The 57325-nt window shown below is 68.9% G+C and carries 46 protein-coding genes (2 of these 46 running past the window's edge); 16 read left to right on the plus strand and 30 right to left on the minus strand.

Annotation, left to right across the window (positions count from 1 at the left end):
• From ftsZ to QTI45_RS09015, 3 genes are all read left to right on the plus strand, one after another.
• Window positions 1–659, plus strand: partial view of a cell division protein FtsZ gene (ftsZ, locus tag QTI45_RS09005; protein ID WP_286368871.1) — the 3' portion only. It extends 547 nt beyond the left edge of the window; only the last 659 of its 1206 coding nucleotides appear in the window; the start codon falls outside the window, past its left edge; the stop codon is at window positions 657–659.
• 79 nt (window positions 660–738) lie between these two features.
• Complete coding sequence (gene lpxC / locus QTI45_RS09010; protein ID WP_286368872.1) at window positions 739–1662, plus strand: UDP-3-O-acyl-N-acetylglucosamine deacetylase; 924 nt, start codon at window positions 739–741, stop codon at window positions 1660–1662.
• 12 nt (window positions 1663–1674) lie between these two features.
• Window positions 1675–1851, plus strand: coding sequence for a hypothetical protein (locus QTI45_RS09015; RefSeq protein ID WP_286368873.1), 177 nt, complete (start codon window positions 1675–1677; stop codon window positions 1849–1851).
• Between the two features lie 14 nt (window positions 1852–1865).
• On the opposite strand, the gene ruvC is transcribed toward QTI45_RS09015, so the two are convergent.
• The 8 genes from ruvC to QTI45_RS09055 are packed head-to-tail and all read right to left on the minus strand — an operon-like array spanning window position 1866 to window position 9443.
• A complete protein-coding gene (ruvC, locus tag QTI45_RS09020) occupies window positions 1866–2414 on the minus strand; it encodes a crossover junction endodeoxyribonuclease RuvC (RefSeq protein ID WP_286654100.1) in 549 nt (182 codons plus the stop codon).
• A gap of 7 nt (window positions 2415–2421) precedes the next feature.
• The gene (locus tag QTI45_RS09025) at window positions 2422–3486 is read right to left on the minus strand and encodes a phosphatidate cytidylyltransferase (protein WP_286368875.1); all 1065 of its coding nucleotides are present in this window, start codon (window positions 3484–3486) and stop codon (window positions 2422–2424) included.
• Window positions 3487–4278: a lysophospholipid acyltransferase family protein gene (locus tag QTI45_RS09030; protein WP_286654101.1), complete on the minus strand. Its 792-nt coding sequence runs from the start codon at window positions 4276–4278 to the stop codon at window positions 3487–3489.
• Window positions 4279–4299: 21 nt separating this feature from the next.
• Entirely contained in the window at window positions 4300–5049 is a 750-nt protein-coding gene (gene mtgA, locus QTI45_RS09035) for a monofunctional biosynthetic peptidoglycan transglycosylase (protein ID WP_286654102.1), read from the minus strand.
• The gene (aroE, locus tag QTI45_RS09040; RefSeq protein WP_286654103.1) at window positions 5046–5891 is read right to left on the minus strand and encodes a shikimate dehydrogenase; all 846 of its coding nucleotides are present in this window, start codon (window positions 5889–5891) and stop codon (window positions 5046–5048) included. Before aroE ends, mtgA begins: the two co-directional genes overlap by 4 nt.
• Window positions 5892–5901: 10 nt before the next feature.
• Complete coding sequence (locus QTI45_RS09045) at window positions 5902–6759, minus strand: energy transducer TonB (RefSeq protein ID WP_286368879.1); 858 nt, start codon at window positions 6757–6759, stop codon at window positions 5902–5904.
• On the minus strand, window positions 6756–8816 hold the full coding sequence (locus QTI45_RS09050) for a ribonuclease catalytic domain-containing protein (RefSeq protein WP_286654104.1): 2061 nt from the start codon (window positions 8814–8816) through the stop codon (window positions 6756–6758). Before QTI45_RS09050 ends, QTI45_RS09045 begins: the two co-directional genes overlap by 4 nt.
• 36 nt (window positions 8817–8852) lie before the next feature.
• Complete coding sequence (locus QTI45_RS09055; protein ID WP_286654105.1) at window positions 8853–9443, minus strand: YqiA/YcfP family alpha/beta fold hydrolase; 591 nt, start codon at window positions 9441–9443, stop codon at window positions 8853–8855.
• A 79-nt stretch (window positions 9444–9522) separates the two neighbouring features.
• On the opposite strand from QTI45_RS09055, the gene rodA reads away from it, so the two are divergent.
• The 3 genes from rodA (at window position 9523) to QTI45_RS09070 (ending at window position 13830) form a co-directional block, all read left to right on the plus strand.
• Window positions 9523–10677, plus strand: coding sequence for a rod shape-determining protein RodA (gene rodA / locus QTI45_RS09060; RefSeq protein ID WP_286654106.1), 1155 nt, complete (start codon window positions 9523–9525; stop codon window positions 10675–10677).
• A gap of 278 nt (window positions 10678–10955) precedes the next feature.
• Window positions 10956–12416 carry a metalloprotease TldD gene (gene tldD / locus QTI45_RS09065; RefSeq protein WP_286654107.1) on the plus strand — a complete coding sequence of 487 codons (1461 nt, stop codon included), beginning with the start codon at window positions 10956–10958 and terminating at the stop codon, window positions 12414–12416.
• A gap of 295 nt (window positions 12417–12711) precedes the next feature.
• Window positions 12712–13830, plus strand: coding sequence for a 3-deoxy-7-phosphoheptulonate synthase (locus QTI45_RS09070; RefSeq protein ID WP_286654108.1), 1119 nt, complete (start codon window positions 12712–12714; stop codon window positions 13828–13830).
• A gap of 24 nt (window positions 13831–13854) precedes the next feature.
• Here the strand turns inward: QTI45_RS09070 and QTI45_RS09075 are convergent, their stop codons facing one another.
• Together QTI45_RS09075 and mpl are read right to left on the minus strand one after the other, a co-directional pair.
• A complete protein-coding gene (locus QTI45_RS09075) occupies window positions 13855–14355 on the minus strand; it encodes a cupin domain-containing protein (RefSeq protein WP_286654109.1) in 501 nt (166 codons plus the stop codon).
• Between the two features lie 11 nt (window positions 14356–14366).
• Window positions 14367–15767 (minus strand): UDP-N-acetylmuramate:L-alanyl-gamma-D-glutamyl-meso-diaminopimelate ligase, encoded by a 1401-nt coding sequence (gene mpl / locus QTI45_RS09080; RefSeq protein ID WP_286654110.1) that lies wholly within the window; start codon window positions 15765–15767, stop codon window positions 14367–14369.
• Between the two features lie 69 nt (window positions 15768–15836).
• On the opposite strand from mpl, the gene QTI45_RS09085 reads away from it, so the two are divergent.
• From QTI45_RS09085 to QTI45_RS09115, 7 genes are all read left to right on the plus strand, one after another.
• Entirely contained in the window at window positions 15837–16433 is a 597-nt protein-coding gene (locus QTI45_RS09085; RefSeq protein WP_286654111.1) for a hypothetical protein, read from the plus strand.
• A 2-nt stretch (window positions 16434–16435) separates the two neighbouring features.
• Window positions 16436–16975, plus strand: a complete 540-nt coding sequence (locus QTI45_RS09090) for a TlpA family protein disulfide reductase (protein ID WP_286654112.1) — start codon at window positions 16436–16438, stop codon at window positions 16973–16975.
• Window positions 16976–17090: 115 nt separating this feature from the next.
• Complete coding sequence (accB, locus tag QTI45_RS09095; protein ID WP_286368889.1) at window positions 17091–17558, plus strand: acetyl-CoA carboxylase biotin carboxyl carrier protein; 468 nt, start codon at window positions 17091–17093, stop codon at window positions 17556–17558.
• Between the two features lie 2 nt (window positions 17559–17560).
• A complete protein-coding gene (gene accC, locus QTI45_RS09100; protein ID WP_286368890.1) occupies window positions 17561–18910 on the plus strand; it encodes an acetyl-CoA carboxylase biotin carboxylase subunit in 1350 nt (449 codons plus the stop codon).
• Window positions 18911–19073: 163 nt separating this feature from the next.
• The gene (gene prmA / locus QTI45_RS09105) at window positions 19074–19958 is read left to right on the plus strand and encodes a 50S ribosomal protein L11 methyltransferase (protein WP_286654113.1); all 885 of its coding nucleotides are present in this window, start codon (window positions 19074–19076) and stop codon (window positions 19956–19958) included.
• Between the two features lie 43 nt (window positions 19959–20001).
• Entirely contained in the window at window positions 20002–21312 is a 1311-nt protein-coding gene (locus QTI45_RS09110; RefSeq protein ID WP_286654114.1) for a zinc-ribbon and DUF3426 domain-containing protein, read from the plus strand.
• A 48-nt stretch (window positions 21313–21360) separates the two neighbouring features.
• Window positions 21361–22263, plus strand: a complete 903-nt coding sequence (locus QTI45_RS09115) for a carbohydrate kinase family protein (RefSeq protein WP_286654115.1) — start codon at window positions 21361–21363, stop codon at window positions 22261–22263.
• A 174-nt stretch (window positions 22264–22437) separates the two neighbouring features.
• Here the strand turns inward: QTI45_RS09115 and QTI45_RS09120 are convergent, their stop codons facing one another.
• From QTI45_RS09120 to QTI45_RS09155, 8 genes are all read right to left on the minus strand, one after another.
• Window positions 22438–22917 (minus strand): histone H1-like DNA-binding protein, encoded by a 480-nt coding sequence (locus tag QTI45_RS09120; protein ID WP_286368894.1) that lies wholly within the window; start codon window positions 22915–22917, stop codon window positions 22438–22440.
• 197 nt (window positions 22918–23114) lie between these two features.
• On the minus strand, window positions 23115–24353 hold the full coding sequence (locus QTI45_RS09125; RefSeq protein ID WP_286654116.1) for a ribonucleotide-diphosphate reductase subunit beta: 1239 nt from the start codon (window positions 24351–24353) through the stop codon (window positions 23115–23117).
• Window positions 24354–24502: 149 nt separating this feature from the next.
• On the minus strand, window positions 24503–27427 hold the full coding sequence (locus QTI45_RS09130; RefSeq protein WP_286654117.1) for a ribonucleoside-diphosphate reductase subunit alpha: 2925 nt from the start codon (window positions 27425–27427) through the stop codon (window positions 24503–24505).
• A 348-nt stretch (window positions 27428–27775) separates the two neighbouring features.
• The gene (gene ampD, locus QTI45_RS09135) at window positions 27776–28360 is read right to left on the minus strand and encodes a 1,6-anhydro-N-acetylmuramyl-L-alanine amidase AmpD (RefSeq protein WP_286654118.1); all 585 of its coding nucleotides are present in this window, start codon (window positions 28358–28360) and stop codon (window positions 27776–27778) included.
• Window positions 28353–29867: a sigma-54-dependent transcriptional regulator gene (locus QTI45_RS09140; protein ID WP_286654119.1), complete on the minus strand. Its 1515-nt coding sequence runs from the start codon at window positions 29865–29867 to the stop codon at window positions 28353–28355. The genes ampD and QTI45_RS09140 overlap by 8 nt, the downstream gene beginning before the upstream one ends.
• A gap of 4 nt (window positions 29868–29871) precedes the next feature.
• Complete coding sequence (locus QTI45_RS09145; protein ID WP_286654120.1) at window positions 29872–31560, minus strand: sensor histidine kinase; 1689 nt, start codon at window positions 31558–31560, stop codon at window positions 29872–29874.
• Between the two features lie 22 nt (window positions 31561–31582).
• A complete protein-coding gene (locus tag QTI45_RS09150; protein WP_286654121.1) occupies window positions 31583–31819 on the minus strand; it encodes a PP0621 family protein in 237 nt (78 codons plus the stop codon).
• A complete protein-coding gene (locus QTI45_RS09155) occupies window positions 31816–32625 on the minus strand; it encodes a cytochrome C assembly family protein (RefSeq protein WP_286654122.1) in 810 nt (269 codons plus the stop codon). Before QTI45_RS09155 ends, QTI45_RS09150 begins: the two co-directional genes overlap by 4 nt.
• Window positions 32626–32705: 80 nt before the next feature.
• Between QTI45_RS09155 and ffh the strand changes: the two genes are divergently transcribed.
• A complete protein-coding gene (gene ffh, locus QTI45_RS09160) occupies window positions 32706–34091 on the plus strand; it encodes a signal recognition particle protein (RefSeq protein ID WP_286654123.1) in 1386 nt (461 codons plus the stop codon).
• A gap of 94 nt (window positions 34092–34185) precedes the next feature.
• Here the strand turns inward: ffh and mdoH are convergent, their stop codons facing one another.
• The 7 genes from mdoH to QTI45_RS09195 all read right to left on the minus strand — a co-directional run bounded on the left by mdoH (window position 34186) and on the right by QTI45_RS09195 (window position 42137).
• The gene (gene mdoH, locus QTI45_RS09165) at window positions 34186–36183 is read right to left on the minus strand and encodes a glucans biosynthesis glucosyltransferase MdoH (RefSeq protein ID WP_286368902.1); all 1998 of its coding nucleotides are present in this window, start codon (window positions 36181–36183) and stop codon (window positions 34186–34188) included.
• A 5-nt stretch (window positions 36184–36188) separates the two neighbouring features.
• Entirely contained in the window at window positions 36189–36389 is a 201-nt protein-coding gene (locus tag QTI45_RS09170) for a hypothetical protein (RefSeq protein WP_286368903.1), read from the minus strand.
• A gap of 195 nt (window positions 36390–36584) precedes the next feature.
• Window positions 36585–37922: a sigma 54-interacting transcriptional regulator gene (locus QTI45_RS09175; protein WP_286654316.1), complete on the minus strand. Its 1338-nt coding sequence runs from the start codon at window positions 37920–37922 to the stop codon at window positions 36585–36587.
• Window positions 37923–38049: 127 nt separating this feature from the next.
• Window positions 38050–38646: a hypothetical protein gene (locus QTI45_RS09180; RefSeq protein ID WP_286368904.1), complete on the minus strand. Its 597-nt coding sequence runs from the start codon at window positions 38644–38646 to the stop codon at window positions 38050–38052.
• 68 nt (window positions 38647–38714) lie between these two features.
• Entirely contained in the window at window positions 38715–40142 is a 1428-nt protein-coding gene (locus QTI45_RS09185) for a sensor histidine kinase (RefSeq protein ID WP_286368905.1), read from the minus strand.
• A complete protein-coding gene (gene miaB, locus QTI45_RS09190; protein WP_286368906.1) occupies window positions 40142–41509 on the minus strand; it encodes a tRNA (N6-isopentenyl adenosine(37)-C2)-methylthiotransferase MiaB in 1368 nt (455 codons plus the stop codon). The genes QTI45_RS09185 and miaB overlap by 1 nt, the downstream gene beginning before the upstream one ends.
• Window positions 41510–41654: 145 nt before the next feature.
• Window positions 41655–42137, minus strand: a complete 483-nt coding sequence (locus tag QTI45_RS09195) for a hypothetical protein (protein ID WP_286368907.1) — start codon at window positions 42135–42137, stop codon at window positions 41655–41657.
• 206 nt (window positions 42138–42343) lie between these two features.
• On the opposite strand from QTI45_RS09195, the gene QTI45_RS09200 reads away from it, so the two are divergent.
• Both QTI45_RS09200 and QTI45_RS09205 read left to right on the plus strand, forming a co-directional pair.
• Entirely contained in the window at window positions 42344–43576 is a 1233-nt protein-coding gene (locus QTI45_RS09200; protein WP_286368908.1) for an efflux RND transporter periplasmic adaptor subunit, read from the plus strand.
• Window positions 43573–46722, plus strand: a complete 3150-nt coding sequence (locus tag QTI45_RS09205; RefSeq protein WP_286654124.1) for an efflux RND transporter permease subunit — start codon at window positions 43573–43575, stop codon at window positions 46720–46722. Before QTI45_RS09200 ends, QTI45_RS09205 begins: the two co-directional genes overlap by 4 nt.
• Window positions 46723–46746: 24 nt before the next feature.
• Here the strand turns inward: QTI45_RS09205 and QTI45_RS09210 are convergent, their stop codons facing one another.
• The 5 genes in view from QTI45_RS09210 to QTI45_RS09230 are tightly spaced (at most 10 nt apart) and all read right to left on the minus strand, a layout consistent with a single transcriptional unit that may run on beyond the window.
• Window positions 46747–47679, minus strand: a complete 933-nt coding sequence (locus tag QTI45_RS09210; protein ID WP_286368910.1) for an alpha/beta hydrolase family protein — start codon at window positions 47677–47679, stop codon at window positions 46747–46749.
• Window positions 47676–48482: a serine aminopeptidase domain-containing protein gene (locus QTI45_RS09215; protein ID WP_286368911.1), complete on the minus strand. Its 807-nt coding sequence runs from the start codon at window positions 48480–48482 to the stop codon at window positions 47676–47678. Before QTI45_RS09215 ends, QTI45_RS09210 begins: the two co-directional genes overlap by 4 nt.
• A complete protein-coding gene (locus QTI45_RS09220) occupies window positions 48479–49198 on the minus strand; it encodes a 4'-phosphopantetheinyl transferase family protein (RefSeq protein ID WP_286368912.1) in 720 nt (239 codons plus the stop codon). Before QTI45_RS09220 ends, QTI45_RS09215 begins: the two co-directional genes overlap by 4 nt.
• Before the next feature lie 10 nt (window positions 49199–49208).
• The gene (locus QTI45_RS09225; RefSeq protein ID WP_286654125.1) at window positions 49209–54179 is read right to left on the minus strand and encodes a non-ribosomal peptide synthetase; all 4971 of its coding nucleotides are present in this window, start codon (window positions 54177–54179) and stop codon (window positions 49209–49211) included.
• On the minus strand, window positions 54176–57325 hold the 3' portion of the coding sequence (locus QTI45_RS09230; protein WP_286654126.1) for a non-ribosomal peptide synthetase/type I polyketide synthase. 4317 nt of this gene lie beyond the right edge of the window; only the last 3150 of its 7467 coding nucleotides appear in the window; its start codon lies off the right edge, out of view; its stop codon occupies window positions 54176–54178. The genes QTI45_RS09225 and QTI45_RS09230 overlap by 4 nt, the downstream gene beginning before the upstream one ends.

Raw genomic sequence — 57325 nt, forward strand, 5'->3', positions numbered from 1 at the left:
TCGCGCATGCCAACGACGTGCTGAAGAACGCGGTCGGCGGCATCTCGGAAATCATCAACGAGTACGGCGGCGTCAACGTCGACTTCGAGGACGTGCGCACCGTGATGGGCGAGCCGGGCAAGGCGATGATGGGCACGGCCGCCGCCAGCGGCCCGGACCGCGCCCGCATCGCCGCCGAGCAGGCCGTGGCCTGCCCGCTGCTCGAAGGCATCGACCTGTCGGGCGCCAAGGGCGTGCTGGTGCTGGTCACGGCGTCGAAGTCCTCGCTCAAGCTGAGCGAATCCAAGCTCGCGATGAACACCATCCGCGCCTACGCATCGCCGGACGCGCACGTGATCTACGGCGCCGCCTACGACGACGCGCTGGGCGACGAGATGCGCGTGACCGTGGTCGCGACCGGCCTGTCGCGCCAGGACGCGCGCCGCCAGGCGCCGACGCTCGAAGTGATCCGCACCGGCACCGACAACATCCCGTTCACCGTCCCGACCCTCGGCGGCGCTACCGGCCATGCCGGCAGCCAGCCGAACTACGACGGCATGGCGGTGCCCAGCGTGTGGCGCACCAACCGCACGATGGCCGCGGCCAAGGTCGATGCGCTGTCGTCCGGCGGCATGGACGACTTCGAGATCCCGGCCTTCCTGCGCCGCCAGGCGGACTGAGGTTGCGCGGGTGACGGCTATCGGGGACATAGCGAGGCGGACGGTGCGGGGACTGCCCCGCACCTCTAAAATCGCGTCCGTGCTGTCCCAACGTACCCTCAAATCGATCACCCGTGCCGTTGGCGTGGGGCTGCACAGCGGGCAGCGGGTCGAGCTCACGCTGCGGCCGGCGCCGGTGGATCACGGCATCGTGTTCCGCCGGGTCGACCTGCCCGAGCCGGTCGATATCCCGATGACGGCCGAGTCGGTGACCGACACCCGGCTGGCTTCGACCATCTCGTCGGGCGGCGCCAAGGTCCAGACCGTGGAGCACCTGATGTCGGCCTGTGCCGGCCTGGGCATCGACAACCTGCTGATCGACATCACGGCCGACGAGGTGCCGATCCTCGACGGCTCGGCCTCGTCCTTCGTCTTCCTGCTGCAGAGCGCCGGCATCGTGCCGCAGGCGGCGCCGCGGCGCTTCATCCGCGTCACCAAGCCGGTCGAGGTGCGCGAAGGCGAGGGCGCCGATGCCAAGTGGGCGCGGCTCGAGCCTTATCACGGCTTCAAGCTCAGCTTCGAGATCGACTTCGACCACCGCGTGGTCAATTCGACCGGCCAGCGCGTCGAGTTCGACCTCGGCAGCGGCTCCTACAGCCGCGACATCGCGCGGGCCCGCACCTTCGGCTTCACCAAGGAAGTCGAGTACATGCGATCCAAGGGCCTGGCCCTGGGCGGCGGGCTCGACAACGCGATCGTGATGGACGACACCAAGGTGCTCAATGCCGGCGGGCTGCGCTACGACGACGAGTTCGTCAAGCACAAGATCCTCGACGCCATGGGCGACCTGTATGTGATCGGCCGGCCCCTGCTGGCCGCCTACAGCGCCTTCCGCTCGGGCCACGGGCTCAACAACAAGCTGCTGCGCGAACTGCTCGCGCATCCCGAAGCCTACGAGGTCGTGACCTTCGACGACGAGAAGCGGGCCCCGTCCGGCTTCGCCGAAGTCGCGCGCGCCTGGTAGCGCTGCTGCACGATGCTGCTGTTCCGCTGGGCCATCCTGCTGCTGTTGCTGGTGGCCGGCGTTTCATTCGCCTTCTACGTGGGCACCGGACAAACCAGGTACCGCCGCTTCGGCTGGGTCGTGCTCAAGTGGACGCTGCTGGCCGCCTTCGGCTTCTTTGCGGTGCTGATCGCCGAGCGGGCCTTCTGAGACCTTATTAGATCTCAGCGCGTCCGCCCGTCCCGATACCGCCCGGTGGTGCTGCGCCCCAGCACGGTCGCCTGCCCCAGCCGTGCCAGCGAAGCGCCCACATGGGCATGCGTGATCGCGATCCCGAGCGCGTCCGCCGCATCGCTGCCCGGCAGCCCCGGCAGTTGCAGCAGCCGCTTGACCATCTCCTGCACCTGCGCCTTGGCCGCCCGGCCATGGCCGGCCACCGCCTGCTTCATCTGCAGCGCCGTGTACTCCGAGACCGCGAGATCGCGCGTCACCAGCGCGGTCAGGCAGGCGCCGCGGGCCTGGCCCAGCAGCAGGGTCGACTGCGGATTGACGTTGACGAACACGATCTCCACCGCGGCCGTGTCGGGCTGGTAGCGCGCGGCCAGCTCGCCGATGCCGTCGAAAAGGACCTTGAGCCGCGCCGGCAGCTCGCCGGTGCCCAGATGGCGGGTGCTGATCGTGCCGCTGGCGACATAGCGCAGCGCGTGGCCGTCGACGTCGACCACGCCGAAGCCGGTGGTCTGCAGCCCGGGATCGATGCCGAGGATTCGCATGGGGATCTCAGGCGTCGAAGTACCAGCGCACGGCATGGAAGAACACGGGCGCCGCGAAGCAGAGCGCATCGACCCGGTCGAGCAGCCCGTTGGCGCCGGTCACCCCGACGCCGCGCCGGCCCCAGTTGGGGATGCCGCGGTCGCGCTTGAGCGCCTTCATCACGAGGTGCCCCATCGAGCCCGCCACGCAGGCGATCAGCGACACCGCGAGCGCCTGGCCGAACTTGAACGGCGTGATGAAGGAGAGCAGCGCTCCGGCCACGCTCGCGATCGCCATGCCGAGCGCCCAGCTGGTCCAGTTGAAGCTGCGGCTGACCCGCGGCGCGAACGGCGGCTGCATGAACAGGCGATGCCGGATCGCCCCCAGCAGGCCGGGCAGCGGTTCGGGTTCCGGCGCGCCATCGGGCGGCATCGCCTTGCGCCGCGACACCAGGTGCTGCACCAGCATGCAGGTCTGGACCACGAACACCAGGAAGAACACCAGGAAGGCGCTCTTGCCCTCGTAGCCCGGGAAGGACAGCAGCAGCAGCGCAGGCACGTGGCTCATGCCGTAGACACAGACCATGATGCCCCACTGCAGCTTGGCATTGCGCTCGAGGAAGTGGCTGGGATCGTCGGCCAGCGCGCTGACCACCGGGATCGCGAGGAAGACGTAGACCGGGATGAACACCGTGAACAGGTCGAAGTGCGCGGTCGCGACCAGCCAGAACTGGATCGGCAGCACCACGAAGAAGGCCAGGATCAGGCTTCTGTGGTCGCCGCGCCGGGTCGGCGACAGGGTGATGAACTCACGCAGCGCCAGGAAGGAGATCAGCGCGAACAGCAGTGTCGCGACCTTTTCGCCAAGCGCCCAGCCGACCCAGAACACGATGGCCATGAACCAGGTGGTGCGCAGCAGCGTGCGGAAATGCTGCAGCTCGCGCTGCCAGATCTCGTCGTGAACCGGATTGCGGCGCTCCCTGAAGCTCAGCATGAAGGCCACGGTGCTGACGATGAACAGCAGTCCGAAGACGATCACGAACAGGGCCGCGACCTGGTGCGTCGGCGAGAGATTGCGCAGGTAGTGATTCATCTAGACGTTCCGCAGCGCCACTACGGCCTCGCGCGCCCGGTCGAGGAAGGGCCGCCGCTCTTCGCCTTCCTCGAGCCGGATCGGTGCGCCGAAGGTGACCGAGCACAGGATCGGCACCGGCACCACCTCGCCCTTGGGCATCACGCGCTGCACGTTGTCGATCCAGGCCGGCACCAGCACCACCTCGGGGAACATCTGGGCCAGCGTGAAGAGTCCCGACTTGAATTTCTGCGGCTCGCCCGTGTGGCCGCGCGTGCCTTCGGGAAAGATGATGATCGAGTCGCCGCTCTGCAACGCCTCGATCAAGGGCTGCAAGGGCGCGAGGGCCTCCGCGCTGCCCGGGGGCGCGAGCGGCGAGGGCTCGGCGGCGGGCGGCGGCAGCGGGATCTCGATCTGCGCGCCGGCCGGCTCCGGCTCGGCGGCTGCAAGCGTCTGCGGCGCATCGTCGAAGGACGGATCGATCCGCTCGACGGCCGGCGGCTCGGGCGGCGCGGGCGGCACCACCGGCGCGCCGCCGCCGCGCTCGACATAGATCGCGTGGAACACCTCGGTCGTGATCCAGCGCTTGAACGGCGTGTTGGCCCAATAGTCGCGCGCCGCGATCGGCCGCGTGATGCTGCGCAGCTCTTCGGGCAGGGCGGCCCAGATCATCACGAGGTCGAGGTGGCTCTGGTGATTCGCGAAGTAGATGCGCTGCTCGGCCTTGGGCGGACAGCCCCACCAGCGCGCCTGCGCGCCGGTGAGCAGCCGGATCAAGGCCAGCAATCCCCACCCCGTGAACTTTGCAAGCATGGCGGCGATGATACGGGGCGCTCAGGGCAGTTCGGCCGCCGGCATGCGCGCCGCGATCGTGCCCGACCGGCTGGCCAGATAGGCCGAGCCTTGCCGGCGCTCGAAGAACTTCGGGCTCGGCAGCATCACGGCGAGCCGCGCCGCCTCGTTCGCGCCGAGCCGCGAGGCCGGCTTCCTGAAGTAGTGCTGGGCGGCGGCTTCGGCGCCGAAGATGCCTTCGCCCCATTCGACGTTGTTGAGGTAGATCTCGAGAATCCGCTCCTTGCTCAGGAACAGCTCGAGCGCGGTGGCGAGCACCAGTTCCTGGCCCTTGCGGAGCATCGTGCGCTCGCCCGACAGCAGCAGGTTCTTGGCCAGCTGCTGGGTGATGGTCGAGCCGCCGCGCAGCTGGGCCGGGCGCGGTTCCTTGCCGCGCGCACGCCGCTGCGCGGCCCGCTTCGCGGCCAGCTCCTCGGCCTTGGCGTTGCGCTGGCGGGCCCGCTCGATGGCTTCCCACTCCACCCCCTGGTGGTAGCTGAACTCGCTGTCCTCGCTGGCGATCACGGCGCGCTTGAGCGTGTCGGCGATCTGGCTGTAGGGCACCCACTGCTGGCGCCAGTCGCGCTCGCCGTTGCTGCGGCCCTGGGTCGCGAGCTGCCAGGCCTCGGAGCGCTGGAATGCGGTCGACTGCGGGTCGATCACCGCCATGGCGGCGATCCGCAGGATGAAGAAGAGCTGCAGCGCGAAGGCCGCGATCAGCACGCAGCCGAACAGGCGCAGGACGGCCCTCACCGCGCCTCGACGAGGGCGCGCAGCTCGGCCAGCACCGGCGCGGTCGGCGGGCGCACGCCGCGCCAGATCTCGAAGGCCTCGGCGGCCTGCTCGACCAGCATGCCGAGGCCGTCGCGCGGCACCGCGCCATGCTCGCGCGCCCACGCCATGAAGCCGGCGGCGGCAGGCCCGTACATCATGTCGACCGCCAGCGCCTCGGGCTTCAGGACGCTGGCCGGCACCGGCACCGCGCCGCCCGCGAGGCTGGAGGCCGTGGCATTGACCAGCACGTCGAAGTTGCCGGGCACGGCATCGAGCGGCTGTGCTTCGAGGGACACGTGGTGCTGCAGCGCCAGCGCCGCGTGCCGCTGCACCAGCGCGATCGCCTTGCCCAGCGTGCGGTTGGCCACCACCACGCGGCGCGGACCGGCTTCGAGCAGCGGGCCGAGCACGCCGGCCGCGCCGCCGCCGGCGCCCAGCAGCAGCAGCTCGCGGTCTTTCAGCGCCACGCCGGCGTGCTGCGTGATGTCGTTGACCAGCCCGATGCCGTCGCTGTTGTCGCCGTGCACGCCGTCCTCGCGGAAGCTCAGCACGTTGACCGCCTGGGCCAGTGCGGCGCGCGGCGTCAGGTGGCGGGACAGCGCAGCCGCCTCGAACTTGAACGGCACCGTGACGTTGCAGCCGCGCGCCGTGCCCGCGGCCTCGGCCTGGAAGGCGGCGACCGTGCCGGCGAAGTCGTCGAGCGGTGCCAGCCGGCGGCCGTACTCGAGCTGCTGGCCGGTCAGTTCGGCGAATCGCGCGTGGATCCACGGCGAACGGCTGTGTTCGACCGGGTGGCCCATCACGCAGTACAGGTCGGTCATCGTCGAATGCTCATTGTCTGGACGAAAGCTGGGTCTCCAGCGTCTCGTCGCGGGTGAACTTGAAGCGCGAGGGCAGCACGATCTGGTCGGTCTGGCGGCGCATCGCGTCGGTGAACTTGCCGAAGCCGCCAATGCTGCGCACGATGGCCTGCGCACGCCGGTCGAGCGTGCGGTCGCCGGAACTCTCGACGATGTCGGTCGACAGGATCGAGCCGTCGTGGTTGACGGTCACCATCATGGTCAGCTCGCCGTACAGCTTCTTGCCGGCGGCCTCGGGGAAGTTCTCGGTGCCGCGGACCTCGATCTTGCGGCGCAGCGCGTCGACGTAGGCCGCGTAGGCCGCCTCGCGCGTGGCCGGGCTGATGTAGCGCTTCTTGGGGCGCGCGTTTTCCTCGTTCACGCGGCGCTCGATCTCGGCCAGCAGTTCGACCAGCTGGCGCCGTTTCTCTTCGCGCGCCGCGGCTTCGCTCGGGTTGCCCTGCGCCCGCGGGTCGGGCACCGGCATGTTGGCGAGCTGCTGCTTGATCTGCGCCAGCAGCAGCATCTGCTGCTGCTGCATCGCCTCGACCTGGCGCTGGGCGTCCTCCATCGAGTCGCCGATGGCCGTGAAGGTGGAGGGCGGCAGCGGGCTGGTGGCGCGCCCCTTGTCGAGGTCGCCGCCGCCGGCCAGCGAGGTCTGGGCGATCGCGCGGGCCTTGTCCGGCCGCTCGTTGGTCTTGGCGTTGACCAGGATCACCTCGAGCGGGGTCTCCTTGAAGACCCGGTTGAAGGACTCCGGGTCGACGAAGCGGACCGCCAGCAATGCGGCATGCGCGACGATCGACACGCCGAGCGCGATCTGCAGCGTGCTGAGGTCGCGCAGGTTCATGCCGGTGTGTTCTCCGCAGCGGCCTCGCTGTCGGCCAGGTCGACGGCGATGGCGATCGGGCCGGCGACTTCTTCCTCGTCCTCGCCGCTCTCGTCCTCGGCCTGCGCGTCGGCCGAGGCCGTGTCGAGCCGCTCGATGACGGTGCCGTGGACATCGAGCGCGATCTCGTCGATCTCGCCGAGCCGCACGCGCACCCGCGCACCGCGCTGCAGGCCTTGGGTGCCGGCCACCTCGAACACCAGCGGCAGGGTGTCGGCACGCACCAGCGCGCCATTCGGCAGGTCCTTGATCAGGGTCGCCTCGAGCTCGGTGATGCCCTGCTGCTGCAGGTACTTGAGGGTCCAGAAGCGTTCCATGCCGCCCTGGTGCCCGTTGTAGGTGCTGTAGGCGGCATCGAAGCCCGAGAGGATCGAGAACAGGTCGGCGTCCTTGGGCTTGAACGGCGCCGCCAGCGCGGCGGTCTTGCCGTGGCGCGCGGCCGCGATGATCTGCCACTGGTTCACGAGGTCGGTGTAGCGGCGCAGCGGCGAGGTGCTCCAGGCATAGCTCTTGACGCCCAGGCCGGCGTGCGGCAAGGCCCGCGTGCCCATCCGTACCTTGATGCCGGGCGCCAGGCTGGCCTGGCTGCGATAGAGGCCCGGCACGCCGAGCTCGCCGAGCCAGCCGCCCCAGCTGCTGTTGGCCAGGATCATGGCTTCGGAGACGATCAGGTCGAGCGGCGCGCCGCGCCGGCGGGTGCCGATCTGCACTTCCTCGTTGCCGGTCGGCTCGCCGTCGTGGCCGACGAGGCGGAAGGTGTAGTCGGGCCGGCTGAAGTTCTCGGGCTTGCCGCGCACCACCTCGCGCTGCGCCTTGAGCTGCTTCGCGAGGCGGAACAGGAAGGACAGCGGCGCGCGCAGCGGTGCCAGCATCGCGGGCGTGTCCGCCGCGCCGAAGGAAGCGTCTTCGAGCCATTCCTGGCCGATCACCGCGTCGAGCTGGTCATGGCGCAGGTTGGCGACGATCGGCACCCGCTCGAGCCGGGTCTCGGTGCCTTTCAGCGCCAGCGTTTCTTCGTCGAAGGTGGCGTAGAGCGAGACCGCGGGGCAGTCGCGCCCTTCTTGCAGCGTGTAGGCCTCGACCACGTGGTCGGGCAGCATCGTGATCTTGTGGCCCGGCATGTAGACCGTCGACATGCGCGTGCGCGCCACCTGGTCGATCGCGCTGCCCGGCACCAGGGCCAGCCCGGGCGCCGCGATGTGGATGCCCACCACCACGGTGCCGCTGCCGAGCCCCTGGACCGACAGCGCGTCGTCGATCTCGGTGGTCTGCGAATCGTCGATCGAGAAGGCCTGCACCGCGGCCAGCGGCAGCTCGTCGGCGATCGCCGGGGCCTGCAGCGCCGGGAAGCCGGTGCCTTTCGGGAAGTTCTCGAACAGGAAGCGGCGCCAGTGGAACTGGTAGGCCGAGTCGATGGCGCCGGCCCGCTTCAGCAGCTCGAGCGGCGGGCGCTGGGTGGCGCGGGCGGCGTCGACGACCGCCTTGTACTCGGGCGCGTTCTTGTCGGGCTTGAACAGGATCTTGAACAGCTGCTCGCGCACCGGCGCCGGGCATTCGCCCGCGGCCAGCTGGCCGGCCCATTCGGTGATCTGGGCCTGCACCAGCTTCTTCTTCTCGATCGCGGCCAGTGCCTGCTGGATGATCTCGGCCGGCGCCTTCTTGAAGCGGCCCTTGCCGGCGCGGCGGAAGTAGTGCGGCGCCTCGAACAGCGCCAGCAGCGCCGCCGCCTGCTGCGCCAGCGTCGGACGGGCCTGGAAATACTCGGCGGCCAGCTCGTCGAAGGCGAATTCGCCCTCGGGCGCGAATTCCCAGGCCAGGTCGAGATCGACCGTGGCCGCCAGCGCGCGCCCTTCGGCGATCAGCTCGGCCGGCGACGGTTTCTCGAAGCGCAGCACGATGTTGGCGCCCTTGACCTTGACCCGCTTGCCGGTCTCGAGCTCCACCTGCGCCGAGGACTCGGCCTCGGACAGGACGCGGCCGCCCAGGTATTTGCCGGCTTCTTCGAACAATACAAACATGGCGCGGATTGTCCCATGCGCGGCCCGGGCGGTCGCTCAGACCGGATCGATGAAGCGCAGGACCTCGTCGAGGTGCTGGCTCTCGAAATCCGACAGGGCATGGTCGCCGCCCTCGAGGATCTTCAGCCGGCTGCCCGGGTAGCGGTCCGACATGTCGCGCCAGTCGAGCGCCTCGTCGCCCTTGGCGATGATCGCGAAGACCTGCTCGGGCCGGTCCAGCGGCCCGGCCTCGAGCGCCCGCAGCTCGGCGATGTACTCGGGCCGGAAATGGAAATGCTCGGTCGGGTCGTGCCAGAGGGTCTGGTCGCCGATGTGGCGCATCAGGTCGCGTGCCGGGTCCACCGCCGGGTTCAGCAGCACCGCCCGGCAATAGGTGGTGGCTGTCACGTAGGTGGCATAGAAGCCGCCGAGCGAGGAGCCGACCACCGCCATCGAGCTGCGCGGCCAGTCGGCGATGCCCCGCATCACGAGCGCGACCGCCTCCCGCGGGGAGGGCGGCAGCTGCGGGCACCACCAGCGCAGGTTCGGGTGCTGGCTGGCCACGCGCCGCGCCATCTGGCTGGCCTTGGTCGACCGGGGCGAGGAGCGGAAGCCGTGGAGGTAGAGCAGGTGGGTGGTGGGCGGCATGCCGCGATTATCGGGAAGCCGGCCCGAAATTGGCCCTGGAGCCCATCCGGAGGGCTTCGGGCGCGGATAATTGCGGCCCATGTCGGCCGTCTTCCATCAACCTTCGCTCGCACGGCGCCTGTTGCCCGTGTTCCAGGGCTTCGACGGCTTTCTCGCCTTCGCCGTGCTGCTGCTGGCCTGTGCCGGCATGCTCACCATGTATTCGTCCGGCTTCGACCATGGCACGCGTTTCGTCGACCACGGCCGCAACATGCTGCTGGCCGGCTTCATCATGTTCGTCGTGGCGCAGGTGCCGCCGCAGCGCCTGATGACGCTGGCGGTGCCGATCTACACCGTCGGCGTGGGCCTGCTGGTGGCGGTCGCGCTGTTCGGCATCACCAAGAAGGGCGCCCAGCGCTGGATCAACGTCGGCGTCGTGATCCAGCCCAGCGAGATCCTCAAGATCGCGATGCCGCTGATGCTGTCCTGGTGGTTCCAGCGCCGCGAAGGGCAATTGAGGCCGCTCGATTTCATCGTCGCGACGGTGCTGCTGGCGGTGCCGGTCGGCCTGATCATGAAGCAGCCCGACCTCGGCACCTCGCTGCTGGTGCTGGCCACCGGGCTGTCGGTGATCTTCTTCGCCGGCCTGTCCTGGAAGCTGATCGTGCCGCCGGTGGTGATCGGCATCGTTGCGGTCGCGCTGATCGTCGGCTTCGAATCCACGCTGTGCGCCAACGGATTCGACTGGAAGGTGCTGCACGAGTACCAGAAGCAGCGCGTCTGCACGCTGCTCGACCCGACCAAGGACCCGCTCGGCAAGGGCTTCCACATCATCCAGGGCATGATCGCGATCGGCTCCGGCGGGATCGGCGGCAAGGGCTTCATGCAGGGCACCCAGACGCACCTGGAGTTCATCCCCGAGCGCACCACCGACTTCATCTTCGCCGCCTACTCGGAAGAATTCGGCCTGGCCGGCAACCTGGCGCTGATCGCGGGCTTCATCTTCCTGATCTTCCGCGGCCTGGCGATCGCGCTCGATGCGCCGACGCTGTTCTCGCGGCTGCTGGCGGGCGCGGTCACCATGATCTTCTTCACCTACGCCTTCGTGAACATGGGCATGGTGAGCGGCATCCTGCCGGTGGTGGGCGTGCCGCTGCCCTTCATCAGCTACGGCGGCACCGCGATGGTCACCCTGGGGCTGGGGCTGGGTATCCTGATGTCCATTTCGCGCGCCAAGCGATTGATGCAAAGCTAACCCCCAGGTTGGCTCACTGCGTGTAGCCGCCCACCCCCTTTCAGGGGGCGCAGTCAGCGGCCCGGCGAAGCCGGTTCCGCGACTGCCCACCAACGGGCGGGCGCTGCGCGCCGCCGTAGAACAACACGGCGCCGGATTGCTATTGGCCGGCGCAGCCAGGTCCGTTGGTGAAACACCGCGGAACCGGCTTTGCCGGGCCGCTGGTGTTGCCCCCGGTAGGGGGTGGGCGCCCGGAAACGAAGTGCCGGGCAACCTGAGGGCGAGCCTAGAATGTTCCGATGATTTCTCGCGAACCCACCATCGAGCGCCTCGCCACGGCGCAGAACCTCCTGCTCACCCCCTTCGGCCTCGACGAATCGCACCTGTCGCGTGCGCTCGCCGAGATCAAGGCGCACCAGGTGGACGACGCCGATCTCTACTTCCAGTACACCCGCAGCGAAGGCTGGAGCCTCGAAGAGGGCATCGTCAAGACCGGCAGCTTCAGCATCGACCAGGGCGTCGGGGTGCGGGCGGTGAGCGGCGAGAAAACCGCCTTCGCCTACTCGGACGACATCTCCGAGGCCTCGCTGCTCGATGCCGCGCGCACCGTGCGCAGCATCTCGTCGGCCGGCAAGACCGCCCGGGTCAAGGCCCCGGCGCGCAAGATCGCCGGCAGCCGCTCGCTCTACAACGGCATCGACCCGATCTCGACCCTGGACAGCACGGCCAAGGTCAAGCTGCTCGAGAAAGTCGAGCAGCTGGCGCGCTCGCGCGACCCGCGCGTGGCCCAGGTCATGGCCGGCCTGGCAAGCGAATACGACGTGGTGCTGGTGGCGCGCGCCGACGGCACCCTGGCGGCCGACGTGCGGCCGCTGGTGCGCCTGTCGGTCACCGTGATCGCCGAGCAGAACGGCCGCCGCGAAGTCGGCTCGGGCGGCGGCGGCGGGCGTTTCGGCCTCGCCTACTTCGACGACGAGCACATCGCCGAATACGTCGACCAGGCGGTCAAGTCGGCCCTCACCAATCTCGATTCGCGCCCGGCACCGGCCGGAGAGATGACCGTCGTGCTCGGCCCGGGCTGGCCCGGCATCCTGCTGCACGAGGCCATCGGCCACGGGCTCGAAGGCGACTTCAACCGCAAGGGATCGAGCGCCTTCTCGGGCCGCATCGGCGAGCGCGTGGCGGCCAAGGGCGTGACCGTGCTCGACGACGGCACCATCGCCGACCGCCGCGGCTCGCTCAATGTCGACGACGAAGGCAACGCGACCCAGCGCAACGTGCTGATCGAGGACGGCATCCTCAAGGCCTACATCCAGGATTCGCTCAACGCCCGGCTCATGAAGGCCAAGCCCACCGGCAACGGCCGCCGCGAGAGCTATGCGCACGCGCCGATGCCGCGCATGACCAACACCTACATGCTCGGCGGCGGCCGCGAGCCCGGGGAAATCGTCGCCAGCATCAAGAAGGGCCTCTACGCCACCAATTTCGGCGGCGGCCAGGTCGACATCACGAGCGGCAAGTTCGTGTTCTCGGCCAGCGAGGCCTACTGGGTCGAGAACGGCAAGATCCAGTACCCGGTCAAGGGCGCGACCATCGTCGGCAACGGCCCCGACGCACTCACGCGCGTGACCATGATCGGCAACGACATGGCGCTCGATTCGGGGGTCGGCACCTGCGGCAAGGAAGGGCAGAGCGTGCCGGTGGGCGTCGGGCAGCCCACGCTTCGCATCGACGGGCTGACTGTGGGCGGTACAGCCTGAGACCTTGCGGGACAGATCAAGAAATTGCGCAGCAATTTTTGCTCTGTCCTCAACTGACTAAATCCCCTCCCCGATTCAAAAATGCAGCCGTGATCGCCGCACCTGTGCTAGAGTTGTCGCCCATGTCTTTCTCCCGCGCTTATTACTTTGCCTTCTTTTGGTTCCCGGTTCCCGGCGGACGAGAGGCGCGCGCGTAAAGCAAGCAGACAACAGAACCCTCCCAAAACCGCCGGTGCCCAAAGCCCCGGCGGTTTTTTTATTGCCTCACGAAACCTGACCCTCCAAGGAAGCATACATGAGCACGAAAGCCGCCCCGCCCAGCGACACCTGGTACGCGAACGTCGAGAAAACCAGCCGGACCGACGACGAACGCATCAAGGACATCACTGTGTTGCCTCCCCCCGAACATCTGATCCGCTTCTTCCCGATCGCCGGGACGCCGGTGGAATCGCTGATCACCGGCACCCGCCATGCGATCCACAAGATCATGGCCGGCAAGGACGACCGGCTGCTGGTGATCATGGGTCCCTGCTCGATCCACGACCCGGCCGCTGCGCTCGACTACGCGCGCCGCCTGAAGGCCGAGCGCGACAAGTACGCGGGCACGCTGGAGATCGTGATGCGCGTCTACTTCGAGAAGCCGCGCACCACGGTCGGCTGGAAGGGGCTCATCAACGACCCCTACCTCGACGAGAGCTTCCGCATCGACGAGGGCCTGCGCATCGCGCGCCAGCTGCTGATCGACATCAACCGCCTGGGCCTGCCGGCCGGCAGCGAGTTCCTCGACGTGATCTCGCCGCAGTACATCGGCGACCTGATCTCCTGGGGCGCGATCGGTGCCCGCACCACCGAGAGCCAGGTGCACCGCGAGCTGGCCTCGGGCCTGTCGGCGCCGATCGGCTTCAAGAACGGCACCGACGGCAACATCCGCATCGCCACCGACGCGATCCAGGCGGCGGCCCGCGGCCATCACTTCCTGTCGGTGCACAAGAACGGCCAGGTCGCGATCGTCCAGACCAACGGCAACCGCGACTGCCACGTGATCCTGCGCGGCGGCAAGGCGCCCAACTACGACGCCACCAGCGTCGCCGCGGCCTGCAAGGACCTCGAGGCCGCCAAGCTGCCGCCCAAGCTGATGGTCGACTGCAGCCACGCCAACAGCAGCAAGCAGCACCAGAAGCAGATCGACGTGGCGCGCGACATCGCCGACCAGATCGCGGGCGGCAGCCACAGCGTGTTCGGCCTGATGGTCGAGAGCCACCTGAAGGCCGGGGCGCAGAAGTTCACGGCCGGCAAGGATCCGATCACGGCGCTCGAGTATGGCCAGAGCATCACCGATGCCTGCCTGGGCTGGGAGGATTCGACCCAGGTGCTGGAGATCCTCTCGCAGGCGGTCAAGAAGCGCCGCAAGTGAAGGCCGGCCCGGCGCCGGCCTGGATCAGATCAGCTTCGCGAGCTCGGGCCAGTGGTGGCGCATCAGCGCCGCCTCGTCGCCTTCGGGCTGCATGAAGGCGAAGTCGTCGAAGTCGAAGCCCGGTCCGACGGTGCAGCTCACCAGCGTGTAGTCGGGGCCCGCCGGGGTGATGATCGGCCGCGCCGCCTGCCACTGGCCGGCCGGCACCGTGTGCTGCGGTCGGGTGCCATGGACATCGACCGGGCCGAGGCGCAGGTGGGCTGGTGGCGTGCGCAGCGCCGCATCGCTGGTCCAGAGCGCCAGCGGGGCGCCTTCCAGATGGATCCAGACCTCGTCGGACTGCACCCGGTGCCAGCGCGAATGCTGGTCGGCCTCGAGCAGGAAGTAGATGGTCGTGAGCGCATTGCGCGCGGCGCGCCCGTCGGCGGGTGTGACCTGCGCCGGCGAGCGGAAGATCTCGCGGAACCAGCCGCCCTCGGGGTGAGGCTGGAGCTGCAGGGTCTCAATGAGTTGTCGTGCGCGCATGGAATTCCTCCCTAGGCTTCGCGCAGTGCCGAAAGCAGCTTCTCGTGGATGCCGCCGAAGCCGCCGTTGCTCATGCAGACGATGTGGTCCCCGGCGCGCGCCGATGCCGCCACCTGCGCCACGAGGACGTCGATCGCCCCGGCCACGCGGGCCCGGTCGCCCATCGGCGCCAGCGCGGCAGCGGCGTCCCAGTCGAGTCCGCCGCTGTGGCAGAACGACAGGTCGGCCGCTTCGAGGCTCCAGGGCAGCTGGGCCGCCATGGTGCCCAGCTTCATGGTGTTGCTGCGGGGTTCGAAGACCGCGAGGATGCGGTCCTGCCGGTGGCCGGCGGCGTCCAGCTTCTGGCGCAGGCCGTCGAGCGTGGTGCGGATCGCCGTCGGATGATGGGCGAAATCGTCGTAGACCGTGATCGTCCCCGGAGTGCGCTGCACGCTGCCGCGCAGTTCCATCCGCCGGCGCACGTTGCGAAAGCTGGCCAGCGCGGCGGCGGCCTCTGCCGGCGCGACGCCGACGTGCTCGGCGGCGACGATCGCCGCCAGCCCGTTCATCTGGTTGTGCAGGCCCGAAAGCCCCCACTCGACCCGGCCGACGCGCTCGCCGCGGCGCAGCACGTCGAAGGCATCGTGCGGCCCCGCGGCCTGCCATTCGCCGCCGGCCCCGAAGCGCGCGAGCTCGCTCCAGCAGCCCTGGGCCAGCACGCGCTGCAGGCTCTCCTCGGTGGCGTTGACGACCACCCGCCCCTGGCCGGGAACCGTGCGCACCAAGTGATGGAACTGCCGCTCGATCGCCGCCAGGTCGTCGAAGATGTCGGCGTGGTCGAACTCGAGGTTGTTCAGGATCGCGGTGCGCGGGCGGTAGTGGACGAACTTGCTGCGCTTGTCGAAGAAAGCGGTGTCGTATTCGTCCGCCTCGATGACGAACGGAGCGGCCGTATCCGCACCCAGCCGGGCCGAGACGCCGAAATCGAGCGGCACGCCGCCGACCAGGAAGCCCGGCGCCCGGCCGGCGCGCTCGAGGATCCAGGCCAGCATCGAGGTGGTGGTGGTCTTGCCGTGGGTGCCGGCGACCGCCATGACGTGGCGGCCCTGGAGCACCTGCTCGGCCAGCCACTGCGGGCCGCTGGTGTAGGGCACGCCGGCGTCGAGGATGGCTTCCATCAGCGGGAACTTGGGGCTGCCGTCCGCCAGCCGGGCCCGGGACACCACGTTGCCGACCACGAAGACGTCAGGCTTCAGGGCCAGCTGGTCGGCGCCGAAGCCCTCGATCAGATCGATGCCGAGCGAGCGCAGCTGGTCGCTCATGGGCGGATAGACGCCGGCATCGCAGCCGGTCACCCGGTGCCCGGCTTCGCGCGCAAGTGCCGCCACACCCCCCATGAAGGTGCCGCAGATGCCGAGAATGTGAATGTGCATCGGTCGATTCTAGGGACGCGCAAGGGCCTTCCGCCTGTGCAAGCCGCGCAGTGCGGGCAAAATGCCCGGATGGACACGTCGAAGCAGGAAATCGCCGCCGCCGCGGCCCGCCTCGTGGTCGAGGAGGGGCTGGAATACGGGCCCGCCAAGCGCCGCGCACTGCGCGACCTCGGCTTGCCCACGCGCACCGCGCTGCCGAACAACGACGAAGTCGAAACCGAGGTCCGCGACTACATCCAGCTCTTCTGCGCCGACACCCAGCCGCAGGAACTGCACGCCCTGCGCCTGCTGGCCCTCGAGTGGATGGAGCGCATGGCGCAGTTTCGCCCGCATGTGGGCGGCGCCGTCTGGCACGGCACCGCGACGCGGCTGTCGGACATCTATATCCAGCTGTTCTGCGACGACTCGAAATCGGCTGAGATCGCGCTGATCGATCATCACGTCGACTACGAGCCGCGCATGGTCACCGGCTTCCACGGCGAACAGGTCGAGGCGCTCAGCGTCCACGCCAGCAGCCGCACCCTGGGCGAAGAGATCGGCGTGCACTTGCTGGTCTACGACCTGGACGACCTGCGCGGCGCGCTCAAGCCCGACTCGCAGGGGCGGGCGCCGCGGGGCAACCTGGCGGCGCTCCGGCGGCTGATGGAAAAAGAAAAGGACTCCTGAGAATGACTTCAAGCCCGACGCGCCGAGGCTGGCTGTACGGGAGCGTGGCCGCGGTCGCCGCCGCCGCCGGGATCGGCGGCGCATGGTGGAAGCAGCAGCGCCCGGGCGGGGGCGGCAGCGCCGAAAAGCTGGATTCCGCCTTCTGGGCGCTGCGTTTCGAGCGCCCCGAGGGCGGCGAGGTGACCTTCGAGAGCCTGCGCGGGAAGCCTCTGCTGATCAACTTCTGGGCGACCTGGTGTCCGCCCTGCGTCGAAGAAATGCCCATGATCGACGCTTTCTTTCGTGAAAACAGTGGCAACGGTTGGCAAGTCGTCGGCTTGGCGATCGATCAGCCGAGCGCCGTCCGCAAATTCCTGGCCCGCACGCCGGTCAGCTACCCGATCGGGCTGGCCGGCTTGCAGGGCACCGAGCTGGTCAAGCAGATGGGCAACACGGCGGGCGGATTGCCCTTCACCCTGGTGGTCGATTCGGGCGGATCGGTGGCGGCGCGTAAAATGGGCAAGCTCGATGCCGCCGACCTCCAAACATGGCGACGGGCATAGTTCACGGCTAGAATCCAGCCCCTATCAATCCGGTAGTTGGCGCTCAAACGCCGAAATAACCGGATCTTCAGGCGAGTTAAATTCAAATGACCGGCAAAGCCGGCGCTGGAGTCCCATGGATCTACGCAAGCTCAAGACACTGATCGACCTGGTGTCCGAATCCAACATTTCCGAACTGGAAATCACCGAAACCGAAGGCAAGGTCCGTATCGTCAAGGGCGGTGTCGCGGCACCGGTCCAGTACGTCCAGACCCTCGCCGCGCCGCCCGCCGGCGGCCCGCAGGCGGCGGCCGCTCCGGCGGCTGCAGCCGCGGCGCCCGCTGCGGCGCCGGTCGAATCCGCTCCGGTCGGCCACGCGATCAAGTCGCCGATGGTCGGTACCTTCTACCGTTCGTCGAGCCCGGGCGCTCCGGCCTTCGTCGAAATCGGCAGCCAGGTCAAGGAAGGCGACACGGTCTGCATCATCGAGGCCATGAAGATCCTGAACGAGATCGAGGCCGACAAGTCGGGCACCGTGACCCAGATCCTCGGCGAGAACGGCCAGGCGGTCGAGTACGGCCAGCCGCTGTTCATCATCGAGTGAGCATGTTCAAGAAGATCCTGGTCGCCAACCGCGGCGAGATTGCTTTGCGGATCCAGCGCGCCTGCAGCGAACTGGGCATCAAGGCGGTGATGGTGTATTCCGAAGCCGACCGCGACGCCAAGTACGTCAAGCTGGCCGAGGAAGCGGTGTGCATCGGCCCCGCGCCGTCCTCGCAGAGCTACCTGAACATGCCGGCCATCATCTCGGCGGCCGAAGTGACCGACTCGGAGGCGATCCATCCGGGTTACGGCTTCCTGAGCGAGAACGCCAACTTCGCCGAAAGAGTCGAGCAGAGCGGCTTCCAGTTCATCGGCCCGACGCCCGAGTCGATCCGCATCATGGGCGACAAGGTGTCGGCCAAGCAGGCGATGATCAAGGCCGGCGTGCCCTGCGTGCCGGGCTCCGAAGGCGAGCTGTCCGACGACGCGACCACCAACAAGCGCATCGCCCGGGCGATCGGCTACCCGGTGATCATCAAGGCCGCGGGCGGCGGCGGCGGTCGCGGCATGCGCGTGGTCCACACCGAGGCGGCACTGGTCAACGCGATCCAGATGACCAAGGCGGAAGCCGGCGCGGCCTTCAACAATCCGGCCGTCTACATGGAGAAGTTTCTCCAGAACCCGCGCCACATCGAGATCCAGATCCTCGCCGACAAGCACAAGAACGCTGTCTACCTGGGCGAGCGCGACTGCTCCATGCAGAGGCGCCACCAGAAGGTGATCGAGGAATCGCCGGCACCGGGCATCCCGCGCAAGCTGATCGAGAAGATCGGCGAGCGCTGCGCGGCGGCCTGCAAGAAGATCGGCTACCGCGGCGCCGGCACTTTCGAGTTCCTCTACGAGAACGGCGAGTTCTACTTCATCGAGATGAACACCCGCGTGCAGGTGGAGCATCCGGTGACCGAGTTCACCACCGGCATCGACATCGTGAAGACGCAGATCATGGTGGCGGCGGGAGAGAAGCTGCCCTTCACCCAGCGCCAGATCGAAGTGCGCGGCCACGCGATCGAGTGCCGCATCAACGCCGAGGATCCGTACAAGTTCACGCCCTCGCCGGGGCGCATCACGATGTGGCACCCGCCGGGCGGGCCGGGCGTTCGCGTGGATTCCCACGTGTACACCAACTACTTCGTGCCTCCGAACTACGACTCGATGATCGGCAAGATCATCGTCTACGGCGACACGCGCGAGCAGGCGATGGCGCGCATGCGCACGGCGCTCAACGAGACCGTGATCGAAGGCATCCAGACCAACATGGCGCTGCACCGCGAGCTGATGGTGGACGCCAAGTTCATGAGCGGCGGCACCAACATCCACTATCTGGAAGAGTGGCTCGCTGCGCATAAGCGTTGACCTCCCCCAGGTTGGCTCACTTCGTGTAGCCGCCCACCCCCTCGCCGGGGGCAACACCAGCGGCCCGGCAAAGCCGGTTCCGCGGTGTTTCACGAAGGGGCTTCGCTTCGCTGGCCAGGTAGAGCCGGGATCGTGCCTCGGTGGATGACTGAGAGGATTTGCCATGTTCGAACTTCGCCTGCTGGCGCCCGAGGATCTCGTCGAGACCGTCAGCGATGCGCTCGACGCGCTCGATGCGCTGAGCGTTTCCGTCGAGGACGCCGACGCCCAGACCGACGCCGAGCAGGCCCTGTTCGGCGAGCCCGGCATGCCGCCGCCCAAGGATGGCTGGCAGCGCTCCCGCGTGATCGCGCTGTTCGCGACCGAGGCCCTGGCGCGCGAAGCGGCGGCGCTGCTCGAGGCGCAGGACTTCTTCGTCGAGTGCCGCCTGCTGGGCCTGGCCGACGTGCCCGAGCAGGACTGGGTGCGGCTGACGCAGTCGCAGTTCGCGCCGGTGGAGATCACACCCGAATTCTGGATCGTGCCGACCTGGCACGAGCCGCCGGCTCAGGCCCGCCAGGTGATCCGGCTCGATCCCGGGCTGGCTTTCGGCACCGGCACGCATCCGACCACGCGCATGTGCCTGCGCTGGATCGCGACGCGCGGCGCTGCTGGCGGCAAGCGGGTGCTCGACTACGGATGCGGCTCCGGCATCCTGGCGATCGGCGCGGCGAAGTTCGGCGCTGCCGACATCGATGCGGTCGACATCGATCCGGCTGCGGTGGAGTCGACCGAGCTCAACGCCGAGGCCAATGGCGTTCAACTGAAGGCAGGGCTGCCGGACGCATCGGCAGGCCGCTACGGCATCGTGCTCGCGAACATCCTCGCGACGCCGCTCAAGGTGCTGGCGCCCCTGCTGTGCGCGCATGTCGCGCCGGGTGGCTCGCTGGTGCTCGCCGGGATCCTCGAGCGCCAGGCCGACGAGCTCAAGGCCGCCTATGCGCCGTACGCTGCGCTGGAAGTCAGCGACAGCGAGGACGGCTGGATCCTGATGACCGCCACGCTGTAGCGCGCAGTGGGCGTCGGCCCGGCAACCCTACAATCGGCGCCTCATGAGCCTGGCCACCCGCTGCCCCGCCTGCGACACCACTTTCAAGGTGGTGCGGGACCAGCTTCGCATCTCCGATGGCTGGGTGCGCTGCGGGCGTTGCAGCCAGGTGTTCGATGCCACCGTCGACCTGCATGAGTCGGCGGATGCCCAGCCCGCGGCACCGGTGCCGCCGTCCGGGCCCGCGCCGACCCTGGACGAGCAGCATTCCCAAGCCGAGCCCGAAGCCGAAGCTGAGCCTGAGCCTGAGCCTGAGCCCGAGCCCGAGCCCGAGCCCGAGCCTGGGCGTGAGCCTGATGCCGAAGCCGAAGCCGAAGCCGAAGCCGAAGCCGAAGCCGAAGCGGCCGACGATTCGAAACAGGACCTCGCCGAGACCGATTTCCTCGACGAGGAGTCGGGCCCGATGCCGCTGACCGAGGCGCCGGCTCTGCCGGCTGCCAGCGCGGTCTCCTGGCCCGATCCGGATTCGCTGCTGCTCGGTGACCACGGCCGAATCGCCGTGCGACCGCCGGCACCGCCGCCGCTCTCCTTCCCCGACATCGATCTCTCGCTGCCGCCCCGCCCCGCACTGGCTGCCAGCGAGGCGGCAGCGCCGGAGTTCGACGACTCCGGCCATGCGCAACTGCAAAAGGCGCTGCGCCGTGCGCGGGTCAAGGCCGCCAAGGTCGCGAAGGCCAAGGCCAGGGAGCAGCAGGGGGCCGCAGAGACTGGGGTCACGCCGGTGGTGCTGGCCGCGAGCGAGGCCGAGCAGCCCGGGGGGCCGATGCTTCCGGTCGAAGTGCCCCGGGCGCCGGCCTTCCTGGGCGGCGACGAAGCTGCCTCCTGGTGGCAGCGTCCCGCGGCCCGGCGCTCGCTGGCGGGCGCCGCGATCCTGGCGGCGCTCCTGCTGATCGCCCAGGTGCTGCACCATGAACGCGACCTGATCGCGGCGCGCCAGCCCGCACTGCGTCCGCTGCTGGCGAGCATGTGCCGGCTGACCGGTTGCGAGCTCTCGGCCCTGCGGCAGATCAACGACATCAAGATCGATGGCGCATCGTTCGCGCGCGACAAGAACGGCGATGGGTTCCAGCTCAGCTTCACGGTGCGCAATGTCGCCGCCGTGCCGCTCGCGATGCCGGCGGTCGAGCTGTCGCTGCTCGACACCCAGGAGCGCGCCGTGGTGCGACGCGTGCTCATGCCCCCCGACTTCGGCGCCCCGGCGGTGCTGGCGGCGCGCGCCGAGCGCTCGGCGTCGCTGTCGCTCAACCTCGGCGGCGCCGATGCGGCGTCCATGCCGCCGGTCGCCGGCTTCCGCATCGAGGCGCTCTATCCCTGAGCGCGCCGATCTTCCCGCTCCTTTTTCAGTTCAACCAACAGCTCTCCCATGGCAGCAGTAATTTGCGGTTCTCTCGCGTTCGACACCATCATGACTTTCGAGGGGCGGTTTGCGGACCAGATCCTGCCGGATCAGCTGCACATCCTCAACGTGTCTTTCCTGGTGCCGGGCCTGCGGCGCGACTTCGGCGGCTGTGCGGGCAACATCGCCTACAGCCTCAATGCCCTGGGCGGCACGGCGCTGCCGATGGCGACGGTCGGCAGCGACGGCGCCGACTACATCGAGCGCCTGCGCACGCTGGGCATCAGCACCGAATTCGTGCGCCAGGTCGGCGACACCTTCACGGCCCAGGCCATGATCATGAACGACCGTGACAACAACCAGATCACGGCCTTCCATCCGGGCGCGATGCAGCAGGCGCACATCACGAAGGTCGCCGCGCGCGACGACATCAAGCTCGGCATCGTGGCGCCCGACGGCCGCGATGCGATGCTGCAGCATGCCGAGCAGTTCAAGGCGGCCGGCATTCCCTTCGTCTTCGATCCGGGGCAGGGCCTGCCGATGTTCGACGGCAAGGACCTTTCGCATTTCGTCGAGCTGGCGAGCTGGGTGGTGGTCAACGACTACGAGGCCAAGATGCTGTCGCAGCGCACCGGCTGGAGCCTGGCGGAGATCTCGAAGCGGGTGGACGGCCTGGTCGTGACGCTGGCGGCGGAGGGCTGCGAGGTCTGGACGAACGGCGAGCGCGAACATGTTCCGGCGGTCACGCCCGTGGCGGTGGTCGAGCCGACCGGCTGCGGCGACGCCTGGCGCGGCGCCTTGCTGTTCGGCCTCGAGCAGGGCTGGCCGCTGGCGCGCTGCGCTGCGCTCGGCAACCACTTGGGTGCGCTCAAAGTCGCCCAGCGCGGCCCGCAGAACTACCAGGTCGATCGCAAGGCGCTGGGTATTTAGCCCACCCCCGAAGCGCCTTCGGCGTTCCCCCTCAAGGGGGCGATACCAGCGGCCTGGCAAAGCCAGTTCCGCGGTATCTCTGGCATGGGCGCGCGCAAGTCTGATGCGACGCTCCATGAAAAAAGCCCGGCACCTTTCGGTGCCGGGCTTGTGCCTTCAAGGCCGCTGAAAGACTCAGGGCTTGCTGGCCGTCGGGAACGGCCAGGCAGCCTGCGGGTTCAGCGTCGTTTGCGCAGCAGGAGCAGGCGCTACGGCAGCCTTGGCGGGAGCCTTCGCAGCCTTCTTGGCAGCGGGCTTCTTCGCGGCTTTCTTGGCAGCGGGCTTCTTCGCCGCAGCCTTTTTCGCCGGGGCCTTCTTGGCAGGCGCCTTTTTCGCTGCGGCCTTCTTCGCCGGGGCCTTCTTGGCTGCTGCCTTCTTGGCAGGAGCCTTCTTTGCCGGGGCCTTCTTGGCTACGACCTTCTTCGCAGGAGCCTTCTTGGCAGGCGCCTTCTTGGCGGCGACCTTCTTGGCCGCTACCTTCTTCGCCGGAGCCTTCTTGGCCGCGACCTTCTTTGCCGGCGCCTTCTTGGCTACGACCTTCTTGGCGGGAGCCTTCTTTGCCGGAGCCTTCTTTGCAGCGGCTTTCTTAGCCGGCGCTTTCTTTGCAGTTGCCATTTCTATTTCTCCTTGATCAAGTTGAAAAAATCAACCTTTTGAAGCACTCCACGCATGTTGGTCAGCGTGAAGCGATTCATGGCGTTGGAACGGATTCCAGCACCATGAACACCTGCGCCCTCAGCGACGCCGCACTCTCCGGTGCGGTGGTTCGTTGAAGGCTATTTCTGAATGCACTTTGTTCTTGTCGGAAAGTCTCAGTCCCAGGAGAGCGCACCGCCCGATTGATACTCGATCACGCGGGTTTCGAAGAAGTTGCGCTCCTTCTTCAGGTCAATCATTTCGCTCATCCAGGGGAAGGGGTTTTCTTCGTTCGGGAAGAGCGTTTCGAGGCCGATCTGCTGCGCGCGCCGGTTGGCGATGTAGCGCAGGTAGCCCTTGAACATGGATGCGTTCATGCCGAGCACGCCACGCGGCATGGTGTCTTCGGCGTACTTGTACTCGAGCTCGACGGCCTTCATGAAGAGGGCCTTGATCTCGGCCTTGAACTCGGCCGTCCAGAGCTGCGGGTTCTCGAGCTTGAGCTGGTTGATCAGGTCGATGCCGAAGTTGCAGTGCATCGACTCGTCGCGCAGGATGTACTGGTACTGCTCGGCGGCGCCGGTCATCTTGTTCTGGCGGCCCAGCGCGAGGATCTGCGTGAAGCCGACGTAGAAGAAGAGGCCTTCCATGAGGCAGGCGAAGACGATCAGCGACTTGAGCAGGGTCTGGTCGGTCTCGTGCGTGCCGGTCTTGAAGTTCGGGTCGCTGATGGCGTCGATGAACGGGATCAGGAACTGGTCCTTTTCGCGGATCGACGGCACTTCGTTGTAGGCGTTGAAGATCTCGCTCTCGTCCAGGCCCAGCGATTCGACGATGTACTGGTAGGCGTGCGTGTGGATCGCTTCCTCGAAGGCCTGGCGCAGCAGGAACTGGCGGCATTCGGGCGCCGTGATGTGGCGGTAGGTGCCCAGCACGATGTTGTTGGCGGCCAGCGAGTCGGCGGTCACGAAGAAGCCGAGGTTGCGCTTGACGATGCGGCGCTCGTCTTCGGTCAGGCCGTTCGGGTCTTTCCAGAGCGCGATGTCGCGCGTCATGTTCACTTCCTGCGGCATCCAGTGGTTGGCGCAGGTGGCGAGGTACTTTTCCCAGGCCCACTTGTACTTGAACGGCACCAGCTGGTTGACGTCGGTCTGGCCGTTGATGATGCGCTTGTCGGCGGCCTTGACGCGGTGCGCTGCGGGCGCGGTCTGCGCGGCAGCCGGCGCGGCGCGAACCGCTGCGCCGTCATCGAGCGTGCGCACTGCGTTCACGGCGGAAGAAGCTTGGGGAGCAATTTGCGAAGTCGGGAACTCCGACGAGCGGGCGACTGGCGCGCCGCTGTTCGATGGGTGCCGCAATCCTTGAGGCAGATCCTTTGGCAAGGAGGGCTTGACTTCTTCGTCCCAGGTCAACATAGAAAAATCCAATGCTCAAATTATGTGAGCAACGATGTGAGTTGCAAAGTGCTCCTCACATCGCGCTTCAATTATGTGGTCGTTATGTTGTTCGCATGCATCGCAATCTGTCGGTCGATGCCGCGAACCACGACATCTTCAGGCCGACATCACTGGCAGGCTTCGCAGGTCGGATCGTCGACGCCGCAGAACGCGATGTCGGTCGCGGGCATCGCGCTCAACTGCGCTTGCGCTGCGAGCGCCGCGGCTTCGAGTGCGCTCATGCCCGACGATGCATCGCCGCTGCCCGAGGACACCGCGTTCAAGCGGCCCGATTGCACGGTCGATTTCTCGGCGTGCGTGGCGCTCTGCGTGCGCAGGTAGTAGGTGGTCTTGAGACCGCGCAGCCATGCGAGCTTGTAGGTGTCGTCGAGCTTCTTGCCCGATGCGCCGGCCATGTAGATGTTGAGCGACTGCGCCTGGTCGATCCACTTCTGGCGCCGTGCAGCGGCTTCGACGAGCCAGGTGGTCTCGACTTCGAAGGCGGTGGCGTAGAGCGCCTTGACGTCCTGCGGCACGCGGTCGATCGGGCGCAGCGAGCCGTCGAAATGCTTCAGGTCCATCACCATCACGTCGTCCCACAGGCCCAGGCGCTTGAGGTCGCGCACCAGGTAGTGGTTGATGACCGTGAACTCGCCCGACAGGTTCGACTTGACCGACAGGTTGCCGAAGCAGGGTTCGATCGAGGCGTCGACGCCGATGATGTTCGAGATGGTGGCGGTCGGCGCGATGGCGACGCAGTTGGAGTTGCGCATGCCGTCGGTCTTGATCTTCTGGCGCAGCGCGTCCCAGTCGAGCGTCGACGAGCGGTCGACTTCGACGTAGCCGCCGCGGGCCTTCTCGAGCAGGTCGAGGGTGTCGGGCGGCAGCACGCCCTTGTCCCACAGCGAGCCCTTGTAGCTCGAGTACTTGCCGCGCTCGCGCGCCAGCTCGGTCGAGGCCCAGTAGGCGTGGTAGCAGATCGCTTCCATGGATTCGTCGGCGAACTGCACGGCGTCCTGCGAGGCGTAGGGGATGCGCAGCTCGTAGAGCGCGTCCTGGAAGCCCATCAGGCCGAGGCCGACCGGGCGGTGGCGCAGGTTGGAGTCGCGTGCCTTCTTGACCGCGTAGTAGTTGATGTCGATCACGTTGTCGAGCATCCGCATCGCGGTCGAGATGGTGCGCTGGAGCTTGGCCTGGTCGACCTTGCCGTCCTTCAGATGCTGCAGCAGGTTGACCGAGCCGAGGTTGCAGACCGCGGTTTCGGTGTCGCTGGTGTTGAGCGTGATCTCGGTGCAGAGGTTCGACGAATGGACCACGCCGGCGTGCTGCTGCGGCGAGCGCACGTTGCAGGCGTCCTTGAAGGTGATCCAGGGATGGCCGGTCTCGAACAGCATCGTGAGCATCTTGCGCCAGAGGTCCGACGCCTGCAGCGTGCGGCTCGGCGTGATCTCGCCGCGGGCGGCCTTTTCTTCGTAGGCGACGTAGGCGGTCTCGAAGTCGAGGCCGAACTTGTCGTGCAGGTCGGGCACGTTCGACGGCGAGAACAGGGTCCAGCTGCCCTTTTCCATGACGCGGCGCATGAACAGGTCGGGGATCCAGTTGGCCGTGTTCATGTCGTGCGTGCGGCGGCGGTCGTCGCCGGTGTTCTTGCGCAGCTCGAGGAATTCTTCGATGTCGAGGTGCCAGGTCTCCAGGTAGGTGCAGACCGCGCCCTTGCGCTTGCCGCCCTGGTTGACCGCGACGGCGGTGTCGTTGACCACCTTCAGGAAGGGCACGACGCCCTGCGATTCGCCGTTGGTGCCCTTGATGTGGCTGCCGAGGGCGCGCACGCGGGTCCAGTCGTTGCCCAGGCCGCCGGCGAACTTCGACAGCAGCGCGTTTTCCTTGATGGATTCGTAGATGCCGTCCAGGTCGTCGGGCACGGTGGTCAGGTAGCAGCTCGACAGCTGCGAGCGCAGGGTGCCGCTGTTGAACAGGGTCGGGGTGCTCGACATGAAGTCGAAGGACGACATCACTTCGTAGAACTCGATGGCCCGGGCTTCGCGGTCGATCTCGTTGAGCGACAGGCCCATCGCGACGCGCATGAAGAAGGCTTGCGGCAGCTCGATGCGCGACTTGCGCACGTGCAGGAAGTAGCGGTCGTACAGGGTCTGCAGGCCGAGGTAGTCGAACTGCAGGTCGCGCTCGGGCTTGAGCGCCGCGCCCAGGCGGGCCAGGTCGAACTGCAGCAGCTTCTCGTCGAGCAGCTCGTTGTCGACGCCCTTCTTGATGAAGTGCGGGAAGTAGTCGGCGTAGGCCTGGGCCCGTTCGGCCAGCGGAACTTCGCGGCCGATCACTTCCTTGAAGATCGTGTGCAGCAGCAGGCGGGCGGTGGCGAAGGTGTAGTCGGGGTCCTTCTCGATCAGCGTGCGGGCCGCCAGGATCGAGGCCTTGTAGACCTCGTCGAGCGGTACGCCGTCGTAGAGGTTGCGCATCGTCTCGGCCACGATCGGGTTGGCCGTGATGCTGTCGCCGAGGCCGACGCAGGCCGACTCGATCAGGTCCTTGAGGTCGTTGAGGTCGAGCGCGACGCGCTCGCCGCGGTCCAGCACGTGCAGCGTGGAGACCGCGATCGGGGCATCCTGCTCGCCTTGCTTGAGACGCTCCCGGCTGCGGCGCTCGCGGTAGAGCACGTAGGCGCGGGCGATCTCGTGGTGGCCGCCGCGCATCAGGCCGAGTTCGACCTGGTCCTGCACGTCCTCGATGTGGAAGGTGCCGCCGCCCGGACGCGAGCGGACCATCGCGCGGACCACGGCCTGGGTCAGGGCGTCGACCGTCTCGCGCACGCTGGCGGAGGCCGCGCCCTGGGTGCCGTGCACCGCGAGGAAGGCCTTCATCATCGCGATCGCGATCTTGTTGGGCTCGAAGGGAACGACCGAGCCGTTGCGGCGGATGATCTGGTAGTGGGCCAGTGCATTGCCGGCGGGCGAGCCGGCGACATCGCGCTGCTGCGGCGTCGAGGAAGCCGTGTGGGAGGCGCGGGAGGCGGAGGGGGTGTTCAGGGCTGTTTGCATGCGATCCTCGTTGGCAATTCTTGTTGGGGCGGCGGCGCCAGTGCGGCCATGGGTTTGGGCTTCGAGCGCCGGGCAGGGCACACTATATCTAGGGTCTCGCAGGCCTACAACCCACTAGATGTAGTGTTTTCCACAAATATCAATGATTGTGAAAGGGCGCTCGAACGCGCCGGAATGCGCTTCTGCCCCGTGGCCGTTGAACGACGGTAGCGCAGTCCGCGGCTGACGTGCGTTTCCGCCGCATTTGGGCTTGAAAAGCGCATGGTTGCTGCCCCGGGGCGGGGGCGTCGCCGTCATGACGAGGCTTTGGCGGCGACGCATCGCGGGCCGCGCGGCGATTGAAAAAAACTAGCGGCCGGCCTCGCCCGGGGGGAACATCGCCGCGTCCCAGCCCAGTTGCTCTCGCAGCAGGTGCCAGTCGAAGCCGGCGCCGGGGTCCTCCTTGCGGCCGGGCGCGATGTGCTGGTGGCCGGCCACGAAGCGGATCGGGTGGCGCTGGGCGAGCGCGGGGCACAGGCTGGCCAGGGTCTCGTATTGCGCGGCCTCGAACGCGCCGCCTTCGATGCCCTCGAGCTCGATGCCGATCGAATCGTCGTTGCAGTTGTCGCGGCCACGCCAGCACGATGCGCCGGCATGCCAGGCACGGTCGTCGCAGCTCACGAACTGCCACAGCTCGCCGTTGCGCCGCACATAGAAGTGCGCCGACACCTCGAGGCCGCGGATGCGGTCGAAATAGGGATGCGCGTCCCAGTCGAGAAGGTTGGTGAAGAGCCGCTGGACCTCGTCGCCGCCGTACTGCCCGGGCGGCAGACTGATCGAGTGCAGCACGATCAGGTCGATCTCCGCGCCGGCCGGCCGCGGTCCGAAGTTGGGAGAGCGCAGCTGCCGCGCGAAGCCATACCAGCCATCGCGCCAAAGACCGGGCTCATTCATCCGCGCCGTCGCCGTTCGGAGTCGCGATGCCCAGGCGCGCGATCCGGTAGCGGATCTGGCGCAGGCTCAGGCCGAGCCGGGCGGCCGCGGCGGTGCGGTTGAAGCCGGTCTCCTGCAGCGCCAGGATCAGGATGTCGCGCTCCTGCTGGTCGAGGTAGCCCTGCAGGTCGTTCGGAACTTCGGGACCGGCCCTGGAGGGCGAGGTCGTGGCCGGTGCGGCCGCCACCTGAGCCGGCGGCGCCGGCTCCGACAGCGGCGCTTCGGCCGGCAGCGCGCTGTTTCCGGCGAAATCGAGGTGCAGCATGTCGCCGTCGCTCAGGGCCACGGCGCGGTGCAGCAGGTTCTCGAGTTCGCGCACGTTGCCTTGCAGCGGGTGCTCCGACAGCCGCTGCAGCACCTCGGCCGACAGCGTCGGCACCGGCATGCCGGCGTCGTGCGCGATCCGCGCCAACAGGGCCTTGCACAGCGCCGGCAGGTCGCCGCGGCGCTCGCGCAGGGCCGGCACCGCGATCTCGATCACGTTGAGGCGGTAGAACAGGTCTTGCCGGAACCGGCTGGCCTGCACCTCGGCCTGCAGGTCCTTGTGGGTGGCGCTGACGATGCGCACGTCGACCGCGTCCTCCTGGGTCGAGCCGATCGGGCGCACGCTGCGCTCCTGGATGGCGCGCAGCAGCTTCGACTGCATGGCCAGCGGCAGGTCGCCGATCTCGTCGAGAAACAGGGTGCCGCCGCGCGCGGCCTGGAAATAGCCGTCGCGGTCTTGCGAGGAGCCGGTGTAGGAGCCCTTGCGGGCGCCGAAGAACTCGGCCTCGAGCAGGTTCTCGGGAATGGCGCCGCAGTTGACCGCGACGAAAGGGCCGTCGCTGCGCTGGCTGCAGGCGTGCACGGCGCGGGCGACCAGCTCCTTGCCGGTGCCGGATTCGCCGCGCACCAGCACCGGCGCCATGCCGCGCGCCACCTTGGCGATGCGTGCCTTGACCAGGCGCATCGGCTCGGAGTCGCCGACCAGCCGCTCGAGCGCGGCCACGCCGCCGCTGCCGACCGCGCTGGCGATGCGGGCGCCGTCCTCGGCGCGCTCGTCGGCCGGCCGCACGGCGCGCGCGCCCGCGAGCTGCGCGGTGGCCTGCACGGCGGAGGCCACCACGGCCCGGAACTGCTTCAGGTCGACCGGCTTGGTCAGGTAGTCGAAGGCACCGGCCTTGAGCGCCTCGACCGCGTTCTCGGCCGAGCCGTAGGCGGTCATCACGACGCAGCGCTCGCCGCGCTGGTCCTGCTGAATGCGCTGCAGGATCTGCATGCCGAGCCCGTCGGGCAGCCGCATGTCGGTGATCACGGCATCGAAGCGGCCGGCGTCCAGGTGCTGCGAGGCTTCGGCCACGCTGCCGGCGGCCTCGACCCGGTAGCCCTCGCGCAGCAGCGTCAGTTCGTAGAGCGTGCGCAGGTCGGGCTCGTCGTCGACGACCAGGATCTGGGCGGGGCGCGGTGCGGACGGGTTGGGTGTGCTCACGCGGCTATTGTGTCAGCCGGGTCTCGGCCGAGGCAAACGAAACGAAGAACTCGTTGCCTTCGGGCCCGGCTGCCGACAGCGCGCGGCGCTCGTAGCCGATGGTGGCGCCGTGGCGCTCGCACAGCTCCCGGCACAGGAAGAGGCCGAGTCCGCTCGAGCGGCTCTCGGAGGAAAAGAAGGGCTCGAACAGATGCCGCTGCACGGCCGGCTCGAGCGGGGCGCCGTCGCTCCAGATCTGCAAGGTGGCGCGGCCGGCGGCGTTGATCCGGGTCGCGACCTGGATCGAGCCTTCGCGGTCGCCCGCGTAACGGGCCGCGTTGTCGAGCAGGTTGACGAGGATGCGGCGCAGGTGCTCGACGTCGAAGCGCACGTCGCTGCCCGGGGCGTCGAGCGCCAGCAGCACGCCCTGGCGCTGCGAATGCAGCACCCATTCCTCGGCCAGCGTGCGTACCGTGGCGTCGAGCGCCAACTGCTCGCCCAGCGGCAGCACGCGCTGCTGACGGGCCCGCGCGACATCGAGCACATCGTCGACGATGCGCGACAGGCGCTGCGCGTTCTGCTGCACCATGGTCGTCAGCTGGCGATGAGCGGGGTCGACCAGGTCCTCGGCCAGCAATGCGCTGGCCTGCGTGATGGCGGCCAGCGGGTTTCGGATCTCGTGCGCCACCGCGGCCGACATGCGGCCCATGGCGGCGAGCTTCTCGGTGCGGATGCGGGCCTCGAGTTCGCGCAGGTCCTGCAGGAACATCACGCAAAGGCTGTCGGAAGCCGGGTCCGGCGAGCGGGTCAGCCGCGTGCGCACGCGCACCTCGCGCGCCGCGCCCTGGGCCTGCGCGACCGGGATCTCCTTGGACTGCGGCGTGCGCCGTGCGAAGGTCTGGCGCGCCAGCGCGGCCAGCGGGACCCAGGGCGGATAGGCATTGAGCGTGAACGGCAGTTCGATCTGGGCCAGGCCCTGGCCCAGGATCGCATCGGCGGCAGGATTGGCCGCGTGCACCTGGCCCTGCGCATCGAGCACCAGCACGCCTTCGCTGAGCGTCTCGATCACCAGATCGTTGACCAGCGCATGCATCTGGGCGGCGCTGCGGTTGCGCTGCGCCAAGGCCTCCTCGCGCGTCAGCCGGCGCGCCATCTCGTGGGCGATCAGGGCCACCACGAACAGGCCGGTGCCCGTCAGCGCCGCCTGCACGAAGCGAGGCGAGGTGTCGGCCGGCTGCTCGAGCCAGTACCAGGCGGCATGGCCGAGCAGCAGCAGCGTCGCGACGGCGGTGGTGCCGAGGCCGACCGCGCCGGTGCCCAGCACCGCGCCCATGAGCACCGGCATCGCGAACAGCGGAGAGTAGTTGATGCCGCCGACCTGGAGCACCTGCAGCGCCGCGAAGACCACGAGGTCGACGCCGATGGTGGCGAACCAGGCCCGCCCCAGACTGCGGATCTGCTGCTGCGGCGCATAGCGCACGGCCAGCAGCGTGGCCGCCAGGTAGCCCGCGCAGAGCGCGAGGGTCGCGGCTTGCGTGGCCTGTCCGAGCACGAAGCCCAGTCCTTGCAGCAGCAGCAGAACGGCCGCCACGAAGCAGCGTGCGGCCACGAAGCCGCGCCAAAGGCGCTTCAGCGCGGTGCTCTGGCCGCTGAAATGCTCGAGCGAACTCCAGTCGGTGGCGGGCTCGCCGTGGGCACGCAGGAACGCGGTCATGCCGGGCGCTCCGGGGCCGGCCTCATTGCCTGCCGGCCTGGCGGTGCGCCGCGCTGCAGTAGACGGCGCCGTCGGGGCCGGCGATTGCGTCGGCGGCCGGCAGGTGGAGTCCGCAGTGCGCGCAGCGCACCATGGCCTGTGGCGCGCCGACGGCCGGCGGCTTCTGCGGCGGCGGGCGCGACTGCATCTCCTCGCGCCGGTTCTTGCGCCAGAGCCAGATCGCGATGAAGACGACCGCGAAGACGAGCAGGTATTTCATGAGCTTGCGCGCGACAGCACGACCTCGAGCACGAAGCGCGAGCCGACGTAGGCCAGCAGCAGCAGCGCCGAGCCCGCGTAGAGCACGCGCCGCGCGGTCCGGCCGCGCCAGCCGAAGCGGGCGCGGCCGGTCAGCAGGATCGCGAAAGTCACCCAGGCCAGCACCGAGAAGATGGTCTTGTGGTCCCACTTCCAGCCGCGCACCGAGTTGCCGTACAGCGTCTCGCTGAACAGCAGGCCGGCCAGCAGTGTGGCCGAGAGCAGCACGAAGCCCGCGGTCACGAAGCGGAAGGTCAGGCGCTCCATGGTCAGGAGCGGCACGCCGCCCTGCGGCTCGGCGGCGAGCCGGATCTGCTTCTCGGCCCGCGTCATGAGCCAGGCGTGGACCACGGCGGCACCGAACAGGCCATACGACGCGATCCCCAGCGCCAGGTGCAGCGGCAGCCACGGCGAGGCCGAGACATGCAGCGGCGTGCCGGGGAACAGCACCGCCAGCAGCACCGCGGCGGCGCCCAGCACCGCCAGCGTGCGGCGCACCTTGAGCTGCGGGTAGAGGCTGCTTTCGATGGCGTAGACGGTCAGCACCAGCCAGGCCGTGACCGAGATCGCCGGCGCGAAGCCGAAACGCGGCGTGCCGCCGACCAGCCCGGCGGCCAGCGCCAGGGCGTGCAGCAGCCAGGCCAGCACCAGCAGCCACTGGGTCGAGGAGCGGCTGAAACTGGAGGCGGCGGCAGCGGTGACGCCGTAGGCGGCGGCGGTGGCGATGCCCAGTGCCACGCCGAGCGGGGAGGGGATCGCTAAAATCATCGGCTGGAGTTTAGCTTCTCGCCTTCTGCGGAATGCCGTCGCTCCCGTTCTCATACCGGTCCCGTCCAGCGGGAAGCACCATGGCCAGCGCCCTCACCGAAAAATTCTCCCGCCTCGTCAAGCAGGTCAGCGGCCAGGCCCGCATCACCGAAAGCAACGTCCAGGACATGCTGCGCGAGGTGCGCATGGCCCTGCTCGAGGCCGACGTCGCCTTGCCCGTCGTGCGCGACTTCGTTGCCCGCGTCAAGGAAAAGGCGCTCGGCCAGGAGGTGCTGGGCTCGCTGAAGCCGGGCCAGGCGCTGATCGGCATCGTCAACCGCGAACTCGCCGCGACCATGGGCGAGGGCGTCTCCGACATCAACCTCGCGGCCCAGCCGCCGGCCGTGATCCTGATGGCCGGCCTGCAGGGTGCGGGCAAGACCACCACCACCGCCAAGCTGGCCAAGCACCTGATCGAGAAGCGCAAGAAGAAGGTGCTGACCGTGTCCGGCGACGTCTACCGGCCGGCCGCCATCGAGCAGCTCAAGACGGTCACCAAGCAGGCCGGCGCCGAATGGTTCCCGAGCACGCCCGACCAGAAGCCGCTGGACATCGCCCGCGCCGCGCTCGACCATGCCAAGCGCCACTTCTTCGACGTGCTGCTGGTCGACACCGCCGGTCGCCTGGCGATCGATGAAGTGCTGATGCAGGAGATCCAGCAGCTGCACGCGGCCCTCGATCCGGTCGAGACCCTGTTCGTGGTCGACGCGATGCAAGGCCAGGACGCGATCAATACCGCCAAGGCCTTCAAGGAAGCGCTGCCGCTGACCGGCATCATCCTGACCAAGACCGACGGCGACTCGCGCGGCGGGGCCGCACTGTCGGTGCGGCAGGTCACGGGCGTGCCGATCAAGTTCGCCGGCGTCAGCGAGAAGATCGACGGCCTCGAGGTCTTCGATGCCGAGCGCCATGCCGGCCGCATCCTGGGCATGGGCGACATCGTCGCCCTGGTCGAGCAGGTCACGGCCGGCGTCGACGTGGCCGCGGCCCAGAAGCTGGCGGCCAAGGTCAAGAGCGGCGCCGGCTTCGACCTCAACGATTTCCTCGGCCAGTTGCAGCAGATGAAGCAGATGGGCGGGCTGTCGAGCATTCTCGACAAGCTGCCGGCACAGATGGCCGCCAAGGCGACCGAGGCCGACATGACCCGCGCCGAGCGCGACATCCGGCGCAAGGAAGGGATCATCAACAGCATGACGCCGCTGGAGCGCCGCAAGCCCGAACTGCTCAAGGCGACGCGCAAGCGCCGCATCGCGGCCGGCGCCGGCGTGCAGGTCCAGGAAGTGAACCGCCTGCTCAACGAGTTCGAGCAGATGCAGGGGATGATGAAGAAGATGAAGGGCGGCGGCCTCATGAAGATGATGAAGCGCATGGGCGGCATGAAGGGCATGCCGCCGATGGGCGGCGGCGGCGGGATGCCGCGCTTCTGAGTCCCTGGGGCGGCGCGGCGTGAGCCCGCCCCGGCCGCAGCCGCCAACGAAAAAGCCCCGCATCGCGGGGCTTTCTCTCAAGGCTCGAACCTGCTCAGGCCGCAACCGGACGCGACAGCCGAAGCGCATGCATCCAGGCCCTGCGCAGCACTGCCGGCGAACGCGATTCCTCGGGGATCAGCAGGAAGCCGCGGTCGCGCAGCGCGATGCCGAAGCCGATCTGGCTGGTCAGCACCGTCAGCGGGATCGCCAGCAGCAGCGGCAGGCCCACGGGCATCAGCCAGGTCAGGGCGCTGGCATCGATCAGCGCGATGCCGACGGCCAGTGCGGCGATCACGAAGGACATCGGAGCCAGTTGCGAGACCGCGATGCGCCAGGAGACGGCGGCGGCTTCGCGCGGGGGCGACTTCCAGTCGAGCTTGAGGCCGGTCAGGGCCACCACCACGAACAGCGAATGGGCCAGCATGCGCACCGGGGCCTGGACGATGGCCATCGCGCTTTCGAGCGCGGCGCTCTTGAGCAGGCCGCCGACACCGCCGAACTGGCGTTGCTCGCCGCGGATCACGACCGCGACCAGGCCCAGGATGCGCGGCAGGAACAGCAGGCACAGGGTCCACAGCCACAGGCCGGCGAGTTCCATCGGCATCGCGAGCCAGTGCTCGACCACGCTCGAACCGGTCAGCCACAGCGCCGTGCCGAGGGTCAGGAAGGCCAGCCACAGCGGCGCCGAGGCGTAGGCCATGGTGCCGGTGACGAACATCGCGCGGTGCACCGGGTGCAGGCCGGGCTCGGCCATCAGGCGGGCGTTCTGCAGGTTGCCCTGGCACCAGCGGCGGTCGCGCTGCAGCTCGGACAGCAGGTCCGGCGGCTGCTGCTCGTAGCTGCCGACCAGGTCGGCGACCAGCCAGACGTGGAAGCCGGCGCGGCGCATCAGCGCGGCTTCGACGAAGTCGTGCGACATGATGCCGCCCGACATGCCGCCCTTGCCCTTGATGGGCGCCAGCGCGCAGTGGTCCATGAAGGGCTGGACGCGGATGATCGCGTTGTGGCCCCAGTAGTGAGACTCGCCGAGCTGCCAGAACTGCATGCCGAGCGTGAACAGGCGGCCGGTCATGCGCGAGGCGAACTGCTGGGCGCGGGCGTGCAGCGTGACGTGGCCGATGGCCTGGGTCGCGGTCTGGATGATGCCGGCGGTCGGGTTGGCTTCCATCAGCTTGACCATCGAGGTCAGGCAGTCGCCGCTCATGACGCTGTCGGCGTCGAGCACGACCATGTAGCGGTAGTCCTTGCCCCAGCGGCGGCAGAAGTCGGCCACGTTGCCGGCCTTGCGGTGGGTGCGGCGGGTGCGCAGGCGGTAGTAGACCTCGACCTGGGGCTGGTTGGGGCTTTCGGCCAGCGCGGCGCGCAGGTCTTCCCAGGCGGCGCGCTCGGCGGCGGCGATCTCGGGCGTGTAGCTGTCGGACAGCACGAAGACGTCGAACTGCTTCGCGTGCCCGGTGGAGGCCACCGATTCGCAGGTGGCGCGCAGGCCGGCGAACACGGTCGACACGTCCTCGTTGCAGATCGGCATGATGATCGCCGTGCGTGCCTCGGGGTTCATCGGATGGTCGGCCACCTGCTTGCCCGACAGCGCGTGCTTGTCACCGCGCACCGAGACGTAGAAGCCCATCAGCGCGGTCACGAAACCGGTCACGACCCAGCCCGAGAGCACCGCGTAGAGCGCGATCTGGCTGTATTCGAGCCAGAGGTTGTCGTAGTCGGGCTGGACGCGGGCGAAGAGCGTGCCGGCGACGATGGTGCTCAGCACGGTCAGCGCCATGAAGGTCAGGCGCCGCTGTGCGGCGGCGCGCTGCCAGGGCTGCTGCGGGCCGGCCGGCTTGGCGGCGCCCTTGGCGGCACCGGCGCCGAGCTTGACCAGCAGGGCGGTACCGATGCTGTTCCAGAAACCGCGCCAGGGGCGGGGCGTCATCGAGCCGCGGTTGATCGGGGGCGCCGTCACCGAGTTCGGGTGGCGTTCCTCGCGCAGCGGGCTGCGGTGCGAGAAGTCGCTCTCGGCCAGCAGCTTCGGTTGGGCGTAGTGGGTGGGCTTCATGCGCTTCAGCCTCGTTGCTTGTCGAAGGCGGTGTCGCCAATTGCCGGAAAGCGCTTGAACACGCTCTCGGGCGCGATGTGGCCGGCACCCGACTGGGCTGCCAGCATCTGACCCGCGGCACGGGGCCGCGAGAGGGAAAACTGCTTTTGACGCAGGCCGTCGCGCTGCGGGCGCAGTGCGAAAGTGGGGCTGGTGAGTGCTGTCATGCCTGTACAGGGGCAAACCCTGTGCCAGGGCCGAAAAACCCTTTGAAATCAATCGCTTGGACTGAATTTCCGGCTTTTCGCGGGGGCCGGCGGGCGAAACCGGCCGCCAGACCCCCGAATTTGTCGCCTCGGCCCGACAGCCATCAAGCCTGACTGACAAAACCCAATGAAATCAACAACTTGGCGTGTCGCTGGTCAGCGACCGGATTCGCCGCCCGGCGACGGGGCGTCGGCCTTGAAGTGTCCGGGCGTGAGTTCGTGCTTCTGCAGCAGGCGGTAGAACTCGGTCCGGTTGCGGTCGGCCAGGCGGGCGGCGTCGGCCACGTTGCCATCGGTCAGCTTGAGCAGGCCGACCAGGTAGTCGCGCTCGAAGCGCTGCTTGGCCTCGGCGTAGGTCTGGACCTCGACGCTCGGAACGCGCAGCGCGCGCTGCACCAGCGCCAGCGGGATCAGCGGCGAGCTCGACAGCGCGCAGACCTGCTCCACCACGTTGAACAGCTGCCGCACGTTGCCGGGCCAGGAGGCGGTGGTCAGCGCCTTCAGCGCCTCGGGCGCGAAGCCCGACAGCCGCTTGCCGTACTTGGTCGACAGCCGCTGCAGGAAGTGGTTGGCCAGGAGCGGGATGTCCTCGCGCCGCGCCGACAGCGGCGGCAGGCTCAGTGTCACGACGTTGAGACGGTAGTACAGGTCTTCGCGGAACTGCCCGGCCTCCATCGCGGCGTCGAGGTCGCGGTGGGTGGCCGAGATGATGCGGACGTCGACCGCGATCGACTGGCTGCCGCCCAGCGGCCGCACCGCGCGCTCCTGCAGCACCCGCAGCAGCTTGACCTGCAGGGCCGGCGGCATGTCCCCGATCTCGTCGAGCAGCAGGGTGCCGCCATCGGCCTGCTGGAACAGGCCCTTGTGATTGGCGACCGCGTCGGTGAAGGCGCCCTTCATGTGGCCGAACAGCTCGGATTCGAGCAGGGCCTCGGGGATGGCGCCGCAGTTGACCGCCACGAAGGGCTTGTCGGCGCGCGCGCTGGCGCGGTGGATGGCGCGCGCCAGCACTTCCTTGCCGGCGCCGCTGTCGCCGCGCAGCAGCACGCTGGCATCGGACTTGGCGACCATGCGGGCCTCGGCCAGCAGCTCGGCCATTCGGTTGCTGCGGCTCACGATCTCGGCGCGCCAGCTCTCGTCGCCGGCCTTGCCGGGCGCGGCGGCCGGGGCGCCCAGGGCCAGCGCCTGGCCGATCTTCTCGAGCAGCTCGCGGGCGTCGTAGGGCTTGGTGAGGTAGGTGAAGACGCCGCGCGCGGTGGCTTCGACCGCATCGGGAATGGTGCCGTGCGCGGTCAGCAGGATCACCGGCAAGGTCGGATGGCGCTTGCGGATCTCGTCGAACAGCGCCAGGCCGTCGCGGCCCGGCAGCCGGACGTCGGACAGCACCAGCTGCGGATGCTCGATCTCGAGCTGCGTCAGCGCCGACTCGGCCGAGGTCACGGCCGTGACCTGGTAGCCGGCCGACATCAGCCGCATCGACAGCAGGCGCAGCATGTCGGCGTCGTCGTCGACCACCAGCAGGCGGGCGCCGCGCGCCGTCGGGGCGGCGGCCGTGTCGGGCGGCTTCGGTGCCGGGGGCGGCGCGCTGCTCATGAAGGGGCCTTCGTGCTTCGCACTGCGCTCATGGCGCGGGCTTCGGCGCCGCCGGCGCCGGATTGGGCCGCGCGAAGCTGCGCTCGATGGCGCGCAGGGCTTCGATGCGGTCGTTGAGCTGGTCGATGCGGCGCTGGCTGTCGCGCAGCTGCTGCGCCTGCTTGTCGCGCTCTTCCTCGACCTTGCGCTGCTCGGCGTAGCGCGCCGCCAGCGTGCGGGCCAGCGGCTGCAGCGGCAGGGCGTCGGCGGAAGGATTGGAGATCACGCGCTGCAGCAGGCCGCTGGCGCGCGCGAGGTCGGCAGGGGCCCGGGTCTGGGCCAGCACGATCGCCATCTGCATCTGCACCGCGGGCGTCTCGACCAGGTCGCCCAGGCGGTTGAGTTCGGCCGCCAGCTCGGGTGCGCCCAGCGGCCGAACCTTGTCGGCATAGGCCAGCGTGGCGCCCACGGGGCCCTGCGTCCATTGCGTGAACAGGCTCGCGGGCTGGGTCGCGGGGGCCAGGGGCTCGGCCTCGACCGGGGTGATGGCCGGCGGCGCGGGCGTCGGGGCGACCGCGACCGCGACCGGCGCGGGAGGCGGCTTGCGGGGCGCGGCGCAGCCGGCCAGCAGCAGGGCGCAGCTCAAGGCGATGGCGGATCCGCGAAAGATCGAAGAAAACATGGACTCAGGAATGGGCGCGTGGGCGATGAAAGTCAGGTGGAGCGTGGCAGCGCGATGCGGAATCGCGCCCCCGGTCCCTCCGGCAGCAGCGTGATGCGGCCGCCATGGGCTGCAATGTACTCCTGCACGATCGACAAGCCGATGCCGGTCCCCTTGACCGAATGCTGGGGCTGCCGCTCGCCGCGGTAGAAGGGCTCGAAGACGCGGTCGCGATCGCCCTCGGCGACCCCTGGGCCGGCGTCGACGATGTCGATCTGCGCAGTGTCGGCAGTGCTCGACACGGTGATCGTGATGGCGCCGCCGCGGGCCGAGAAGCGGATCGCGTTCGACAGCAGGTTGGCCAGCGCGGTGCCCAGCTTGACCGGGTCGACCACCACCGAGATCGGCTCGCCCTCGGCGCGCACCGTGAGGCCGTTGGCCTGCCACTGCAGCCGCTGGGCCTCGATCTGTTCCTCGATCAGCGGCAGCAGCGGGGTGCGTTCGCGGCGCAGCTCGCGGGCCTCGAAGGCGGCGGCGTTGAAGCGCAGCAGGGCCTCGATCTGGCCCTGCAGCGCGACCGTGTTCTGCTGCAGGATCTGCGTCACTTCGTGCTGGGCCGGGTTGAGCGCGCCGGTCACGCCGTCCTCGAGCAGCGAGACGCCTTCGCGCAGCGCGGCCAGCGGCGTCTTGAGTTCATGCGAGACGTGTCGCAGGAAACGTGCCTTGTCGGCATCGAGTTCGGTCAGCCGCAGCCGCAGCCACTCGAGCTGCTGCGACACCCGGCGCACGTCGGACGGCCCGTGGATGTCGATCGGCACGTCGAGCCGGTTCTCGCCGAGGCCGACGATCGCGCGCTCGAGGCGCTTGAAGGGGCGCGCCAGCCAGACGCCGAAGGCCAGCGCCAGCGCCACCGCCAGCGCGCTGGCGGCGATCACCAGCCGCATCAGCCGCTTGCGCGCGGTCTCGATGCGCTGGGCCAGCTCGTTGTTCTGGGTCTCGATCAGGAACTGCGCCTGCTGCGCGATCTGGGTGTTCAGCGCATCGAGCTCGCGGAACTGCATCGCCATCGAGCTCTCGCGCGCCAGCGAGGTCTCGGGGGCGCCGCTCATCAGGCCCTGGATGACGTCCAGCTGCTCGCGCCACTTGTCGGGTCCGTCGGGACCGAGGCCGTTGGTGCCGAGCCGGCTCAGCACCTGGCGGGCGTCGCGCGCGGCATCCTCGAAGCGGCGCCGCAGCACCGCGTCGTTGAGCACCAGCGACTGGCGCCCGGCGCGCTCCATCGCGGCGCTGCGCTCGGCCAGCGACTGCGCGGCGCCCGACAGCGTGAGCGCGCGCGCCGCCGCGTCGCGGCTCTGGGTCATGAGGATGTCGTACTGGAACACCGCGCGCAGCGCCACGGCCACCAGCAGCGCGGTGATCAGCAGGAACGCGAACAGCAGCAGTTGCTGGAACGAGCCGCGGGTCGAAGTCAGCTTCGCCATCAGGCGACCGGCAGCGCGGCCGCGCGGGCCGTCGCCGTGGATTCGGCCGTCAGGACTTCGCCGCGCAGCGTGTAGGCCAGCGAGCGCGTGATGCGCAGGTCGACCATCTGGCCGACCAGCCGGGCGTCGCCTTCGAAATTGACCACGCGGTTGCACTCCGTGCGGCCCATGAGCTCGCGTGCGTCCTTGCGCGAGGCGCCCTCGACCAGCACGCGCTGGACGCTGCCCACCCGGCTTTCGCCGAAGCGCCGGACGTTGCCGTCGATCACCGCCTGCAGCTGCTGCAGCCGCGCCAGCTTGACCGCGTGCGGCGTGTCGTCGTGCAGCGCCGCCGCCGGCGTGCCGGGCCGCGGGCTGAAGATGAAGCTGAAGCTGGCGTCGAACTCGAGCTGGTCGATCAGCCGCATCATCTTGCCGAAGTCCTCGTCGGTCTCGCCCGGGAAGCCGACGATGAAGTCGCTGCTGAGCGCCAGCTCGGGCCGGATCGCGCGCAGCTTGCGCACCGTGCTCTTGTATTCCATCGCGGTGTAGCCGCGCTTCATCGCCATCAGGATGCGGTCGCTGCCGTGCTGCACCGGCAGGTGCAGGTGGCTCACCAGCTGGGGCACGCGGGCATAGGCGTCGATCAGGCGCTGGGTGAACTCGTTCGGGTGGCTGGTGGTGTAGCGGATGCGCTCGATGCCCGGGATCTCGGCGACGTACTCGATCAGGGTGGCGAAATCGGCGATCTCTGCCGTGTCGCCCATGCGGCCGCGGTAGGCATTGACGTTCTGGCCCAGCAGCGTGACTTCGCGCACGCCCTGGTCGGCCAGGCCGGCGACCTCCACCAGCACGTCGTCGAGCGGCCGGTTGATTTCCTCGCCGCGGGTGTAGGGCACCACGCAGTAGCTGCAGTACTTCGAGCAGCCTTCCATGATCGAGACGAAGGCGGTCGCGCCTTCGACCCGGGCCGGCGGCAGGTGGTCGAACTTCTCGATCTCGGGAAAGCTGATGTCGACCTGCGGCCGCCCCTCGCGGGCACCCTGGCTCAGCATCTCGGGCAGCCGGTGCAGCGTCTGCGGACCGAACACCACGTCGACGTAGGGCGCGCGGGCGATGATGGCGGCGCCTTCCTGGCTGGCCACGCAGCCGCCGACGCCGATCTTCACGCCCTTGGCCTTCAGGTGCTTGACGCGGCCGAGGTCGGAGAACACCTTCTCTTGCGCCTTCTCGCGCACCGAGCAGGTGTTGAACAGGATCAGGTCGGCCTCGTCCACGTTGGTGGTGGGCTCGTAGCCTTCGGCGGCACGCAGCACGTCGGCCATCTTGTCCGAGTCGTACTCGTTCATCTGGCAGCCGAAGGTCTTGATGAAAACTTTGGGGGTCATGGGGCTCTCCCGGTGGGGATCGGGGTTCACTGCGCTATGCGCTTGTCTTTTCGGGAGACACCGCGGAACCGGCTCCGCCAGGCCGCGGGTGTCGCCCCCGTAGAGGGGGTGGGCGGCTCATGAAGCGAGCCAACCTGGGGCTGGGTTATTTCAGCTGGTCGAACGGCGTCTTGCCGTCGTCGCGCGGGCCGCTGTCGGCCACGAAGGGCCAGAAATTGAGCCATGGCCTGTCGGCCGAGGCGCGCTTGGCGCTGGCCTCGTCCGGGGTCAGAATCCAGACCTCGCGCACCAGTCCGGCGGCGTCGCGGGTGTAGTTGACCAGCAGTTTCTGGCCGGTGATCGCCGCCGGCATCACCAGCATGCGCTCGGCGCTGCGGATGCGGGCACCGGGCGAGAGCCGTTCGGGCTGGCCGTCGAGCTGGATCTCGGGTGAGTTGACGACCATGAAGCTGCCGCGCAGCGTGCCCGGCGGGAAGGTCCGGCCGCCATTGGCGGCTTCGTTCTGGGTCGCCGACGGGTCGAGCAGCTGGGCCGAGGCCAGGGTCGGGACGAACAGGCTGGCCGGCACGACGAGAGCGGCCAGGGCGATCGAGAGGAGGCTGGAAACGAGCGATGGGCAGCGATTCATGGGGTACATCCAGAGGCTGTGAAGCGCGGATTCTAGCGGCCGGGCGCGGCCGAAGAAGCCCTTGACCGTGCCATTCTGCCCAGGCGCTTTACATTTCTTTACGGTGGATGCGGGCTCTTTTCGCGGCTCGCTGCTCCAATAGCTGCGGCCGGCAAAAAAGTGTGTGCTCCGCCGACCCACGATCCATCCGATCCCTCTGGAACCCCATGAAGAAGAATCTCGTTCTCGCCCTCTCGGGTGTGCTGGTCGTCGCCGCCGCGGCGGGCACCTGGTGGTGGTCGGGTGCCAAGTCCCGCAGCGCCGCGGCCACCCAGACCGCCGGTGCCGGCGCGCCGGCGGTGGTCACCCTGGCAGCGGCGCAGAAGCAGAACGTCCCGGTCACGGTGCAGGTCAACGGCAGCGTGGTCTCGCTCAACAGCGTCGACCTGCGGCCGCAGGTCACGAACACGGTGCGCGAGGTGCACGTGAAGGAGGGCCAGTTCGTCAAGGCCGGCCAGTTGCTCTTCACGCTCGACGACCGTCCCGACCAGGCCAATCTCGCCAAGGCGCGGGCCCAGCAGCAGCGCGACGAGGCCATGCAGGCCGACCTGGAGCGCCAGTACAAGCGCAGCCAGGACCTGATGGCGCAGAACTTCATCGCCAAGAGCGCCCTGGATGCCACGCTGTCCCAGCTGGAGGCGCAGCGCGCCGCGGTGGCGGCCGACCGGGCGGCGGTGCAGTCGGCCCAGGTGGCGCTGGGCTACGCGACGCTCCGGGCGCCGATCGCCGGGCGCATCGGCGCCGTCAACATCTATCCGGGCACGCTGGTGCAGCCCAGCCTGTCGCTGGTCACGATCACGCAGCTCGATCCGATCGCGGTGAGCTTCCCGGTGCCTGAAGGCAAGCTGCAGGACCTGCTGCAGGCGGCGCGCGAGCACACGCCGGTCGAGGCGCTGGTGGCCGGCCGCAAGGCGCCGCTCAAGGGCGCGCTGAGCTTCGTCGACAACACGGTCGACCCGCTGATCGGCACGGTGCGCGCCAAGGCGGTGTTCGACAACGCCGACCAGGCGCTCTGGCCCGGGCAGTTCGTCGAGACCCGGATCACGGTGCGCACCATCGAGAACGCCACCGTGCTGCCGGCCTCGGCCCTCATGATGCTGGCCGAGGGCAGTTCGGTGTACGTGGTCGATGCCGAATTGAAGGCCGCGCGGCGCAAGGTGCAGGCGGTCTACAACTTCGGCACCCAGGTGGTCGTCACCGGCGTCGAGCCCGGCGAGCAGGTGGTGATCGAAGGCAAGCAGAACGTTCGCCCGGGCGGCAAGGTGCGGATCGACGCGCCGGCCTCCCAGCCCCAGCAGAAGCAGCAGCCCGGCAACGCGGCGCCCGGGCCTTCGCCGGGCAGCGCGGCCTCGGTCGTGCCGTCCAGCGCCAGCGTCGTCGCGGAGCGGGAGCGCACATGAACATCTCCGAGCTGTGCATCCGTCGTCCTGCGATGACGGTGCTGCTCTCTGCCGCGGTGGTGGTGATCGGCATCTTTGCCTATTTCCAGATCCCGGTCGCGGCATTGCCGAGCTACAACACGCCGGTCATCAACGTCTCGGCGCAGCTGCCGGGCGCCAGCCCGGAGACCATGGCCTCCTCGGTCGCGCTGCCGCTCGAGAAGCAGTTCTCGACCATCCCGGGGCTGCAGACGATCAGCTCCACCAACACCCAGGGCGTGACCTCGGTCACGCTCGAGTTCGTCAGTTCGCGCGACATCGACGCCGCCGCGGTCGACGTCCAGGCGGCGCTGCTGCGGGCGCAGCGGCAGCTGCCGGCCGAGCTCACCCAGCTGCCCTCCTACCGCAAGGTGAATCCGGCCGATGCGCCGGTGCTGTTCATCGCGATGGTGTCGAACTCGATGACGCCAGCCGAGCTCAACGACTATGCCGAGAACCTGATCTCGCCGACGCTGTCGACCATCGACGGCGTGGCGCAGGTGGCGGTGTACGGGCAGAAGCGCTTCGCGGTGCGCGTCAAGGCCGACGCCGACCTGCTCAACGCGCGCAACATCACGCTCGACGAACTGGCCAGTGCGGTGCGGCTGGCCAACGCCAACACGCCCGTGGGCGTGCTCGACGGCCCGCGCCAGACCCTCACGATCCAGGCCAACGAGCAGATGCTCAAGGCGGCCGACTTCGCCAAGATCATCGTCGGCCAGCGCAACGGCGCGCCGGTGCGGCTGGACGAGGTGGCCACCATCGAGGACAGCTTCGAGTCGGTCAAGACCGCCAGCAGCTTCAACGGCCAAAGCTCGATCTCGCTGGCCGTGCAGCGCCAGCCCAATGCCAACACGGTGCAGGTGGTCGACGCGGTGCGGGCGCTGATGCCTCGCTTCCGGGAAGAGCTGCCGCAATCGGTCGAGATCAACCTGGTCAACGACCGCTCGCTGTCGATCCGCGAGGCGGTGCACGACGTCCAGCTGACGCTGCTCGGCACCATCTTGCTGGTGGTGCTGGTGATCTTCCTGTTCCTGCACCGGCTGGTGGCGACCCTGATCCCGGCGCTGACGATCCCGATCTCGCTGATCGGCGCGGTGGCGCTGCTCTACGCCTTCGGCTACAGCCTGGACAACGTCTCGCTGCTGGGCATCACGCTGGCCGTGGGCCTGGTGGTGGACGACGCCATCGTGGTGCTCGAGAACATCATGCGCTATGTCGAGAAGGGCATGGAGCCGTTCGCGGCCGCGCTGCGCGGCGCCCGCGAGGTCGGTTTCACGATCATCTCGATCTCGATCTCGCTGGTGGCGGTGTTCATCCCGATCTTCTTCATGCCGGGCGTGATCGGCCTGCTGTTCCACGAGTTCGCGGTGGTGGTGGGCCTGGCGGTGATGGTCTCGGCGGTGGTCTCGCTGACGCTGGTGCCGATGCTCGCGAGCCGGCTGCTCAAGCACCAGCCGCGCGAAGCCGGGGCGATCGACCATGAAGAGCAGCATCCCGAGCCGGGCACCGCGATCGGCCGCGCCTTCGAGCGCGGCTACCGCTGGGTGCACGGCAGCTACATGCGCACGCTCGACTGGACGCTGGCCCACCGGCCGCTGATGCTGGCGGTCGCCGCGTCGACCTTCGCGCTCACGGCCTGGATGTTCATCACGATCCCGAAGGGCTTCTTCCCGGAAGAGGACATCGGCCAGATCCAGATCACGACCGAGGCCGCCGAGGACATCTCCTTCCCGGCCATGAAGGCGCTGCAGGACCGCGTCGCCGCCGCGCTGCAGGATGACCCGAGCGTGGCCTACGTCAACTCCTTCATCGGCGTCGGCGGCCCGACCGCGACGCAGAACTCGGGCCGGCTGTTCGCGGTGCTCAAGCCGCGCAACGAGCGCCCGGCGATGCCGAAGGTGCTGGAGTCGCTGCGCAAGCGCTTCCGCGAGATCCCGGGCATCGCGGTCTACATGCAGCCGGTGCAGAACCTGCGCCTGGGCGGACGGCAGAGCAAGGCCCGCTTCCAGTACACGCTGCAGAGCGTGAACGCCGGCACCATGGGTGTCTGGGCCGAGCGGCTGATGGAGAAGATGCGCGCCGATCCGGTGTTCCGCGACGTCACCAGCGACTCGCAGAACCGCGGCCTGCAGGCCACCCTGGACATCGACCGCGACAAGGCGGGCGTGCTTGGTGTGGCGGTCGGCGATCTGCGCACCGCGCTCTACAACGCCTACGGCGACCGCCAGATCGGCAGCATCTACGGCCCCAGCAACACCTACCAGGTGATCCTTTCGGCGGCCGACGACGACCGCCGCTTCGAGGAGGACATGTCGCGCCTGTCGGTGCGCAACAAGGCCGGCCAGCTGGTGCCGCTGTCGGCCTTCGCGACCGTCAAGCGCACGGTCGGGCCGACCGCGGTCAATCACCAGGGGCAGCTGCAGGCGGTGACGGTGTCGTTCAACCTCGCGCCCGATGTGCCGCTGGGCAATGCCACGGCCAAGATCGACCAGTTCAAGGCCGACCTCAGGGTGCCGGAGTCGATCATCACGAGCTACGGCGGCGATGCGGCGGTGTTCCAGAGCTCGCAAGGCAGCCAGGCCGTGCTGCTGGTGCTGGCGGTGCTGGTGATCTACGTGCTGCTGGGCGTGCTCTACGAGAGCTACATCCACCCGCTGACGATCCTGGCCGGCCTGCCGTCGGCGGCGGTCGGCGCCTTGCTGTCGTTGAAGATCTTCGGCTTCGACCTGACCCTGATCGCCACCATCGGGATCCTGCTGCTGATCGGCATCGTCAAGAAGAACGCGATCATGATGATCGACTTCGCGCTCGAGGCGCAGCGCAGCGAGGGCATGAAGCCCGAGGATGCGATCCGCGAGGCCTGCCGGCTGCGCTTCCGCCCGATCCTCATGACCACGCTGGCCGCGATGATGGGCGCGCTGCCGCTGGCGCTGGGCCTGGGTGCCGGCGCCGAACTGCGCCAGCCGCTCGGCGTGGCGGTGGTCGGCGGCCTGATCTTCTCGCAGGTGATCACGCTCTACATCACGCCGGCGATCTACCTGGCGCTCGACCGCTACAGCGGCAGCGGGCCGCTGCAGGAGCTGCCTTCGGAAACCGCCGTCGCGGCCGGACCGTCGCACGCCTGAGGCGCAGGCCCGAGGCGCAGGCCCCTATGCGGCCAGCGCCTGCGGGCGCTGGGTGACCTGGCTGTTGGCGGCTTGGCTGGCGGCCAGGCGGGGTGCCACCGGGCTGGCGCCGGCGCTCGGCTCGGTCTCGCGTCCCTGGATCTCCCTCACCCATCCGCAGACGGCGTCGAGGAAGAAATCCTGGCCTGCGACCTCGGTGAACGAGTGGTCCAGGTTGGGCATGAACTCGTAGCGCAACTGGTCGAGGATGGCGCTGCCGCGCAGGGCGTGGAGCTGGTCCTTGTCGCGGTCGCGGCTCTGGAGCGTCCCGGAATAGACCAGGTAGAGCGACACGCCGCGGGCGACCAGGGATTCCATCTCGCGCTTCAGGCGGTCGGGCGTCATGACGGTGGCCAGGACCCCGGTGCGCAGCAGGTCGCCATCGGGCGGGCGATCGGTGCCGAGCAGGCGCTCGGTCCAGTGGCGTATCTGGGCCACCGGGAACTTCAGGAAGCGCCGCAGCTTGCGCTCGAGCTTGGCACGGTGGCTCGTGAAGCGATGGCCGTCGAAGGCCAGCAGGCCGACGATGCGCGGGTCGCGCAGCGCGGCCTGGAAACCATGGATGGCGCCCGAGCAAAGACCGACGACGATGATCCGCCGGATCCCGAACCGGGCCTCGATCTGGTCGATGGCGAGCTTGATGTCGCCGAGGGCCTGCTCCTCGAAGCTCATCGAAGCGCCGGGCGCCTTGCTGTCGCCGACGCCCGAAAGGTCGAAGCGCAAGGCCGGGACGCCTTGTTGGGCCAAAAGCCGCGCCAGCTTGACCTGGATCCGGCGCGGTCCGACACGGTGCGTGACGCCGAAGTTGTACATCAGGCAGGCCACGTCCGCGGGCGGTCTGCCGGTCGGGCGGGTCATCACGCCCAGCAGTTGTCCCTGGTCGCCGAAGAGCAGCGGTTCGTCTTTGAAACTTGTCATCGCATGAGCGCCAGAAGGCGGCGGGTTACATCGACGGGAACGATCGCCTGATTGGGAATCGGATCGGAAGTCCAGTCAATCGGGTGCTCCAGCATCTCGTGTTCGACCGGACGGCCGCGCGTGCTCTCCCGCAGGCACCATTCGCGGCTCCGTCCGTCCTCGGGCCGGGACAACACCGTGGTCTTCGCGCCGCTGTCCAGGGTCAGGCCATCGGGACGCAAGGCGGCCCACTGCGTGGACAGCTCGCCGCTGATCCGGTGGCCCAGCGCCTCGGTGATCGCCGGCCCGTCCCCCTGCGCCCGGCGCTGGTACCAGGAGGGATTGCTGGCGTAGTAGCCGATCTCGAGCATCGCGATCTGGGCGGCATGGAGCTCTTCCACGTAGGCCGGGCCGTCGAGGATCGGGTCCCACAGGATGAGTCGATCGAGGCCTGGAGCGCGCTTGGCGGTTTGCAGCGCCAGCGTGGCGCCGAGCCGGGCCGCGAGCCAGGTCGTGGTCCGGGCGCCCGAACGGCGCTGGAGTTCCTCGTGGGCGTCCAGCAGATCGCGCTGCCAGCCTTGCATCTCGCCATCGGCGTCGTCGCCGCCGGATTCGCCGGTGCCGAAGAAATCAAAGCGCAGGACGGCGATGCCGAGCCGGGCGATGCGCTCGGCGAGGACGCGGTACAGGCGGTGGACGCGAATGGCCTCGTGGCCATAGGGACAGCACATCAGCAGCGCGGCACGGCTCTCGGTCTCGCGTTCCGGCGCGTGGTAGATGGCGAAGAGCTGGCGGTCCGCAGGACCGAAATAGAAGGGATTCATTGCAGGGTCTCGAGTGTCGCTCGACGGGGCTGCGAAACCCGGCGGCGCACGCACGACGTCTGGATCGCCAACGCGCCGATCGCGCCGCCGGCCAGGGGTACCGACAATACCCGCAGCGTGTGTTCGCAGCCGTCGGCCCCGGCGTACGAGACGCTGCGGTCGACCTCGTCGAGCCCCACTTCCAGGCGCTGCAGGTCGGCCGACAGACCGAGGCCCAGCGCCTTGACGCAGGCTTCCTTGCGCGTCCAGCCGTTGAAGAAAGCGCGCTCGCGCCGGCCGCTCGGCAGCGCGTCCAAGGCGCAGACCTCGTTCGGCGTAAAGCAGGTCGCCGCCAGTGCACGCAAGTCGGGGATCGCACGCGGCAGCTCGATGTCGATGCCGACCGCGCATTGCGCATCGACCGCGATCAGGGCCAGCGACTGGCTGTGGCTCAGGTTGAAATGGGGCCCGGCTTCGCCGCCCAGGGCGGGTTTGCCGAAGGCGCCCTCGTCGAACTCCAGCAGGGCGGGATGCGTTCCGCTCTGTGCCGCGAGCACCTGCCGCAGTGCCGCATGGGCGGCGATGAAGCGATCGCGGTCGCGGGTGAAGGCGAAGCGGCGGGCCCGCGCCCACTCGGCTTCCGACAGGCAGGCGGCCGCCCCTGGCGCCGGTGCGGCGTCCAGTTCGACCTGCCAGAGCTGCGAAGGCCCCGGCCAGGAAACGGGCGTGATCGACACGGCCGCCGCCTCAGGCCTTGCGGCCCCAGCCTGAGAACACGCGGCCGAGCAGGCCGCCGCGCTTGGACGCGAGTTCCGCTTGCGCGGCGCCCGCGGCCACGTCGATCTCGCTCTCGACGGGCGGCACCGCCAGCTGCGCCAGCGTCTCGAAGACGTAGCGCCTGGGCTCGACGCGGAACCCCAGCGCCTGCTGGGCCTGCTGGATCACCCGCATCGTCAGCAGCGAATCGCCGCCGAGGTCGAAGAAGGTGTCGGTGGACCGGATTTCGTTCACATCGATGCCGATGGCACTGGCCCAGATCTGGGCCAGGCGAGCCTGCTCAGGCTGCAACAACGAGGTCGGTGCGGGCGCCTCCGGGATCCGAAGCGGCTGCGCCGCGATGGCTCCCGAGCCCAGTTCCGACAGCGTCGCGTGGGGGCGCTCGGCCACTGCGCGCAGGATGTCAATCAACTGCTCGTGCAGCGATACGATCTTCTCCCGCGTGTAGACGTTCGCGTTGTAGATCAGCCTGCCCTGCAGTCCGTTCTGGCGGTCGAGCATCCACAGGCCGAGGTTGTCGGTGACACCGGTCTTCACCACCGGAATCATGTCGTGCGCCAGTGGACCCCAATGCGTCATCCGCTCTCGCGTGTCCTGGAACGAAAACACAGCCTGGTACAGGCCGGTGCGACGCTGGTCCGGACTGGCCTGCTGATGGATGTACTCGTAGGGGAGATCCTGGTGGTCCAGTGCCGCGACCACCTCCTGCTTAAGCGAAGCCGCGAAATCGACGAAGCGAAGGCCCTTGTCTGCCATGCCGTAGACCGGCACCAGACCAACGAAGAAGCCCGCCGCGTGGTCCAGCTCGGGCAGCATGCGCCCGCGCACCGGCATCCCGACGGAGACCTCCGGCTTCCCGATCGCGTTCGACAGCATCACGGCGAAGGACGCCATGACCAGCATGTTGAGTGTCAGGTGGTGCTGCGTTGCGACAGTGCGCAGGCGCTCCTGCAGTCCGGTGTCCAGGGCGAGGAGCTCGTACTTGCCGACACCCGCTGCGCCCGGCTGGGCTTGCATGTCGGCCGGCACGTGCGCGAGCAGCGGTGCCAGCGCCAGGCGCTTCTGCCAGTAGGCCTGCTGCGTGGCGGCCTCCGGGCCTTCGAGCCATTGGAGGTGCCACTGCGTGTAGTCGCCGTAACGCAGCGAAAGCTCCGGCATCGGATTGGCGCTGCCCGAGAGTTGGGCGACGTAGGCAGCAGCCAGCTCGCGATAGAGGATGTCGAACGAGTAGCCGTCCCAGACCAGGTGGTGCACCATGAACAGGAAGGCATGCTCCTGCTCGCCCAGCCGGTAAAGAGCGCAACGGAACAGCGGCGCCGGTGCGGCGGGAATCGGCACCGCGATGATCGCCTTCATGCGCCGCATCAGCTCGGCCTCGCGCTCTTCGCCTGGAATGGAGCGCAGGTCCTCGAACGGGATGTCGAAGCGGACGCGATCCTCGATGCGCTGGATCCAGCCATCGCCGTCCGGCGCCTGCACGATGGCAGTTCGCATCGCATCCTGTCGCCGCACCACCTCGCGCAGGGCCTGTTCGAACTTGGCGCGATCCATCGGGCCGGTCAGGCGGTGTGCCGAGGGCGTGTTGAAAGGCGCGCTCTCGGGGTGCAGCTCCTGGGCGAATCGCATCCGCTGCTGCTCGAGCGTCAGCGGCGCTCTGCTGCGGTCGGTGCGCCGCGGGATCACGATCGGTGTCCGCTTGTCGACCTGGGCCAGCTCGATCGCGCGAGCCAGTTGCTCGGCCGTCGGCGCTTCGAACAGCTTGCTCAGCGGCAGCCGGATGCCGAAATGGGCGTTGATGCGGGTCGTCAGGTGCGCCGCCAGCAGCGAGTGGCCGCCCACGGCGAAGAAATCGTCGAGCACGCTCATGGCGGGCAGATGGAGAACTTCCTCCATGGCCGCAAGGACCGCTTTCTCGCCGTCGTTGCGCGGCGCTACGCGCGCCGCGGCATCCGCCTTTGCCTCGCTCGCCGCCGCAGCCGCGTTCGGTTCGGGCAGGGCCTTGCGGTCGATCTTTCCATTGGGCAGCAGGGGCAGAGCGGGGAGGACGACGACGTGCTGGGGCACCATGTATTGAGGCAGGCGCGAGTGGAGCAGCTCTCGCAGCGCCGAGCGGTCGTAGACGGCGCCGGGGGTCATCGCGAGGTAGGCGACCAGCCGCACATCGCCGGGGCGGTCCTCGCGGGCCAGCACGACGCTGGAGGCCACGCCCGGGGCTTCGTTGCAGCGGGCCTCGATCTCGCCGAGCTCGATGCGGTAGCCGCGCACCTTGACCTGGAAGTCGAAGCGGCCCATGTGTTCGAGCAGGCCGTCGTTGCGCCAGCGGCCGCGGTCGCCGGTGCGGTAGAGGGTGGCGCCGGGGCTGCCCCAGGGGTCGGGCACGAAGCGCTCGGCCGTGAGCTCAGGGCGCTCCAGGTAGCCCAGCGTGACGCCGACGCCGCCGATCACGATCTCGCCCGGCACGCCGATCGGGCAGCGCTGGCCGTTGCTGTCGAGGATCCACACGGTGGTGTTGGCGATCGGCTGCCCGATGGAGACGCCGCGCTGCGCCACCTGCACCGGATCGACCCGCCAGAGCGTCGACCAGATCGTTGTTTCGGTCGGCCCGTACATGTTCCAGAGCTCGCCGCAGCGCTGCAGCAGGGACTGGGCGAGGTCCGGCGGCAGGCCCTCGCCGCCGACCAGGGCCTTGAACGCGGGCGTTCCGCGCCATTGCGCATCGAGCAGCAGCCGCCAGCCGCTGGGCGTGGCCTGCATCATGGTGGCGCCGCTGTCCTCGACGAGCTTGCGCAGCGCCTCGCCGTCCATGGTCGTCTCGCGCGGCACGAGGATGACCTCGGCGCCGGCCGTCAGGGGCAGCATCAGTTCGAGCACCGCGATGTCGAAGGACAGCGTGGTCACGGCCGCCAGGCGGTCGTCGGCGCTGATGCCGGGCACCTCGCGCATGCTCTGCAGGAAGTTCGCGACCGCGCGGTGCGGCACGCACACGCCCTTGGGCTTGCCCGTCGAGCCGGAGGTGTAGATCACGTAGGCCGCGTCTTCGGGCAGGGCGTCCTGCGGCGAGGGCGCGAGCGCGGTCGAAGGCTGGTCCAGCCATGCGGTCTCGCGGTCGAGCGCGAACACGCGCCGGGCCGCGTCGGCGCACCAGCTGGTGGGCGCCACGGTGACGTCGGAGCCGGTCAGCAGCAGGCTCAGGGCGGCGTCCTCCGCGTAGTAGTCCAGGCGCGCTTTCGGGAAGCCCGGGTCCAGCGGCACGTAGGCGGCGCCGGCCTTCAGCACCGCCAGCAGCGCCACCATCATGTCGGCATTGCGCTCCAGGCACAGGCCCACGCGCTGGCCGCGGGCGACGCCGCGCTCGCGCAGGGCGTGCGCGAGCCGGTTGGACTGTTCATCGAGTTCGCGGTAGCTCCAGCGGCGGCTGCCGTCGTTCAGGGCGGGGCGTTCGGCAGCCAGCGCGGCGCGTTCGACGAAGCCGGCGTGCATCAGCGCCTGGCCGTGCAGCGGCGTCGCGGCCGGCTGCAGGGCGACGAGATGACCGGCTTCTGCATCCGACAGCACGTCGAGCTTGCCGACGGGCTGTGTGGGGTCGAGCGTCACGCTGCGCAGCAGGCATCCGTACATGTCGAGCCACCGGCGCACGCTGGCGTCGTCGTAGAGATCGGCGTTGTACTGAGCTTCCATCTGCATGCCGCCGGGGACGGGGATGATGTTGAGGAACAGCTCGAAGTTCTCAAAGCGGCGCCCGATGGTGCTCTGGGCGACTTCCAGGTCGGGGAAGTTGCCGCCATCGGGTGCGGCGTTGGGGTCGACGTTGAACAGCACGTTCACCAGCGGCAGCCGGCTGGGGTCGCGCGGCACGGGCAGCTTCTTGAGCAGAGAGCCGTAGGTGAGAGTCTGGTGCTCGAAGGCGTCGAGCAGGTGGCTGGCCGACTGGCGCATCAGCCCATCGAAGGGCATCTGGCTGTCGACCGCGACGCGGATGGGCAGCAGGTTGACGCAGTGCCCGACCAGGGACGTCATGCCGCTGGGCATCTGTCCGGCGGCGGCGATGCCGACCACGAGGTCGTCCTGCGCGGTGAGCCGGTGCAGGGTCGAGGCGAAGGCGCTGAACATCGTCGCGAAGAGGCTGACGCCCGAGGCGCCGCCGGTCTTGCGCAGGGCGTCGATCAGGGTCTGGTCGAGCACGCGGTCGATGCGCCGGGAGTTGAAGGTGCGCACGGCCGGGCGCGGGTGATCCTGGGGCAGCTCGAGCACCGGCAGGCTGCTGCCCGCGAAGCGCGAGAGCCAGTAGTCGACATGGCCCTGCATCTCGGGGCCGGCCGCCTGGGCGGCTTCCCAGGCCGCGTAGTCGGCGTAGCGGGCGGCGGGCTCGAGCGCCGGGCCGGCGCCGACCTGCTCGGCATAGAGCAGGCCCAGGTCGTGGCTGAGGATGCCCCACGACCAGCCGTCGCAGACCGCGTGATGGGCGGTCAGCAGCAGCACCTGGTCGTCGGCCGACAACTGGTAGAGCGCAGCCCTGAAAAGCGGCCCCTTCTCGAGCTGGAAGGGCTCGAGCACGGCGGCCAGGGCGTCGTCGTCGAGCCTGAGCTGGCGCTCGGCCGGTGCAAGCATCTGCAGGTCGTGGCGGGCCAGCTCGAAGGGCGCTGCCTCGCCAATGAGCAGCTGCGTGCCGTCGGGCGAAATCGTGGAGCGCAGGGACTGGTGGCGGGCGACCAGCCGGTCGAGCGCCTGGGCCAGGGCCCGCGTGTCGAGCGCGCCCTTGAACTGCAGCCGCAGCGACTCGTTGTAGGCCAGCGACGCCTGCGGGCTCAGGCGGTCGCCCAGCCAGACTTCGCGCTGGGCCTCGGTGGTCGGGACCACCTGCTCGATCACGCCGGCCGCGAAGGGATCGAATTCGTCGGCGGCGGTATCGGCGACTTGGCGGGAGAGAAGCGTTTCGCTCATGCTTGAAACCTGGTGTATTTGCCTTGGGCTGCCGGATCCGGCACGAACCATGCGGGTTGACCGTCCCGGTCGCGGCCCAGCCGGGCGTTGGGCACCGGCGGCTGCGACGGGTCGAGGTCGGAGCGACCTGCGGCGCGGCGCGGCAGCAGCTCCGCTTCCTGCATCTCGGCGATCGACTCCTTGAAGGCGGACTTGATGGTCGCGATGTCCTGCTGCGTATGCGCCGTCGTCATGAAGCACGGGAAGTTGTCGAGGATGTGGACGCCGCGGCTGCGCATCATCGCGAACAGCAGGTCCTGCAGCGGGTGGTCCTCCAGCCAGGTCACGCGCCACAGCGACGAGAAATAGCGGATCTCGACCGGTGCGCCGACCTCGCGGCAGAAGGCCGACAGCTCGTCGGCCATGGCCGCGGTGTGCAGGTTCAGCTGGGTCTGCAGCTTGTTGTTGTCTTTCTTCAGGTGGTCCAGCGCGGCCTTGGCCGCGGCCAGCCCGAGCGGATGCCGCACGAAGGTGCCGGCGAAGTAGGTCACGCCGACCGACGGCACCGAGTCGTCGCCGTACTGCCAGGCGCCGCCGTCGAGCGCGTCCATGTAGGCGCGCTTGCCCGCGATCACCCCGACCGGCAGTCCGCCGCCGATCACCTTGCCGTAGCAGGCCAGGTCGGCACGGACGCCGAACACCGCCTGGGCACCGCCCACATGGCAGCGGAAGCCCGTGATGACCTCGTCGAAGATCAGGCAGGTCTCGGATTTCTCGGTGATCGCCCGCACCTCGCGCAGGAACTCGCGCGGCTGGAAGTCGGGCCGGCGACTCTGCACCGGCTCGACCAGCACCGCAGCCAGGTCCTCGGCGTTGTCGCGGATGAACTCGAGCGCTTCGGGCGTGCCGTAGTCGAGCACCCGGATGTCGCCGAACATGCCCTGCATCACGCCGGGTGCGGCCGACATGCCCTTGTGGCTGCGACCCGCGCGCACCAGGACCTCGTCGAAAGTGCCGTGGTAGGAGCCCGTGAACACCGCCACGGTGCTGCGCCCGGTGGCCGTGCGCGCGATGCGGATGGCCGCCATCACGGCCTCGGAGCCGGTGTTGCAGAGGCCGGCCCGCTCGAAGCCCGTCATCTCGCAGATGCTCTGCGTGACGTCCGCGGCCAGCGGATGCTGCGGGCCGATCTCGAAGCCGGCGTCGAGCTGGGTGCGCATGGCGTCGAGGATGAAGTCGGGCTGCCAGCCGAACAGGTTCATGCCGAAGCCGCTCAGCACGTCCACGTACTCGTTGCCGTCGAGGTCCCACATGCGCGAACCCTTCGAGCGCTCGATCACGATCTGGTAGGTGATCTCCTTGGTGGCCGGGCGGAAGCCGTTGACCACGCGCGGGTCGGCCATGTGGGGCCGGTTGTGCTCGGTGAATGCCTTGCTCTTGGCCGTGCGCTCCGTGTAGCGGCGGATGAAGGCCGCCAGCCGTGCCTTCTGGCGTTCGGTCGGTTCCTTGCTCTGGGTATGGATTCGGGCAATGGCGCCGAAGGCTTTCTTGACGTCGTACTTCGGCGCTGCGAGCGGCTCTTCGGCGTCCGGCTCGGTGGGTGTGGACGCCGTGGCCGCGGCGGTGGCCAGGGGCGTGGTTTGCTCCACCACCGGCGCCGGCAGCACGGGGCTGGCCGGAATCGATGGCGCCGCCGACAGCAATGCGAGTTGCTGCTGCATCAGCTGCATCTGTTGCGCAATAACCTGCTGCACCAGCGTGCCCGTCTCGGCAGTCGGCGCAAAGCCGACCGGGACGGCCATGGCGGCCTGCAGCGGGGGCCGGGCCATGGCCGGTGCGGCGGCCTGCGGCGGCGCAGCCACCGGCGCTGCGATCGAGGGCGCCGCTGGCGCGGGCTCGGGAGGCAGCGTGGCGTCGAGGTATTCGGCCAGGGCGTCGAAGCTGCGATAGCTCTCCATCAGCTGGCGGAAGGTCAGGTTGGCCTTGAAGTGCTTCTTGACCTGGATCGAGGCCTGCGTGAGCGTGAGCGAATCGAGGCCGATCTCCACGAAGGGCGCGTTGCCTGCCACGCCGGACATCTCCATGCCGGAGAGGTTTTCGAACAACTCGCGCAGACGCAAGTCGAGGGCTGCCCGGCGTGCGGGCGCGGCGGCGGTGGCTGTCATGGGCAACTCCGGAATCGAATGAGAAGTGGGTTCGGGCGCCACGGCCGGTGCGGCCGTGGCGGCGGGTGCAGCAAGCGGGGCGCCAGCGTCGATGTCGACCCAGAAACGCTTGCGCTCGAAGGGATAGGTGGGCAGCAGGACGCGGTGCTTGACCGCGCGCTCGTCGAGTGCGCCCAGGTCGATCTCCGCGCCCAGCGTCCAGAGGCGGCCTGCCGCCAGCCGCCAGCCGCCGGATTCGGCGCCCGGCCGGTCGCCGAGCAGTTCGACGGCCGGTGCGGGCTGGGCCTTGGTCGCGTGCTGGCGGGCCAGTGTCGACAGCGTGTTCCGGGGCCCGGCCTCGATGAAGACGGGGCTGGCGATATCGTTCAGCACCGCTCGCAGCGCGGTCGAGAAGCGCACGGTCTCGCGCAGGTGGCGGGCCCAGTAGCGGGGATCGACGGCCTCGTCGGCTGCGAGGAGCGCGCCCGTGAGCGTCGAGTAGATGGGCAGCCTCGGCGCCGACAGCGCGAGCTCCCGGACCAGGGCCTCAAAGGCGGGCACCGCAGCGTCCATCATGGCCGAGTGGAAGGCATGCGAAGTCTGGAGCAGGCGGACGGCAACGCCGTTCGCCTCGAGCCGGGCGCGCAGGCTCTCGATGGCCTCGAAGGGCCCGGAGGCGACGCAGGCGGTCGGACCGTTCTCCGCGGCCAGCGAGACATCCGCGCCCAGGAGCGGCTGCAGTTCGGCGGCCGACAAGCGCACCGAAAGCATCGAGCCGGCGGGCTGGGCCTGCATCAGCGCACCGCGCCGGGCGACCAGGCGGGCGGCGTCTTCCAGCCGCATGACGCCGGCCAGCACGGCGGCGGCGAATTCGCCGACGCTGTGGCCGATCAGGGCCACCGGCTTCACCTGCAGGGCAAGGATCCTGCGCGCGATCGCGTACTCGAGCACGAAGGTCGCGGGCTGCGTGACCGAGGTCGGGGCCAGGGCGGCGTCGTCCGTGGAGAACATCCGTTCCCGCAG

The organism is Variovorax saccharolyticus, from assembly GCF_030316765.1.
Taxonomy (GTDB): Bacteria; Pseudomonadota; Gammaproteobacteria; order Burkholderiales; family Burkholderiaceae_C; genus Variovorax; species Variovorax saccharolyticus.

What these genes read in the sequence shown, in the direction of transcription:
- QTI45_RS09175 (WP_286654316.1), bottom strand. Translation starts at nt 37,922, where the DNA reads ATGCTGCGCCTGCTGTCGATGCGGCTGATGTCGGCCGGCTACCAGGTC.
- QTI45_RS09200 (WP_286368908.1), top strand. Translation starts at nt 42,344, where the DNA reads ATGAAGAAGAATCTCGTTCTCGCCCTCTCGGGTGTGCTGGTCGTCGCC.
- QTI45_RS09225 (WP_286654125.1), bottom strand. Translation starts at nt 54,179, where the DNA reads ATGAGCGAAACGCTTCTCTCCCGCCAAGTCGCCGATACCGCCGCCGAC.
- QTI45_RS09075 (WP_286654109.1), bottom strand. Translation starts at nt 14,355, where the DNA reads ATGCGCGCACGACAACTCATTGAGACCCTGCAGCTCCAGCCTCACCCC.
- miaB (WP_286368906.1), bottom strand. Translation starts at nt 41,509, where the DNA reads ATGACCCCCAAAGTTTTCATCAAGACCTTCGGCTGCCAGATGAACGAG.
- QTI45_RS09025 (WP_286368875.1), bottom strand. Translation starts at nt 3,486, where the DNA reads ATGAATCACTACCTGCGCAATCTCTCGCCGACGCACCAGGTCGCGGCC.
- QTI45_RS09170 (WP_286368903.1), bottom strand. Translation starts at nt 36,389, where the DNA reads ATGACAGCACTCACCAGCCCCACTTTCGCACTGCGCCCGCAGCGCGAC.
- QTI45_RS09215 (WP_286368911.1), bottom strand. Translation starts at nt 48,482, where the DNA reads ATGAATCCCTTCTATTTCGGTCCTGCGGACCGCCAGCTCTTCGCCATC.
- QTI45_RS09150 (WP_286654121.1), bottom strand. Translation starts at nt 31,819, where the DNA reads ATGAAATACCTGCTCGTCTTCGCGGTCGTCTTCATCGCGATCTGGCTC.
- QTI45_RS09115 (WP_286654115.1), top strand. Translation starts at nt 21,361, where the DNA reads ATGGCAGCAGTAATTTGCGGTTCTCTCGCGTTCGACACCATCATGACT.
- QTI45_RS09030 (WP_286654101.1), bottom strand. Translation starts at nt 4,278, where the DNA reads ATGCTTGCAAAGTTCACGGGGTGGGGATTGCTGGCCTTGATCCGGCTG.
- aroE (WP_286654103.1), bottom strand. Translation starts at nt 5,891, where the DNA reads ATGACCGACCTGTACTGCGTGATGGGCCACCCGGTCGAACACAGCCGT.
- QTI45_RS09015 (WP_286368873.1), top strand. Translation starts at nt 1,675, where the DNA reads ATGCTGCTGTTCCGCTGGGCCATCCTGCTGCTGTTGCTGGTGGCCGGC.
- QTI45_RS09185 (WP_286368905.1), bottom strand. Translation starts at nt 40,142, where the DNA reads ATGGCGAAGCTGACTTCGACCCGCGGCTCGTTCCAGCAACTGCTGCTG.
- QTI45_RS09085 (WP_286654111.1), top strand. Translation starts at nt 15,837, where the DNA reads ATGGACACGTCGAAGCAGGAAATCGCCGCCGCCGCGGCCCGCCTCGTG.
- accB (WP_286368889.1), top strand. Translation starts at nt 17,091, where the DNA reads ATGGATCTACGCAAGCTCAAGACACTGATCGACCTGGTGTCCGAATCC.
- QTI45_RS09125 (WP_286654116.1), bottom strand. Translation starts at nt 24,353, where the DNA reads ATGTTGACCTGGGACGAAGAAGTCAAGCCCTCCTTGCCAAAGGATCTG.
- ruvC (WP_286654100.1), bottom strand. Translation starts at nt 2,414, where the DNA reads ATGCGAATCCTCGGCATCGATCCCGGGCTGCAGACCACCGGCTTCGGC.
- QTI45_RS09155 (WP_286654122.1), bottom strand. Translation starts at nt 32,625, where the DNA reads ATGATTTTAGCGATCCCCTCCCCGCTCGGCGTGGCACTGGGCATCGCC.
- QTI45_RS09145 (WP_286654120.1), bottom strand. Translation starts at nt 31,560, where the DNA reads ATGACCGCGTTCCTGCGTGCCCACGGCGAGCCCGCCACCGACTGGAGT.
- QTI45_RS09120 (WP_286368894.1), bottom strand. Translation starts at nt 22,917, where the DNA reads ATGGCAACTGCAAAGAAAGCGCCGGCTAAGAAAGCCGCTGCAAAGAAG.
- QTI45_RS09045 (WP_286368879.1), bottom strand. Translation starts at nt 6,759, where the DNA reads ATGAACCTGCGCGACCTCAGCACGCTGCAGATCGCGCTCGGCGTGTCG.
- QTI45_RS09195 (WP_286368907.1), bottom strand. Translation starts at nt 42,137, where the DNA reads ATGAATCGCTGCCCATCGCTCGTTTCCAGCCTCCTCTCGATCGCCCTG.
- QTI45_RS09050 (WP_286654104.1), bottom strand. Translation starts at nt 8,816, where the DNA reads ATGTTTGTATTGTTCGAAGAAGCCGGCAAATACCTGGGCGGCCGCGTC.
- ffh (WP_286654123.1), top strand. Translation starts at nt 32,706, where the DNA reads ATGGCCAGCGCCCTCACCGAAAAATTCTCCCGCCTCGTCAAGCAGGTC.
- ampD (WP_286654118.1), bottom strand. Translation starts at nt 28,360, where the DNA reads ATGAATGAGCCCGGTCTTTGGCGCGATGGCTGGTATGGCTTCGCGCGG.
- mdoH (WP_286368902.1), bottom strand. Translation starts at nt 36,183, where the DNA reads ATGAAGCCCACCCACTACGCCCAACCGAAGCTGCTGGCCGAGAGCGAC.
- prmA (WP_286654113.1), top strand. Translation starts at nt 19,074, where the DNA reads ATGTTCGAACTTCGCCTGCTGGCGCCCGAGGATCTCGTCGAGACCGTC.
- accC (WP_286368890.1), top strand. Translation starts at nt 17,561, where the DNA reads ATGTTCAAGAAGATCCTGGTCGCCAACCGCGGCGAGATTGCTTTGCGG.
- QTI45_RS09205 (WP_286654124.1), top strand. Translation starts at nt 43,573, where the DNA reads ATGAACATCTCCGAGCTGTGCATCCGTCGTCCTGCGATGACGGTGCTG.
- QTI45_RS09090 (WP_286654112.1), top strand. Translation starts at nt 16,436, where the DNA reads ATGACTTCAAGCCCGACGCGCCGAGGCTGGCTGTACGGGAGCGTGGCC.
- QTI45_RS09210 (WP_286368910.1), bottom strand. Translation starts at nt 47,679, where the DNA reads ATGACAAGTTTCAAAGACGAACCGCTGCTCTTCGGCGACCAGGGACAA.
- tldD (WP_286654107.1), top strand. Translation starts at nt 10,956, where the DNA reads ATGATTTCTCGCGAACCCACCATCGAGCGCCTCGCCACGGCGCAGAAC.
- QTI45_RS09055 (WP_286654105.1), bottom strand. Translation starts at nt 9,443, where the DNA reads ATGCCGCCCACCACCCACCTGCTCTACCTCCACGGCTTCCGCTCCTCG.
- QTI45_RS09070 (WP_286654108.1), top strand. Translation starts at nt 12,712, where the DNA reads ATGAGCACGAAAGCCGCCCCGCCCAGCGACACCTGGTACGCGAACGTC.
- rodA (WP_286654106.1), top strand. Translation starts at nt 9,523, where the DNA reads ATGTCGGCCGTCTTCCATCAACCTTCGCTCGCACGGCGCCTGTTGCCC.
- QTI45_RS09130 (WP_286654117.1), bottom strand. Translation starts at nt 27,427, where the DNA reads ATGCAAACAGCCCTGAACACCCCCTCCGCCTCCCGCGCCTCCCACACG.
- QTI45_RS09110 (WP_286654114.1), top strand. Translation starts at nt 20,002, where the DNA reads ATGAGCCTGGCCACCCGCTGCCCCGCCTGCGACACCACTTTCAAGGTG.
- mpl (WP_286654110.1), bottom strand. Translation starts at nt 15,767, where the DNA reads ATGCACATTCACATTCTCGGCATCTGCGGCACCTTCATGGGGGGTGTG.